Source organism: Aeromonas aquatica, assembly GCF_000764655.1.
Taxonomy (GTDB): domain Bacteria; phylum Pseudomonadota; class Gammaproteobacteria; order Enterobacterales; family Aeromonadaceae; genus Aeromonas; species Aeromonas aquatica.
This window is the reverse complement of sequence record NZ_JRGL01000155.1, coordinates 1-55,658: the sequence shown is the minus strand read 5'-3', so window position 1 is coordinate 55,658 and position 55,658 is coordinate 1. Positions and strand designations below refer to the sequence as shown.

The 55,658-nt window shown below is 61.0% G+C and carries 60 protein-coding genes and 1 other RNA gene (1 of these 61 running past the window's edge); 24 read left to right on the top strand and 37 right to left on the bottom strand.

The window, feature by feature from the left end:
• The 16 genes from ftsZ to rsmI form a co-directional block, all read right to left on the bottom strand.
• On the bottom strand, positions 1-818 hold the 5' portion of the coding sequence (gene ftsZ, locus LG30_RS0119360) for a cell division protein FtsZ (protein ID WP_033132331.1). 334 nt of this gene lie to the left of the window's left edge; 818 of the gene's 1,152 nt are visible here — the first part of the coding sequence; its start codon is at positions 816-818; the stop codon falls past the left edge of the window.
• 40 nt (positions 819-858) lie between these two features.
• Positions 859-2,118, bottom strand: a complete 1,260-nt coding sequence (gene ftsA, locus LG30_RS0119355) for a cell division protein FtsA (protein ID WP_033132330.1) — start codon at positions 2,116-2,118, stop codon at positions 859-861.
• Complete coding sequence (locus LG30_RS0119350) at positions 2,099-2,851, bottom strand: cell division protein FtsQ/DivIB (RefSeq protein WP_033132329.1); 753 nt, start codon at positions 2,849-2,851, stop codon at positions 2,099-2,101. Before LG30_RS0119350 ends, ftsA begins: the two co-directional genes overlap by 20 nt.
• Positions 2,852-2,947: 96 nt before the next feature.
• On the bottom strand, positions 2,948-4,402 hold the full coding sequence (murC, locus tag LG30_RS0119345) for a UDP-N-acetylmuramate--L-alanine ligase (protein ID WP_033132328.1): 1,455 nt from the start codon (positions 4,400-4,402) through the stop codon (positions 2,948-2,950).
• 10 nt (positions 4,403-4,412) lie between these two features.
• Positions 4,413-5,480: an undecaprenyldiphospho-muramoylpentapeptide beta-N-acetylglucosaminyltransferase gene (murG, locus tag LG30_RS0119340; RefSeq protein WP_033132327.1), complete on the bottom strand. Its 1,068-nt coding sequence runs from the start codon at positions 5,478-5,480 to the stop codon at positions 4,413-4,415.
• Positions 5,477-6,661 carry a cell division protein FtsW gene (gene ftsW / locus LG30_RS0119335; protein WP_033132326.1) on the bottom strand — a complete coding sequence of 395 codons (1,185 nt, stop codon included), beginning with the start codon at positions 6,659-6,661 and terminating at the stop codon, positions 5,477-5,479. The genes murG and ftsW overlap by 4 nt, the downstream gene beginning before the upstream one ends.
• A gap of 79 nt (positions 6,662-6,740) precedes the next feature.
• The gene (gene murD / locus LG30_RS0119330) at positions 6,741-8,024 is read right to left on the bottom strand and encodes a UDP-N-acetylmuramoyl-L-alanine--D-glutamate ligase (RefSeq protein ID WP_033132325.1); all 1,284 of its coding nucleotides are present in this window, start codon (positions 8,022-8,024) and stop codon (positions 6,741-6,743) included.
• A gap of 3 nt (positions 8,025-8,027) precedes the next feature.
• Entirely contained in the window at positions 8,028-9,110 is a 1,083-nt protein-coding gene (mraY, locus tag LG30_RS0119325; RefSeq protein ID WP_033132324.1) for a phospho-N-acetylmuramoyl-pentapeptide-transferase, read from the bottom strand.
• The gene (locus LG30_RS0119320; RefSeq protein WP_033132323.1) at positions 9,104-10,459 is read right to left on the bottom strand and encodes a UDP-N-acetylmuramoyl-tripeptide--D-alanyl-D-alanine ligase; all 1,356 of its coding nucleotides are present in this window, start codon (positions 10,457-10,459) and stop codon (positions 9,104-9,106) included. The genes mraY and LG30_RS0119320 overlap by 7 nt, the downstream gene beginning before the upstream one ends.
• Positions 10,456-11,940 (bottom strand): UDP-N-acetylmuramoyl-L-alanyl-D-glutamate--2,6-diaminopimelate ligase, encoded by a 1,485-nt coding sequence (murE, locus tag LG30_RS0119315; protein ID WP_033132322.1) that lies wholly within the window; start codon positions 11,938-11,940, stop codon positions 10,456-10,458. The genes LG30_RS0119320 and murE overlap by 4 nt, the downstream gene beginning before the upstream one ends.
• Positions 11,941-12,029: 89 nt before the next feature.
• Positions 12,030-13,793, bottom strand: coding sequence for a penicillin-binding transpeptidase domain-containing protein (locus LG30_RS0119310; RefSeq protein WP_033132321.1), 1,764 nt, complete (start codon positions 13,791-13,793; stop codon positions 12,030-12,032).
• Positions 13,790-14,104 carry a cell division protein FtsL gene (ftsL, locus tag LG30_RS0119305; protein WP_033132320.1) on the bottom strand — a complete coding sequence of 105 codons (315 nt, stop codon included), beginning with the start codon at positions 14,102-14,104 and terminating at the stop codon, positions 13,790-13,792. The genes LG30_RS0119310 and ftsL overlap by 4 nt, the downstream gene beginning before the upstream one ends.
• A 3-nt stretch (positions 14,105-14,107) precedes the next feature.
• Positions 14,108-15,046, bottom strand: coding sequence for a 16S rRNA (cytosine(1402)-N(4))-methyltransferase RsmH (gene rsmH / locus LG30_RS0119300; RefSeq protein ID WP_033132319.1), 939 nt, complete (start codon positions 15,044-15,046; stop codon positions 14,108-14,110).
• The gene (gene mraZ, locus LG30_RS0119295) at positions 15,047-15,505 is read right to left on the bottom strand and encodes a division/cell wall cluster transcriptional repressor MraZ (protein WP_033132318.1); all 459 of its coding nucleotides are present in this window, start codon (positions 15,503-15,505) and stop codon (positions 15,047-15,049) included.
• Between the two features lie 445 nt (positions 15,506-15,950).
• An RNA gene (rnpB, locus tag LG30_RS21195) (RNase P RNA component class A) lies at positions 15,951-16,336 on the bottom strand.
• Positions 16,337-16,503: 167 nt separating this feature from the next.
• Positions 16,504-17,337 carry a 16S rRNA (cytidine(1402)-2'-O)-methyltransferase gene (gene rsmI / locus LG30_RS0119290; protein ID WP_033132317.1) on the bottom strand — a complete coding sequence of 278 codons (834 nt, stop codon included), beginning with the start codon at positions 17,335-17,337 and terminating at the stop codon, positions 16,504-16,506.
• Between the two features lie 199 nt (positions 17,338-17,536).
• Between rsmI and LG30_RS0119285 the strand changes: the two genes are divergently transcribed.
• Genes LG30_RS0119285 through dolP form a run of 4 tightly spaced genes read left to right on the top strand, consistent with a single transcriptional unit; the run spans position 17,537 to position 20,823 of the window.
• A complete protein-coding gene (locus LG30_RS0119285) occupies positions 17,537-19,327 on the top strand; it encodes a penicillin-binding protein activator (protein ID WP_033132316.1) in 1,791 nt (596 codons plus the stop codon).
• Positions 19,245-19,640 carry a YraN family protein gene (locus LG30_RS0119280; RefSeq protein ID WP_152599381.1) on the top strand — a complete coding sequence of 132 codons (396 nt, stop codon included), beginning with the start codon at positions 19,245-19,247 and terminating at the stop codon, positions 19,638-19,640. Before LG30_RS0119285 ends, LG30_RS0119280 begins: the two co-directional genes overlap by 83 nt.
• A gap of 9 nt (positions 19,641-19,649) precedes the next feature.
• Positions 19,650-20,240, top strand: coding sequence for a D-sedoheptulose-7-phosphate isomerase (locus LG30_RS0119275; RefSeq protein WP_033132315.1), 591 nt, complete (start codon positions 19,650-19,652; stop codon positions 20,238-20,240).
• A 4-nt stretch (positions 20,241-20,244) separates the two neighbouring features.
• Positions 20,245-20,823, top strand: coding sequence for a division/outer membrane stress-associated lipid-binding lipoprotein (gene dolP / locus LG30_RS0119270; RefSeq protein WP_033132314.1), 579 nt, complete (start codon positions 20,245-20,247; stop codon positions 20,821-20,823).
• A 47-nt stretch (positions 20,824-20,870) separates the two neighbouring features.
• Here the strand turns inward: dolP and LG30_RS0119265 are convergent, their stop codons facing one another.
• From LG30_RS0119265 to zapE, 8 genes are all read right to left on the bottom strand, one after another.
• On the bottom strand, positions 20,871-21,296 hold the full coding sequence (locus LG30_RS0119265; RefSeq protein ID WP_033132313.1) for a ClpXP protease specificity-enhancing factor: 426 nt from the start codon (positions 21,294-21,296) through the stop codon (positions 20,871-20,873).
• Entirely contained in the window at positions 21,293-21,922 is a 630-nt protein-coding gene (gene sspA, locus LG30_RS0119260) for a stringent starvation protein SspA (protein WP_033132312.1), read from the bottom strand. Before sspA ends, LG30_RS0119265 begins: the two co-directional genes overlap by 4 nt.
• 87 nt (positions 21,923-22,009) lie before the next feature.
• Complete coding sequence (locus tag LG30_RS0119255; RefSeq protein ID WP_033132311.1) at positions 22,010-22,744, bottom strand: cytochrome c1; 735 nt, start codon at positions 22,742-22,744, stop codon at positions 22,010-22,012.
• The gene (locus LG30_RS0119250) at positions 22,741-23,958 is read right to left on the bottom strand and encodes a cytochrome b (protein ID WP_033132310.1); all 1,218 of its coding nucleotides are present in this window, start codon (positions 23,956-23,958) and stop codon (positions 22,741-22,743) included. The genes LG30_RS0119255 and LG30_RS0119250 overlap by 4 nt, the downstream gene beginning before the upstream one ends.
• A 2-nt stretch (positions 23,959-23,960) precedes the next feature.
• Entirely contained in the window at positions 23,961-24,551 is a 591-nt protein-coding gene (gene petA / locus LG30_RS0119245; protein ID WP_033132309.1) for a ubiquinol-cytochrome c reductase iron-sulfur subunit, read from the bottom strand.
• A gap of 299 nt (positions 24,552-24,850) precedes the next feature.
• Positions 24,851-25,243 carry a 30S ribosomal protein S9 gene (rpsI, locus tag LG30_RS0119240; RefSeq protein ID WP_005891084.1) on the bottom strand — a complete coding sequence of 131 codons (393 nt, stop codon included), beginning with the start codon at positions 25,241-25,243 and terminating at the stop codon, positions 24,851-24,853.
• Positions 25,244-25,257: 14 nt separating this feature from the next.
• Positions 25,258-25,686, bottom strand: a complete 429-nt coding sequence (gene rplM, locus LG30_RS0119235) for a 50S ribosomal protein L13 (RefSeq protein WP_033132308.1) — start codon at positions 25,684-25,686, stop codon at positions 25,258-25,260.
• A gap of 267 nt (positions 25,687-25,953) precedes the next feature.
• Complete coding sequence (gene zapE / locus LG30_RS0119230) at positions 25,954-27,048, bottom strand: cell division protein ZapE (RefSeq protein WP_033132307.1); 1,095 nt, start codon at positions 27,046-27,048, stop codon at positions 25,954-25,956.
• A gap of 140 nt (positions 27,049-27,188) precedes the next feature.
• Here zapE and LG30_RS0119225 point away from each other — a divergent pair, with 140 nt between their 5' ends.
• The 12 genes from LG30_RS0119225 (at position 27,189) to LG30_RS0119170 (ending at position 38,096) form a co-directional block, all read left to right on the top strand.
• Positions 27,189-27,569: a Z-ring associated ZapG family protein gene (locus tag LG30_RS0119225; RefSeq protein WP_033132306.1), complete on the top strand. Its 381-nt coding sequence runs from the start codon at positions 27,189-27,191 to the stop codon at positions 27,567-27,569.
• A gap of 81 nt (positions 27,570-27,650) precedes the next feature.
• Positions 27,651-29,009 (top strand): Do family serine endopeptidase, encoded by a 1,359-nt coding sequence (locus LG30_RS0119220; RefSeq protein WP_033132305.1) that lies wholly within the window; start codon positions 27,651-27,653, stop codon positions 29,007-29,009.
• An 89-nt stretch (positions 29,010-29,098) separates the two neighbouring features.
• Positions 29,099-30,220 (top strand): outer membrane-stress sensor serine endopeptidase DegS, encoded by a 1,122-nt coding sequence (degS, locus tag LG30_RS0119215; protein ID WP_033132304.1) that lies wholly within the window; start codon positions 29,099-29,101, stop codon positions 30,218-30,220.
• Positions 30,221-30,554: 334 nt separating this feature from the next.
• A complete protein-coding gene (locus LG30_RS0119210) occupies positions 30,555-30,932 on the top strand; it encodes a PRD domain-containing protein (RefSeq protein WP_033132303.1) in 378 nt (125 codons plus the stop codon).
• Positions 30,933-31,298: an SFCGS family glycine-rich protein gene (locus tag LG30_RS0119205; protein ID WP_033132302.1), complete on the top strand. Its 366-nt coding sequence runs from the start codon at positions 30,933-30,935 to the stop codon at positions 31,296-31,298.
• Complete coding sequence (locus LG30_RS0119200) at positions 31,298-31,594, top strand: DUF4312 family protein (RefSeq protein WP_033132301.1); 297 nt, start codon at positions 31,298-31,300, stop codon at positions 31,592-31,594. Before LG30_RS0119205 ends, LG30_RS0119200 begins: the two co-directional genes overlap by 1 nt.
• Positions 31,595-31,633: 39 nt before the next feature.
• Complete coding sequence (locus LG30_RS0119195) at positions 31,634-32,410, top strand: DUF4311 domain-containing protein (RefSeq protein ID WP_033132300.1); 777 nt, start codon at positions 31,634-31,636, stop codon at positions 32,408-32,410.
• An 11-nt stretch (positions 32,411-32,421) separates the two neighbouring features.
• Complete coding sequence (locus tag LG30_RS0119190; protein ID WP_033132299.1) at positions 32,422-33,072, top strand: DUF4310 family protein; 651 nt, start codon at positions 32,422-32,424, stop codon at positions 33,070-33,072.
• A gap of 42 nt (positions 33,073-33,114) precedes the next feature.
• Positions 33,115-34,254 carry an amidohydrolase/deacetylase family metallohydrolase gene (locus tag LG30_RS0119185; protein WP_033132298.1) on the top strand — a complete coding sequence of 380 codons (1,140 nt, stop codon included), beginning with the start codon at positions 33,115-33,117 and terminating at the stop codon, positions 34,252-34,254.
• Positions 34,238-35,353: a DgaE family pyridoxal phosphate-dependent ammonia lyase gene (locus LG30_RS0119180; RefSeq protein WP_033132297.1), complete on the top strand. Its 1,116-nt coding sequence runs from the start codon at positions 34,238-34,240 to the stop codon at positions 35,351-35,353. The genes LG30_RS0119185 and LG30_RS0119180 overlap by 17 nt, the downstream gene beginning before the upstream one ends.
• On the top strand, positions 35,353-36,093 hold the full coding sequence (gene dagF, locus LG30_RS0119175) for a 2-dehydro-3-deoxy-phosphogluconate aldolase (RefSeq protein ID WP_033132296.1): 741 nt from the start codon (positions 35,353-35,355) through the stop codon (positions 36,091-36,093). Before LG30_RS0119180 ends, dagF begins: the two co-directional genes overlap by 1 nt.
• Before the next feature lie 98 nt (positions 36,094-36,191).
• Complete coding sequence (locus LG30_RS0119170; RefSeq protein ID WP_033132295.1) at positions 36,192-38,096, top strand: BglG family transcription antiterminator; 1,905 nt, start codon at positions 36,192-36,194, stop codon at positions 38,094-38,096.
• An 18-nt stretch (positions 38,097-38,114) separates the two neighbouring features.
• Here the strand turns inward: LG30_RS0119170 and npr are convergent, their stop codons facing one another.
• The 10 genes from npr to LG30_RS0119120 all read right to left on the bottom strand — a co-directional run bounded on the left by npr (position 38,115) and on the right by LG30_RS0119120 (position 44,924).
• Positions 38,115-38,387 carry a PTS phosphocarrier protein NPr gene (gene npr / locus LG30_RS0119165; RefSeq protein ID WP_033132294.1) on the bottom strand — a complete coding sequence of 91 codons (273 nt, stop codon included), beginning with the start codon at positions 38,385-38,387 and terminating at the stop codon, positions 38,115-38,117.
• A gap of 20 nt (positions 38,388-38,407) precedes the next feature.
• Entirely contained in the window at positions 38,408-39,274 is an 867-nt protein-coding gene (gene rapZ, locus LG30_RS0119160; protein ID WP_033132293.1) for an RNase adapter RapZ, read from the bottom strand.
• A gap of 40 nt (positions 39,275-39,314) precedes the next feature.
• Positions 39,315-39,761: a PTS IIA-like nitrogen regulatory protein PtsN gene (gene ptsN, locus LG30_RS0119155; protein WP_033132292.1), complete on the bottom strand. Its 447-nt coding sequence runs from the start codon at positions 39,759-39,761 to the stop codon at positions 39,315-39,317.
• Between the two features lie 2 nt (positions 39,762-39,763).
• Positions 39,764-40,051, bottom strand: a complete 288-nt coding sequence (gene hpf, locus LG30_RS0119150; protein ID WP_005305957.1) for a ribosome hibernation promoting factor — start codon at positions 40,049-40,051, stop codon at positions 39,764-39,766.
• Positions 40,052-40,071: 20 nt separating this feature from the next.
• Positions 40,072-41,511: an RNA polymerase factor sigma-54 gene (locus LG30_RS0119145; protein ID WP_033132291.1), complete on the bottom strand. Its 1,440-nt coding sequence runs from the start codon at positions 41,509-41,511 to the stop codon at positions 40,072-40,074.
• Between the two features lie 65 nt (positions 41,512-41,576).
• Positions 41,577-42,302, bottom strand: coding sequence for an LPS export ABC transporter ATP-binding protein (gene lptB, locus LG30_RS0119140; protein WP_033132290.1), 726 nt, complete (start codon positions 42,300-42,302; stop codon positions 41,577-41,579).
• A gap of 10 nt (positions 42,303-42,312) precedes the next feature.
• The gene (gene lptA, locus LG30_RS0119135; RefSeq protein ID WP_033132289.1) at positions 42,313-42,831 is read right to left on the bottom strand and encodes a lipopolysaccharide transport periplasmic protein LptA; all 519 of its coding nucleotides are present in this window, start codon (positions 42,829-42,831) and stop codon (positions 42,313-42,315) included.
• On the bottom strand, positions 42,818-43,378 hold the full coding sequence (gene lptC / locus LG30_RS0119130) for an LPS export ABC transporter periplasmic protein LptC (protein ID WP_033132288.1): 561 nt from the start codon (positions 43,376-43,378) through the stop codon (positions 42,818-42,820). Before lptC ends, lptA begins: the two co-directional genes overlap by 14 nt.
• Positions 43,375-43,929, bottom strand: coding sequence for a 3-deoxy-manno-octulosonate-8-phosphatase KdsC (gene kdsC, locus LG30_RS0119125; protein WP_033132287.1), 555 nt, complete (start codon positions 43,927-43,929; stop codon positions 43,375-43,377). Before kdsC ends, lptC begins: the two co-directional genes overlap by 4 nt.
• The gene (locus LG30_RS0119120; protein WP_033132286.1) at positions 43,929-44,924 is read right to left on the bottom strand and encodes a KpsF/GutQ family sugar-phosphate isomerase; all 996 of its coding nucleotides are present in this window, start codon (positions 44,922-44,924) and stop codon (positions 43,929-43,931) included. The genes kdsC and LG30_RS0119120 overlap by 1 nt, the downstream gene beginning before the upstream one ends.
• Before the next feature lie 207 nt (positions 44,925-45,131).
• On the opposite strand from LG30_RS0119120, the gene mlaF reads away from it, so the two are divergent.
• From mlaF to murA, 7 genes are read left to right on the top strand one after another with little or no spacing between them, the layout of a single operon-like run.
• Complete coding sequence (gene mlaF / locus LG30_RS0119115) at positions 45,132-45,932, top strand: phospholipid ABC transporter ATP-binding protein MlaF (RefSeq protein ID WP_033132285.1); 801 nt, start codon at positions 45,132-45,134, stop codon at positions 45,930-45,932.
• On the top strand, positions 45,932-46,711 hold the full coding sequence (mlaE, locus tag LG30_RS0119110; RefSeq protein WP_033132284.1) for a lipid asymmetry maintenance ABC transporter permease subunit MlaE: 780 nt from the start codon (positions 45,932-45,934) through the stop codon (positions 46,709-46,711). The genes mlaF and mlaE overlap by 1 nt, the downstream gene beginning before the upstream one ends.
• A 7-nt stretch (positions 46,712-46,718) precedes the next feature.
• Positions 46,719-47,219 (top strand): outer membrane lipid asymmetry maintenance protein MlaD, encoded by a 501-nt coding sequence (gene mlaD / locus LG30_RS0119105; protein WP_033132283.1) that lies wholly within the window; start codon positions 46,719-46,721, stop codon positions 47,217-47,219.
• Positions 47,220-47,221: 2 nt separating this feature from the next.
• Positions 47,222-47,857 (top strand): phospholipid-binding protein MlaC, encoded by a 636-nt coding sequence (mlaC, locus tag LG30_RS0119100; RefSeq protein WP_033132282.1) that lies wholly within the window; start codon positions 47,222-47,224, stop codon positions 47,855-47,857.
• A complete protein-coding gene (locus tag LG30_RS0119095; protein ID WP_033132281.1) occupies positions 47,854-48,126 on the top strand; it encodes an STAS domain-containing protein in 273 nt (90 codons plus the stop codon). Before mlaC ends, LG30_RS0119095 begins: the two co-directional genes overlap by 4 nt.
• Positions 48,126-48,383: a BolA family iron metabolism protein IbaG gene (ibaG, locus tag LG30_RS0119090; protein ID WP_033132280.1), complete on the top strand. Its 258-nt coding sequence runs from the start codon at positions 48,126-48,128 to the stop codon at positions 48,381-48,383. The genes LG30_RS0119095 and ibaG overlap by 1 nt, the downstream gene beginning before the upstream one ends.
• 16 nt (positions 48,384-48,399) lie before the next feature.
• Complete coding sequence (gene murA / locus LG30_RS0119085) at positions 48,400-49,656, top strand: UDP-N-acetylglucosamine 1-carboxyvinyltransferase (RefSeq protein ID WP_033132279.1); 1,257 nt, start codon at positions 48,400-48,402, stop codon at positions 49,654-49,656.
• Between the two features lie 92 nt (positions 49,657-49,748).
• Here the strand turns inward: murA and pmbA are convergent, their stop codons facing one another.
• A complete protein-coding gene (pmbA, locus tag LG30_RS0119080) occupies positions 49,749-51,092 on the bottom strand; it encodes a metalloprotease PmbA (protein ID WP_033132278.1) in 1,344 nt (447 codons plus the stop codon).
• A 111-nt stretch (positions 51,093-51,203) separates the two neighbouring features.
• Between pmbA and yjgA the strand changes: the two genes are divergently transcribed.
• A complete protein-coding gene (gene yjgA, locus LG30_RS0119075) occupies positions 51,204-51,728 on the top strand; it encodes a ribosome biogenesis factor YjgA (RefSeq protein WP_033132277.1) in 525 nt (174 codons plus the stop codon).
• Between the two features lie 90 nt (positions 51,729-51,818).
• Here yjgA and LG30_RS0119070 read toward each other — a convergent pair whose 3' ends face one another.
• Both LG30_RS0119070 and tmaR read right to left on the bottom strand, forming a co-directional pair.
• The gene (locus LG30_RS0119070; protein ID WP_033132276.1) at positions 51,819-54,902 is read right to left on the bottom strand and encodes a transglycosylase domain-containing protein; all 3,084 of its coding nucleotides are present in this window, start codon (positions 54,900-54,902) and stop codon (positions 51,819-51,821) included.
• Positions 54,903-55,115: 213 nt separating this feature from the next.
• A complete protein-coding gene (tmaR, locus tag LG30_RS0119065) occupies positions 55,116-55,433 on the bottom strand; it encodes a PTS system regulator TmaR (RefSeq protein WP_033132275.1) in 318 nt (105 codons plus the stop codon).
• Between the last annotated feature and the right edge of the window lie 225 nt (positions 55,434-55,658).

Below are 55,658 nucleotides of genomic sequence, written 5' to 3'. Positions count from 1 at the left end.
ATGGTCATGTCCATGCCGGCGGTGATGTTGACCAGGATGCCACGGGCACCGGCCAAGTCCACGTCTTCCAGCAGCGGGCTAGAGATGGCTTTCTCGGCGGCTTCTTCGGCACGGTCATCACCGGAAGCAGAACCTGTCCCCATCATGGCGGTACCCATCTCGCGCATCACGGTACGCACGTCCGCGAAGTCGACGTTGATCAAGCCCGGGCGGGTGATCAGCTCGGCAATGCCCTGTACTGCACCCAGCAGGACGTCGTTGGCCGCCTTGAAGGCGTCCAGCAGGGAGATGCCACGACCCAGCACCTTCAGCAACTTGTCGTTGGGGATGGTGATCAGGGAGTCGACGTTCTTGGACAGCTCTTCGATACCGTGAGCGGCGAAGCCCATCCGCTTCTTCCCTTCGAAGGAGAACGGCTTGGTCACGACGGCAACGGTCAGGATACCCATCTCGCGGGCCACTTCGGCCACGATGGGGGCAGCACCCGTACCTGTACCACCGCCCATGCCGGCGGCGATGAACACCATGTCTGACCCGGTCAGCAGCTCGCGCAGTGCTTCCCTGTCTTCCAGGGCGGCGTCACGACCCACATCCGGGCTGGCTCCGGCACCCAGTCCCTTGGTGATACCACTGCCGATCTGCAGAGTGGTGTTGGCACTGGAGTTGCGCAGCGCCTGGGCGTCGGTGTTGATGGTAATGAACTCAACACCCTCGATGTTTTGACGAACCATGTGCTCGACTGCGTTGCCGCCGCCGCCACCCACACCTATCACCTTGATGACGGCTTCGTCAGTGTGGCTATCCATAAATTCAAACATGTTGTCTCTCCGCTTTATTTGCTGACTGACGCAAAATTTTTTAGAACTCGCCACGCAGCCAGTTGCTGACCCGTTTGACCAGGCCACCCACGCTTGCCTTGGCGGCATATTCCTTGCTACTGCCGGTGGATTGATGGGTACGGCCATATTGCAGCAGCCCGACCGCAGTCGAGTACACCGGCGCCTGCACGTAATCACTCAATCCACGAATATTCATGGGCTCGCCCACCCGGACCTGGCTCTGGAAGATCTGCTCTGCGCACTCCACAATGCCTTCGATCTGGGCCGCGCCACCGGTCAATACCACACCGGCCGCCAGCTGATGCTTGACCCCCTGCGCCTTCAACTCGCTCTGCACCCGCACCAGCTCATCATTCACCATGGAGAGCAACTCGGTGTAACGGGGTTCAATCACTTCAGCCAGTGTCTGCCGCTGCAGGCTGCGCGCCGGACGGCCGCCGACACTGGGGACTTCAATATTGTCTTCCTTGCTGACCAGTCGGCCCAGGGCGCAACCGTAGCGCACCTTGATCGCCTCCGCGTCCAGCGGCGGTGTGCCGAAGGCGTAGGCGATGTCGCTGGTCACTGTGCTGCCGGCATAGGGGATCACCTTGGTATGGCGCAGGGCACCACCGGTAAACAGCGACATGTCCATGGTGCCACCCCCGATGTCCACCACGCAGACACCCAGTTCCTTCTCGTCTTCCGTCAGCACCGCATAGCTGGAGGCCAGCGCCGAGAAGATCAGCTGATCCACCCGCAGACCGACCTTCTCAACGCATTTCTCGATGTTGCGAGCCATGTCGTTGTGGCAGGTGATCAGGTGCACCTTGGCCGCCATCCGCACGCCGGACAGGCCGACCGGATTCTTGATCCCTTCCTGATAGTCGATGGCAAACTCCTGGGGCAGCACGTGTAGCACCCGCAGCTCATCGGACAGTCGCACCGACTTGGCGGTGTGGATGACGTTATCCACGTCCTCCTGGGTCACCTCCTCATCGGAGATGGGCACCATGCCGGTCTCGTTGCGACAATCGATGTGCTTGCCTGACAAGCCCAGATAGACGGAGCTTATCTGGCAGTCGGCCATCATTTCTGCCTCTTCCACCGCGCGGCGCAAGGATTTGACGACGGAATCGAGGTCATTGACCCCCCCCTTCTCCATCCCGCGCGAGGCGTGGCTGCCCATGCCGATGACATTGAGCTCGCCATCCGGCAGCACTTCTCCAACCAGTACCGCCACCTTGGTCGTGCCGATATCCAGTCCGACAATCAAATTTCTATCTGCGGTGTTGGTCATTCACTTTCTCTTCGTTCTTCTTCCAGCCAACTGCCATTCCGGTGTCGTATCGAAGGTCCACGTAAGCAACCCGCTCACGGGGTTCGATGACCGGGAAGGCATCGATAAACCGCTGCAGGCGAAGCGCGATGTCCGAGCGCCCCACAAACAGCTGAATGTTGCCATCCAGGGTCAGTTCCCAGGCATGGCGGGGGGTCAGATTCACCCCCAGCAACTTGTATCCCTTGGCAGCCAGCTGCGCCTCGTATTGATGGCTCGCCTCCAGCACCTTGGCAGCCTGATCATCGGGCCCGGACAACTGCATCAGGGGTGTCTTCACCCTGTCCGGGGCACTGAATACCTCACCCTTGGTGTTGACGAAGCGGTTGCCATTCCAGCGTGCCGCCACCGCCTGTTCGGTGAGGTAGACCTTGATCTTGTTCGGCCACTTCTTGCGGACCGAGACCTGGGCTACCCAGGGCAGGGCGTTCAACCGCCCCTGCAATTCGTTCACATCCAGCTCGAAGAAGTTGCGCAGCTCGGCACCATCCAGCACGGCATCACGCAGCTCATCGGCTTTCAAATATTCGTGTTGCCCCTGCAGCAACAGCTCGCTCATGGGCAACCGACTGGCATCCGTCAGCCAATCTTTAACATCCAGCGCAGTCTGGTAGAGCCCCCACATGACCAGGATGAAAAATCCCACCCCGATGATGAAGCCCCCCTTGGTGCGCCCTTGTGCCCTTGCCTCCACCCGATCTATCCCCGTTTAGCGCGCCATGCCGGCCCTTGCAGACCGGTTCGCCATTATATAGGCCCCGGCTTGGCGGTCAAAACACTCATTGGGCCCTCAGGCGCCGGATTTCATGCTATCTACGCTCAATTTCATCTCACCGAGACGGCGAGCCAGCGCTCCAACGTTCCCGGCCCCCTGGGTCAACACCAGATCCCCTTCACCGATAAGCTCCGCCAGCACCGCAGGCACATCGTCCGGCGTTGCGACAAAGATGGGTTCCAGGCTGCCGCGGGAGCGGATAGAACGGCACAGGGCACGACCATCGGCGCCGGGAATGGGCTCTTCACCGGCGGCATAGACCTCCAGCATCACCAACACATCCACCTTGGAGAGCACGTCGGCAAAGTCTTCGTAAAGATCCCGGGTACGGCTGTAGCGGTGGGGCTGGAACACCATGACCAGTCGCTTCTCCGGCCAACCGGCACGGGCGGCGTTGATGGTGACCTTGACCTCGCTCGGATGATGACCGTAGTCATCCACCAGCATGGCCTTGCCACGGCCGGTCTCGAACTCGCCATATTGCTGGAAACGGCGCCCCACCCCTTCAAATTTGGCGAGCGCCTGGATGATGGCCTCGTCGCCGATGCCGTCTTCGGTCGCCACCGCGATGGCAGCGGCGGCATTGAGTGCGTTATGCACCCCGGGCAGGTTCAGGGTGACCAGCAGCTCACCGGCATCCTTGCGGCGCACCCGGAAACGGCTGCGGTTGCTGGTCTGCACGAAGTCCAGTACCTGCACATCGGCGTCGTCAGACAGGCCGTAGGTCAGAGTCGGGCGAGCGATCTCCGGCAGCAGGCCACGGATCACGGGATCGTCCACACAGACCACCGCCAGCCCGTAGAATGGCAGGTTGTGCAGGAAGTCGATGAAGGTGGCTTTGAGCTTGGAGAAGTCGCCGCCATAGGTGTCCATGTGATCCGCTTCGATGTTGGTCACGATGGATACCATGGGCTGCAGATGCAGGAAGGAGGCATCGCTCTCGTCCGCCTCGGCAATCAGGTAACGGCTGCTACCCAGGCGAGCATTGGTGCCGGCGCTGTTGAGCAGGCCGCCGATGACGAAGGTCGGATCTCTATCGGCCTCGGCATAGATGCTCGCCACCAGACTGGTGGTGGTGGTCTTGCCATGGGTGCCGGCGACGGCGACACCGTGACGGAAGCGCATCAGCTCGGCCAGCATCTCGGCGCGGCGCACCACTGGGATGCGCAGCTCACGGGCGGCCAGCAGCTCGGGGTTGTCCTGCTTGATGGCGGTCGAAACCACCACCACGCTCGCCTCGTTCACGTGCCTGGCACTGTGACCCACGAAGATGTGGGCACCGAGCGAGGCCAGCCGTTCGGTCACCGCATTGCGGGACAGATCGGAGCCGGAGATCTGATACCCCTCGTTGGCAAGCACCTCGGCGATCCCGCCCATACCGGCACCACCGATGCCGATAAAGTGAATGCGGCGCACGCGGCGCATTTCGGGGATCACGGTACGCAGTTTTGCCAGTTCAACCTTGGTCATAGTTCTCTCTTTAGTCTGCCGCAAGCCGTTTGCATTCATCGGCAACCCGCTCGGCGGCATCGGTAATAGCGACGCGACGGGCGGCCTGGGCCATGTTCAATAGGGTTTCCCTGCGCCCGGCGAGCCAAGAGAGGCGCGCGGCCAGGGAGGCCGTGGTCAGCTCGGATTGGGGCAGGAATTCGGCCGCACCGCCGTCGACCAGAGTCAGGGCGTTGCGGGTCTGGTGATCGTCCACCGCATGGGGCAGTGGCACGAAGATGGCGGCGAGCCCGGCGGCGGCGACTTCGGAGACCGTCAGGGCTCCCGCGCGGCACACCACCAGATCGGCCCAGGCATAGGCATCGGCCATGTCCTTGATAAATTCGCTAACCTCGGCATCAACCCCCTGCTGGGTATAGGCCTCCGCCACGGCATCGCTATTGCCCTTGCCGCACTGATGGCGCACCTGGATGGGCACACCGGCGGCGGCGACGGCGGGGGGCACCTGCTCGTTGAGCACCTTGGCGCCCAGGCTGCCGCCGACGATCAGCAGACGCAGCGGCTCGGCACTGCTGCGCAGCTGCGGATCCGGCAGGGCCACCACTTCGGGACGCACTGGATTGCCGACCACGGCGGTGCGATGGCTCGGCGCAAAGGCGCCGGGGAAGGCCATCAGCACCCGCTTGGCGAGGCGCGCCAGCAGCTTGTTGGTCATGCCGGCCGCCGCGTTCTGCTCATGCAGCAGCAGGGGAATGCCGGACAGCCAGGCCGCGACGCCACCGGGGCCGGAGGCGAAGCCCCCCATGCCGAGCACCACGTCCGGGCGAATGGTCTTCAGCACCTTGCGGGCCTGCAGCACGGATTTCACAATGCGGTAGGGAGCCGCCAGCAGTCGCTTGATGCCGTTGCCACGCACCCCCTGGATGTCGATGAAGGAGATGGGGTAACCGTGGGCAGGCACCAGCTCGGCCTCCATCCGGTCGGCGGTGCCGAGCCAGTGAACGGTCCAGCCCTGGGCCTTGAGGCGATCGGCCACGGCCAGTCCGGGGAACACATGGCCCCCGGTACCACCTGCCATCACCAGTAACGTCTTGCTCACGAAACCTCCCGCACGCGCGCCTGGGCACTGGCCTGGCGCAACTCGAAATCGATACGAATCAACATGCTCACCGCCACCATCATGATGATGAGACTGGAACCGCCGTAGCTGACCAGGGGCAGGGTCAGGCCCTTGGTCGGCATCATGCCGCTGGCCGCGCCGACGTTGACGAAGGTCTGGAAGCTGAACCAGATGCCGATGCCGATGGCCAGATAGCCCTCATACAACTTCTCGGCTACCAGCGCCTGATGGCCGAGTCGCAATGCCTTGTACGCCAGTGCGAAGATGAGGAAGAGCGCACCCAGCACGCCCACATACCCCAGCTCTTCACCCAGGATGGCGAACACGAAGTCGGTGTGCGCCTCCGGCAGGTATTCCATCTTCTGGATGGAGTTGCCGAGCCCTTCACCAAACCAGCTGCCACGACCGAATGCCATCAGCGACTGGGTCAGCTGATAACCGCTGCCGAACGGGTCGGCCCAGGGGTCGAGGAAGGACGTCACTCGCCGCATCCGGTACGGCTCGGCGATGATCAGGGTCACCACAGCGCTCACCCCGACCAGAATGAGGCCGATGAACTGCACCAGCCGCGCTCCTGCCAGGAACAACATGCCAAGGGAGGTCACGAACATCACCACCACCGAGCCCAGATCCGGCTGGGCCAGCAGCAAGATGGCCACCACGAACAGCACCGCCATCGGCTTCATGAAGCCGATGAAGCGCTCACGCACCTCGTTCTGGCGACGCACCAGGTAGCCTGCCAGATAGACGAACAGCGCCAGCTTGCCAAATTCCGCAGGCTGCAGGTTAAAGGGGCCGAGCGGCAGCCAGCGGATGGAGCCGTTGACGCTACGACCCACCAGCAGCACCAGCACCAACATCAGAATGGCAAGCAACAACATGGGGCTGTTGTATTGCTGCCAGCGCGCCATGGGCACCTGCAGCACGAACCAGGAGATACCGAGCGCCATCACCAGGAAGAGGCCGTGGCGCTTCACGAACATGAAGGGATCGTTGCCCAGAGCAATGCCTTCGGGAATGGAGGCGGACGCCACTATCACCAGACCCACCGACATCAGCGCCAGCGCCAGCACCACCAGCTGCCGATCGTAGAGACCGGCGGGGCGCGCCGGTAACAACCAGCGTTGCAAGAAGCCTGCGACGACGCGAAGGGCGTTCATAGTTTCTTTACCACTTCGGTGAAGCGATCGCCGCGCGCTTCGAAGGAATTAAACCGATCCAGGCCGGTGCACGGGACGTTCATAGCTTCTTTACCAGTTCGGTGAAGCGATCGCCGCGAGCCTCGAAGGATTTGAACTGATCCAGGCTGGCACAGGCGGGGGCCAGCAGCACCCAGTCGCCAGGACGGGCATCTGCCGCAGCCTTGGCGACGGCGGCGTCAAGATCCGCAACCCGTTCGGTCTGCTCCCCCAGGGCGAGCAGCACGTCCGCATCCTGACCGAAGCAATACATGTGATCGATCTGCGTGCCGAGCAGCGCCTGCACCGGGCCGAAGTCCTGGCCCTTGCCCTGACCGCCAGCCAGCAGCAGCAAGCGGCCCTTGACCGACTCGCGCACCCCGGCCACGGCAGCCAGGGTGGCGCCCACGTTGGTGGCTTTGGAGTCGTTGATCCAGCGCACCCCGTTCACCTCCCGCACGAAGCGGGCACGGTGGGGCAGCCCTTCAAACCGGCGCAGCACCCGCAGCTGTGGCTCACGGGGAATGCCGACCGCATCGCACAGGGCCATGGCGGCCAGGGCATTGGCCTGATTGTGGGCGCCGACGATCTTCATCTCGTCCACCGCCAGCAGCGGCTCGCCGTGCAGGGTCAGCCAGTGGCGGCCGTCCAGCAGGCAGCGGCCGTAGCCGTTGCAATCCAGCCCGAAGCTCTGCCACACCTGGCCCACATCGGGCAGGGTCTGGGCATCGTCACGGTTGATCAGGATGTGCTGGGAGTGCTGATGGATCTCCTGCTTGGCGGCGCGATAGTCGGCCATGCCAGCGTAGCGATCCATGTGATCCTCGGACAGATTCAGTACCACCGAGGCGGCGGCGCGCAGGCTGTGAGTGGTCTCCAGCTGGAAGCTCGAGAGCTCCAGCACGCAGAGCTCCATCGGCTGCTTGAGCAGATCCAGCGCCGGGGTGCCGATGTTGCCACCGACTCCGACCTTGAGACCCGCCTCGGCGATCATCTCGCCCACCAGGGTAGTGACCGTGCTCTTGCCGTTGGAGCCGGTGATGGCGATGACCGGCACCTGGGTCTCGCGCACGAACAGTTCGATGTCGCCGACGATGCGCACCCCGAACTCGGCGGCGGCTTTCAGCTCAGGCGTCGCCAAGGCAATGCCCGGGCTCGCCACTATCATGTGGGCCTGCTTGAGCCGCTCCGCGTCCAGCCCCTGGATGAGCTCCACCTCGGCGGGCAGTTGATCCTTGCCTGGCGGATTGGCTCGCGTATCCATCACCAACGGCGTCACGCCGCGGCCGAGGAAGTAGTCGACGCAGGAGAGTCCGGTTTTACCGAGTCCGATGATGATGACCATGGCTTATCTCACCTTCAGGGTAGCGAGACCGAGCAACACCAGCATCAGGGTGATGATCCAGAAGCGCACTATCACGCGCGGCTCCGGCCAACCCTTCTTCTCATAGTGGTGATGGATCGGGGCCATGCGGAAGATGCGCACACCGCGCAGCTTGTAGGAACCCACCTGCAGGATCACCGAGACGGTCTCCATCACGAAGACGCCGCCCATGATCACCAGCAGGAACTCCTGACGCACCAGCACGGCGATGGTGCCGAGCGCCCCCCCGAGGGCCAGGGAACCGACGTCCCCCATGAAGACCTGGGCAGGATAGGTATTGAACCAGAGGAAGCCAAGACCAGCGCCGACGATGGCGGTACAGACGATCACCAGCTCGGAGGTATAGGGCACATAGGGAATATGCAGATAGTTGGCGAAGTTGACGTTGCCGGTCGCCCAGGCGATGAGCGCGAAGCCCCCCGCCACCATCACGGTCGGCATGATGGCCAGACCATCCAGGCCGTCGGTCAGGTTGACCGCGTTGGAGGTACCGACGATGACGAAATAGGTCAGCACGATGAACATCAGGCCGAGCTGCGGCATCACATCCTTGAGGAAGGGCACCACCAGCTGGGTCTGGCCATCGTGGGTGGCCGTCGCGTAGAGGAAGACGGCCACCGCCAGCGCCACCGCCGACTGCCAGAAATACTTCCAGCGGGCGATCAGGCCGTCGGTATTCTTGCGCACCACCTTGAGGTAGTCGTCAGCAAAACCGATGGCGCCGTAGGCACCCAGCACGAACAGCACCAGCCAGACATAGGGGTTGTCGAGGCGACTCCAGAGCAACACAGAGATGAAGATGGCGGCGATGATCATCAGGCCCCCCATGGTCGGGGTACCCTTCTTGCTCAGGTGGGATTCAGGACCGTCGTTGCGGATCACCTGGCCGAATTTCATGATCTGCAGGCGACGGATGAGGCGTGGCCCCATCCAGAGCGCCACCGTCAGACCGGTGATGATCGACAGGATGGCACGAAACGTCAGGTAGGAGAAGACGTTGAAGAAGGTGAAGTGCGGGGTGAGCAGTTCTGCCAGCCAGACTAGCATGTGGCTGACTCCTGACGGTCCACGACCATCTTGACGATATCTTCCATGCGGGAGCCACGGGCGCCCTTGACCAGTATCGAAATTTCTTGATGTGTATTTATCATTTGCGCAAGCACTTCAAACAACGATGCCTTGTTATCGAAATGTCGGCCAGCCGCGGCATCTGCGGTGTGACGACTCTGTTCCCCTACGGTCAGCACGGCGTCAAGGCCCTGCTCGCTGGCGTGGCGTCCGACCCGGGCGTGTTGCTCGGCGGACTCCTCACCCAACTCCTTCATGTCACCGAACACCAGCACCTTGTAGCCGCCCATGGCGGTCAGGGCGTCGATGCCTGCCAGCACGGATTCCACGCTGGCGTTGTAGGTGTCATCCACCAAGGTGAGACCACCCCAGCGTTGCACGCAGAAGCGGCCCTTGACCGGCGCCATCTGCTCCAGCCCCGCCTTCACCGAGGCGAGTGATGCGCCGAGCGCGAGGCAACCGGCGGTGGCGGCCAGGGCGTTGGCCACGTTGTGACGACCCGGGATCGCCAGGGTCAGGCTCACCTCTCCCTGGGGTGTCACCAGAGTGCCCTGGGCACAACCTTCTGTGTTGAAGCGGATGTCGCGGGCGTGGAACGGCTGACCTTGATCCTCGATGGAGAAGGCGCAATGAATGCCCTTCGCCTGCCACTTGGGCCAGAACTCGTTGTCGGCGTTGACGATGGCCGCGCCTTGTTCACGCAAGCCTTCGAAGATCTCGCTCTTGGCGTGGAAAACTCCTTCCAGGGAGCCGAAGCCCTCCAGATGGGCCGCCGCCACGTTGTTGATAATGGCGGCATCGGGCTGGGCCAGGGAGGTAGTCCAGGCAATCTCGCCGGGGTGGTTCGCCCCCAGCTCCATCACTGCGAACCTGTGTTGCGGCTCGAGGCGCAGCAGGGTGAGCGGCACCCCTACCTCGTTGTTGAAGTTGCCGGCGGTGGCCAGCACCTCCCCTTCGTGGCGCAGGATGGCAGTCGCCATCTCCTTGACCGTGGTCTTGCCACAGCTGCCGGTGATGGCCAGCACTTTCGGGTTGATGCACTCACGCACCAGCTTGCCGAGACGGCCCAGCCCCTTGAGGCTGTCAGTCACGACAAGCTGGGGCACGGCCAGCGGCAGTTCACGTTCCACCAGCAGGGCAGAGGCCCCTGCGGCAACGGCCTGCTCGCAAAAATCGTGGGCGTCGAATCGCTCGCCGCGCAGGGCGACGAACAGCGCGCCGGCACCCAGGGTGCGGGTGTCGGTACTGACCGCCGTGATCTCGGCATCGCCGCCGATCAGACGGGCATCGAGTACCTGCGCCAGGTCGGCAAGCCTGAGGGTCATCATCTGAATGACTCCAATAATGTGTGCAAGGCGGCCGCGACGGTTTCCCGATCGCTGTAGTGCCGCTTGTCGGTTCCAATGATCTGATAATCCTCGTGGCCCTTACCGGCCACCAGGATGATGTCCTGCTTGCTCGCCTGACCGAGCGCCAGTGCGATCGCCCTGGTTCTGTCGTGCTCGATCTGCACGACGGCGGGATCGCGAAGACCCGCCACCATGTCCGCCATGATCTGGGCCGGCTCCTCGGTACGGGGATTGTCGTCGGTCAGGATCACGCGATCCGCATACTGTTCTGCCATGGCAGCCATCATGGGACGCTTGCCGCGATCCCGGTCGCCACCACAGCCCACCAGACACCAGAGTTGACCCTCGCAGTGCACCCGCAGGGCCTGCAGGGCTTTTTCCAGCGCATCCGGGGTATGGGCATAATCGACCACGGCGAGCGGCGCATTGCCGCCCCCGAAGCACTCCATGCGGCCGGTCACCGCTTGCAATCTCGGTGCACTCGCCAGCAGGGCGTCGAACTCATAGCCGAGCACCAGCATGGCGCCCATCGCCGCCAGCACATTGCTGACGTTGAAGCGGCCGAGCAAGGGGGCGGATAATACACCATTCCCCCAGCTGGAGTTAATCCTGGTGTGAAAACCTTGTTGGTGGAAATGGGGATCCTGCGCCGTTAACTGTCGCCCCGGATGGTTTTCAATCGGGCCATTCACCCCGAACGCCACGGCCTCGGGATAACGTGCCAGCCATGCCTGCCCCACCTCGTCGTCGGCATTGATGACCGCATTGGGCTCATCGACCAGCTTCAGCAGCTCTTCCTTGGCGGCGCCATAGGCCTCCATGGTGCCGTGATAATCCAGATGATCCCGGCTCAGGTTGGTGAACACGGTCGCCGCGAACGGCAGGGCTGAGACTCTGTGCTGTACCAGACCGTGGCTGGAGACCTCCATCGCCACCAGATCAGCCCCCTGCTGTTGCAGGGCTGCCAGATTGGCCTGTACCTCCACTGCGCTACCCGTGGTGTTCTGTGCTTCCACCAGCTCACCAAACAGGCCGTTGCCTATGGTGCCCATCACCCCGGCCTTGCCCCCCAGCAGGGTACGCCAGTTGGCCACCAGCAGCGCCGTGGTGCTCTTGCCGTTGGTGCCGGTGATGCCGACCAGTTGCAGCTTGTGCGCGGGCTGATCGTAAAAATAACCGGCCAACTCGGAGAGTCTGGCGGGCAGCGCAGGGATCCCGAAGCAGGGCACGGTCAGCTCGGGCGCGACGAATTCCCCGTCCTCCTCAAACAGCACGGCGGCGGCACCTTGTGCCACCGCCTGTTCGATGAAGCGTCGGCCATCCACCTGATGCCCGCGGACGGCGACGAAGAGGCAACCTGGCCCCGCCCGCCGACTGTCCAGCTGGATATCGGTGAGGGGGAGCGCCGGGGCATGGATGCCTAGGGGGCGCAGCAGTTGATCAAGTACGCGGTGCGACATGGGAAGCCTCCGCATGGGCAGGAATGCAGACGCTCACACCGCAAAACAGCATGGAATACACCCCGGAACCGATGGGATAGAGGGGCAGATCAGGTGCGCGGTGCAAGGGGAGCCTCCGTACGGGCAAGTTTGGCGGGTACCTCTGCGGGCACCGCGTCGGGACGAATGTTGAAGAGTTGCAGCACGCCGCCCATGGCCTCGGCGAACGGCGGTGTCGCGACGGCGCCACCGTAGTAGGCGCTGCCCTTGGGTTCGTTGATCACCACCACCATGACGAAGCGGGGGTTGCTGGCGGGAGCGAAGCCGGCAAACCAGGCCATGTAGTCCTTGCCGTAACCACCGGCGACCGCAACCTTGGCGGTACCACTCTTGCCGCCGACCCGGTAACCCGGGATCTGCGCCTTAGGAATGGCGTTGCTGACCACATACTCCAGCGCCTGCAACATGGCGGTGGCATTGTTGTGATCGATGACCTGCTCACCCTTGGGCGGAGTGGTCACCTTGATGATGGAAAGCGGCACCCGCTTGCCCTTGTTGGCCAGGGTGGCGTAGGCGGAGGCCAGTTGCAGCGGGGTGACCCGCAGACCGTAGCCAAACGACAGAGTCGCCCGCTCGATGTCGGACCAACGGCGACGCTGGGGCAGCATGCCGCTGCTCTCACCCATCAGGCCACTGCCGGTGTCCATGCCAAAGCCGACCATGCTGAGGGTATTGATCATTTCCTGCGCCGGCATCCGCAGCGCGATGCGCGACATGCCGATGTTGGAGGAGTAGCGCAGGATGTCGTACAGGTTGGTCGCCTTGTGAATACTCACATCGCGGATCTGCTTGGCCCCGATAAACAGTGGCCCGCCCTGGATGGTGTCCTTCCAGCTGGTGACACCCGCCTGCAAGGCACTCAACAGGATCAAGGGCTTGACGGTCGAACCCGGCTCGTAGGTATCGGTCACCACCCGGTTACGCACCCGGAAACTCTGGTACTGGCCGCGGTTGTTCGGGTTGTAGGAGGGGGTGTTGACCATGGCGAGCACCTCGCCGGTCTTCACGTCCAGCATCACCATGGAGCCGGAGGTGGCCTTGTTCTCGTCGGTGGCCCGCTTGAGGGCGCGGTAGGCCAGTGCCTGCACCCGCTGATCGATGCTCAGTTGCAGATCGTTGGCGTTCTTGCCCTCTTTGACCAGACCGAGCCGCTCGATGACCCGGCCCTGACGATCCTTGCGGACCCGCATCTCGCCCGGGGTCGCGGTCAACCACTCGTTGTAGCTGCGCTCGATCCCCTCGATGCCGCTGCCGTCGATGTTGGTCACCCCCACCAGGTGGGAGCTGATCTCGCCGGTGGGGTAGAAGCGGCGCGCCTCGGGTCGCAAGTAGATGCCACCGAGCTTGAGACCCTTGATGTATTCCGCCACCGCAGGGGTCACCTGGCGCTGCAGATAGACGAAGCGCTTGCTTGGATTTGAAATGCGGTGCTTGAGGGTGTTGATGTCGAGCTTGAGCACGGCGGAGAGCGCCAGCCAGGCGCGCTCGTTATGGATGGCGCCGGACTCGTGCACCGTCTTGGGGTCGGCCCAGACCGCTTCCACCGGCACCGACACCGCCAGCTGTTCGCCGTTGCGATCGGTGATCATGCCGCGCACGGCCTGGGTGGAGGTGGTGCGCAAGGAACGCATATCCCCTTCCTGACGCAGCCGGTCGGGATCTATCACCTGGATCCAGGCCAGACGTAGGATCAGGCCTGCAAAGGCGATACCGATGAAAAATATCAGCGTGCGAAAGCGCCACGGGTAGAGTGACGGGGCTTTCGCCTTGGCTTTGTCCTTTGCCGGTGCCTTGGTGGTGACCTTGCGTGTCATGGTTGGGTTATTACCTTCTCGGTGGTCACCAGCGGGCGAGCCATCTGCAATTTGTCCATGGCCAGACTCGCTACTCGGGAATGCTCGGCCAGGGTGCCCTGCTCCAGCAGCAGGTGTCGCCACTCGATGTTGAGCCGATCCTCTTCCGCCATCAGGTCATTCTGCTTGGCGGTCAAACCGCGAGTCATGTTGGTCACCAAGATCACCGCAAAGGCGGTAATCAGCACGGCGACGGCCAGCACAATCTGCAGCTTGTGGCGCCAGAGATCCCCGATGATCTCTTTGGACAGATGAACGCGCACCTCGCTCATGGCTCAATCCGCCAGACGCTGGGCGACCCGCAGCACCGAGCTGCGGGATCGACTGTTTTCGGTGACTTCATGCTCGGAAGGCTTGAGGGCCTTGCCGATCGATTTCAATTTGCGCCCGCCGGCCAGCTGCGCCTCGGTCAACGGGATGCCACGCGGCACCTCGGGGCCCTTCTCATGCTTGCGGATAAAGTGTTTGACCAGGCGGTCTTCCAGCGAGTGGAAGCTGATGACGGAAAGCCGTCCTTCGGGGGCCAGCGCCTGCAAGGCACCGTCCAACGCGGTTTCGATCTCGTCCAGCTCGCTGTTGATGTAGATGCGAATGGCCTGGAAGCTGCGGGTCGCGGCGTGCTTGCCCTTCTCCTTGCTCGGATTGACCCGGGCAATCATCTCCGCCAGCTGGCGGGTGCGCACATAGGGTTCGGTGACGCGGTCATGGACGATGGCGCGAGCGATTTTCTTGGCAAAACGCTCCTCGCCGAAGGTCTTCAGCACCCAGGCGATGTCATCCACATCGGCCTTGGCCAGCCACTGGGCGGCGCTCTGGCCGCTGGTCGGATCCATCCGCATGTCGAGGGGACCGTCCTTCATGAAACTAAAACCGCGCTCGGCATCGTCGAGCTGGGGGGAGGAAACCCCCAGATCCAACAGGAAGCCGTCGACTTTGCCGAGCAAGCCGCGCTCGCTCAGATAGGTGGTGATGCCGGAGAAGGGGCCGTGCACGATTTCGAAACGGGGATCCTGGATCTTGCCCGCTTCGGCGATGGCCTGGGGATCCCGATCGATGGCGATCAGCCGACCATGGGGGCCAAGCTGCTGGAGAATGAGACGAGAGTGACCACCCCGGCCAAAGGTACCGTCGACATAGATGCCGTCCGGCTTGATGTCCAGCCCTTCGACGGCTTCGTGCAACAGCACTGTGATGTGTTCAGCGGCTTGGGTCATTTATAGAGAAAAATCCTGTAGTCGTGGTGAGCTTGCCCAATCATCCTCAGGCAACCCCTGAATGTCGTCATTGATCTGTTGTTGCCAGCGGGCTTCATCCCACAGCTCAAACTTGTTGAGCTGGCCCACCAGCATGATTTTCTTGTCCAATCCGGCGTGGCTGCGCAGCGGCTGGCTGAGCAACAGGCGGCCATTGCCGTCCAGTTCACACTCCACGGCATTACCGAGCAACAGGCGCTGCAGGCGGCGCTCCGCCGGTTGGGTGCTGGAAAGCGTCTTGAGCTTGCGCTCTATCTCTTCCCATTCGTTCAGGGGATAAAGCAGCAGACAGGGGTGAGCGATGTCGATGGTGCAGACAAGCTGGCCGTCGCATTCGTCGCGCAGCCAATCTCGATATTTGGTCGGAATCGCCAATCGCCCTTTGCTGTCCAGGCTGATGGCGTGAGCGCCACGCAACAAATTGCAGTCCCCGAAGGTGAATTAAGGAGGGCAGACTGCCCCATAAAACCACTTTGATCCACTTTTCCCCACCTTGAAGTTTAAGGACGAGCTGAGGGCTTTTCAAGCAAGGATCTCGGGCATGGGGAACATATTGACGCAGCGCGGGGAGGCTACCGATTAAATGAGTTGATTTTCCACGAGTTATTTCTGATGACGGCTGTGCGTCTGCTTGAAATCAATTAAAAAATAAACAAGGTGGAAGTATCCTTGAATACTTTCAGACTCGTCAATACGACCGTTTATGGCGCCGAGGCTAGCGCAAACGGGCCCTAATCTCATGATCTTAAAGCAACCTGACTGCATCACAGACCCATTCAATCCAGATACCCCATGCTCACATGCAGCATATTTTCCCGGTAATAAAAAAGAGCCTCGCGATAAATCGCAAGGCTCTTCAGGAATAGGTCGGAGTCGGCCTGTAAGCCGGGTTCTGTTCCGGGTTGCCCCGGTAGCAATCATTCCTCTAGGCCAGCAATCGCTCACTGGCTCAAGCAACCTACCCGCCCCCAACGCGGGCCGCGCCAATAGGGGCCTATTTGGTCTTGCTTCGGGTGGAGTTTACCGTGCCACGAACTGTTGCCAGTCGCGCGGTGCGCTCTTACCGCACCCTTTCACCCTTACCTGATCCCTTGCGGGCCATCGGCGGTTTGCTCTCTGTTGCACTGGTCGTAGGCTCACGCCCCCCAGGCGTTACCTGGCACCCTGCCCTATGAAGCCCGGACTTTCCTCCCCTCCGCCCGTCTGTCCCGAGGGACACAACGACGAAGCAGCGATTGCCCAGCCGACTCCGGGCGCGGATTATAGCCTTGTCCGTCGCCCCGGGTAAACCGACAATTGCCGTTCACCTCCATTCAGGGTGATAACAGCCCCATTTCAACAGAGAGTATCGCTGATTTTTACACTCCAATCAGTGCATTTCACTGCCATCAAGACAATTTTCTGCGCTATTAGATCACTCAATGGTGCTCGAGACCATATTTATAGAGGGCATTCTTCTTCACGCCGTGGATTTCGGCGGTGAGGGCGGCGGCTTTCTTCAGCGGTAATTCGGCCGCCAGCAGCCCCAGGGTGCGGAGCGCCTCGGCAGGCAGCTCTTCATCCAGCTTGCTGGCGCCGGCCACCACCAGCACGATTTCGCCGCGACAGCGGTTATCGTCTTCGCCAAGCCAGGCCAGCATCTCGGAGGCGGGCAGACCGTGGATGGACTCAAAGGTCTTGGTCAGCTCGCGGCACACCACCACCTGACGCTCCCCCAAGATGCGCGCGATCGCCTCCACCGTATCCTGTACCCGGCGGGGAGATTCGTAGAACACCAGGGAACGGGTATCTTCGATGACGGCTTGCAGCCGGTCGTCACGGCCCTTGGCTTTGGCTGGCAAGAATCCCTCGAAGGCGAAGCGGTCGGTGGGCAGGCCAGCGGCAGAGAGCGCTGTGATGGCGGCACAAGGGCCCGGCAGCGGCACCACCTTGACCCCGGCCTCGCGACAGCGGGTGACCAAGTGATAACCGGGGTCGCTGATGAGCGGGGTGCCCGCATCGGACACCAGGGCCACGCTCTTGCCTTCCTTGATCCGGCCGATCAGCACATCGGCCTTCTGCTGCTCGTTATGATCGTGCAGGGCGAAGGTCGGCACCGAGATCTGGTAGTGGCTGAGCAGGATACCGGTATGACGCGTATCCTCGGCAGCCACCAAATCGACGCTGCGTAAAATGTTCAATGCACGCTGGGTGATATCCGCCAAATTACCGATGGGAGTGGGGACTATATACAGGGTTGGGATGTCACTCATGGGATCTCCGAGTGTCCCGACAATTGTGTCGCCATATTGGCCCGTTTACACTATGGGGAACTTCAACACTGGTCGGGGAATGAACTTGAACCGGGTTACAAAGCAGCTAAGTGTATCACGACTCTTCGGCATCCTACTCGCGGCGGTTCTGCTCGTCGCCTGTGCGTCGGAGCCTAATCCATCTTCCGGGCAGCCTGGCATGCCGTCGGCGTTCTCGGATCTGACCAAGAATGCCCAATGGTATCTGGAGCAGGTCGACCCTGCCAAACCGGCCGAGGCCTTCACCTGGCAGGTGATGGCGGCGCGCAGCTACCTGGCGCTCGGTCAGGCCAAACCGGCTGCCGCCCTGTACCAGCAACTGCAGAAGCAGGCCCAGAGCCCGGAGCAGAAGGCGCAGTTGCAACTGTTGCAGGCGCATCTGTTGCTGGCCCAGGGCAATGCCAATCAGGCGCTGATCCTGCTGGAAGGCAAACCCGAGGTGGCCCTCGATGCCGACACCCAGAAGGACTGGTATCGCCAGCGGGTGGTGCTGCAGCTGGACATCAACAACAAGTTTGGTGCAGCCAAGTCGCTGATCTTGCTGGAGCCCTATCTGGCCCAGAATGAGCTGGCGACCAACCACCAGCAGATCTGGTCCCTGCTGAAAAGCATGACCCCCTCCACCCTGCAGGCGCTGGAAGAGGCACCGGCCCCCGACGTGACCACCGGCTGGCTGCGGCTGGCGGCACTGGTGAACGAGTTCGGGGCCCAGCCCAGTCAGCTCGCCCGCCAGCTGGCGGGCTGGAAGCAGGCATTCCCGAACCACCCGGCCCAGACCGACATGCCAGCTGGCCTCGGCGATCTGGCCGCGACGGACGCAGGTGCGCTGCAGCAGATCGCCGTCTTCCTGCCTCTTTCCGGTAATCTGGAGGCCCAGGGGGCGGCCATTCGCAACGGTATGCTGATGTCCTACAAGGAGAATCAGGGCCAATTCACCCTGAACTTCTATGACACTCAGAGCAAGGCGATGGCGGATCTCTACAAGCAGGCGATCCAGGAGGGGGCCAACATGATCATCGGCCCGCTGCTCAAGGACAGGGTCGAGGAGCTGCTCAAGTCCAACCCCGCCGTACCGGTGCTGGCCCTCAACGAGCTGGACAAGCCCATCGTCAACGACAGCACCTACTACTTCTCCCTCTCCGCCGCCGCCGATGCGAGCCAGGCCGCCCAGTACCTCTATGGTCAGGGCTATCGCAAGCCACTGCTGATCGCGGCACAAGGCCGGATTGGTTACAGCAGCATCAAGGCGTTCGAACAGGCCTGGGCCGGCGTCAGCCAGGAGAAACCCGTGGTCGCCACCTTCGGTGCGCGCAACGAGGTGCAAGGCATGGTCAAGAACGCCCTGAGCGGGCGCTCCACCGCCCGGGCCGGGGAGATAGTGCAGCTCTCTGATGCGGCACCGCGCAGCATAGATGCCGTCTATGTGGTAGCCAACAGCCTGGAGACCAGGATGATCAAGCCCTACGTGGACATCTCGGTCAATCCCATGGGCAGCCTGCCCATCTACAGCAGCTCGCGAGGTTATGACAGCGGAGCGACCGAGGCGGCCTCCGAGCTCAACGGCATGCATATCGCCGACATGCCGCTGCTGCTGGGCGGCTACGAGAAAGAGCGGGAGCAGATAGCGCTGCTCTGGCCACAGACCCAGGGTGACCTGCTGCGTCTGTTTGCCCTCGGTTACGATGCGGTCAGCCTGGCCGGCAATCTGCAGCAGATGCGCAAGGTCAACGCCATGCAGCAACCAGGCATGAGCGGCCAGCTGAGCGTAGATCCCAATGGCAACATAGTGCGTGTGCTGGATTGGGCCGTCTATCAGGATGGCAAGCTGGTCAGCGATAGCGCCCTGCCCCAGCCCGAGAACAGCTCCCATGAAGAAGCTACTGACCAGACTGCACCAGCAGTGGTTGAACCTGTTGCCATCGGCAACGGTGAGCAAGGGACAGCGCTTTGAGCAAGTAGCTGAACGCTGGTTGCAGGCCCGGGGCCTGCAGCCCGTGCTTCGCAATTACCGTTGCCGAGGAGGCGAAATCGATCTCGTCATGCGCCAGGGGGATACCCTGGTGTTTGTCGAGGTCAGATATCGTGCTCACACCAGCCATGGTGGGGCCGCCGCCTCGGTCACCCGACGCAAACAGCACAAGATCGTGCTGGCCGCCCGCCACTATTTCAAGCAACATGCCATCAACGAGGCCAGCCAGGCCTGCCGATTCGATGTGATCGCGTTCGAGGGCGACCAGCCAGACTGGATCCAGAACGCTTTTTAAGAGGACCCCATGACTGATCCCATCAAAGAGAATTACACCGAAAGCATCCAGACCAAGATAGCCGCCGCCGAGGCGCTGCCGGAGGCCATCCACACCGCGGCCCAGATGCTGACCATCTGCCTGCTCAATGGCCACAAGGTGATGGCCTGCGGCAATGGCCCTTCCTCGGCACTGGCTCAGCTGTTCATTTCCGAACTGGTGAACTGCTACGAGACGCCACGCCCCTCCCTGCCGGGTCTGGCACTCACCCCCGATATGGCGACCATCAGCGCCATCGCCACCGATCACGGCTTCGAAGAGGTCTATTCCAAACAGATCCGGGCCCTGGGCCAGCCTGGCGACATCCTGGTGGTCATCACCACCACGGGCAACAGCCGCAGCCTGATCAAGGCCGCCGAGGCGGCGCTCTCCCGCGACATGACCATCATCGTGCTCGGCGGTGGCGATGGCGGCGAGATCGCCGGCCTGCTCGGCCCCAATGATGTGGAAGTCAGGGTGCCGTCGGCCCGTCGCCCTCGCATTCTGGAGGTGAACCTGTTGACCCTGCACTGCCTCTGTGATCTCATCGACCAGACACTTTTCCCGCAACAGGAAGATTGAAACCATGAACAAGCATATTCTCGTACTTGGCCTGCTCGCCGGTTCCCTGCTGCTGCAAGGCTGCGCCGCCGTGGTGGTCGGTGGAGCAGCCGGTACCGCCAAGGCGACCGGCGATCGCCGCACCCTGGGCGCCCAATGGGACGATCAGGCCATCGAACTGAAGGCGGCCAATCTGCTGGCAGACAACAAGCAGTTGAATGCGGCCAGCAAGATCAGTGTCTACAGCAACAACGGCCGCGTCTTGTTAGTCGGTCAGACGCCGTCCGACGCTTACAAGCAGGAGGCGGGCAAGATCGTGGGCCGTATCGAAGGGGTGCGTCATGTCTACAATGAGCTGCGTCTGGGCAAGCCAGTGAGCATAGGCGTGCGCAGCAACGACTCCTGGATCACCTCCAAGGTGCGGGCCGACATGCTGGGCACCAAGGATTTTGACAGCACCAAGGTCAAGGTCGTGACCGAGAATGGCGAGGTCTTCCTCATCGGTCTGGTCACTCGCAAGGAAGGGGATCAGGCCGTCGAGATCGCCCGCCACGTCAGCGGTGTGAAGCAGGTGATCAAGGCCTTCGAGTTTGCCCAAAACTAAAGGGGCAAGGGTGAGATGAAAAAACGCAGCCAATTGGCTGCGTTTTTTTATTTGATGACTTTCAGGGTCGGGCGACCGCTCGGACGCGGCGGCTCAGGCTCCGGCTCGGCGGGCGCCTCGGCCTGCTCCAGCCAGAGATCGTAACCCGGCTCGGGCGGGAACAGAGTGCCCACGCCATTCTCCCGGGCATGGATGGCCAGGATGGCCGCCATGGGGATATAGACCTGCTGCGACACACCGCCGAAACGGGCGCTGAAACTGACGGCTTCATTGTCCATGTGGAACTGGCCTACGGCCCGCGGCGCTATGTTCAGGACGATCTGACCATCCTGTACAAACTGCATCGGCACCATCACATGGGGGATATTGGCGTTGACCACCAGATGGGGGGTCAGCTCGTTATCCAGCAGCCAGTCGAAGAACGCCCGCAACAGATACGGGCGACTGGGTGTCATGGTCGGTTCAGTGCTCATACGCTGGCACGGATCTCGCGCTCGGCTTCGGTCAGGGAAGCCTGGAAGGATTCGCGCTCGAACAGACGTACCATGTAGGCCTTCAGCTCCTTGGCACCACGACCGGTGAAGTCGATGCCGAGGCTCGGCAGACGCCACAGCAGCGGAGCCATGTAGCAGTCGACCAGACCGAACTCTTCGCTCATGAAGTAGGGCATTTCGCCGAAGATCGGCGCAATGGCCAGCAGGTTGTCACGCAGCTCGGCACGAGCGGCCTCGACGTCGGTGCCCGCCATGATCTTGTCGGCCAGGGAGTACCAGTCAAGCTCGATGCGGTGCATCATCAGACGGCTGTTGCCGCGCGCCACCGGATAGACCGGCATCAGGGGCGGATGCGGGAAGCGCTCGTCCAGATACTCCATGATGATGCGCGAGGTGTACAACGCCAGCTCACGATCCACCAGGGTCGGCACAGTGTTGTACGGGTTCAGCTCGGCCAGCTCGTCCGGCAGGTTGCTCGGATCAACCTGGCAGATATCTACGCTAACACCCTTCTCCGCCAGGACAATACGCACCTGATGGCTGAACATATCGTTGGCACCGGAAAACAGCGTCATTACCGAACGCTTATTGGCAGCTACAGCCATTGAACCCTCCCGTCATTAAAAAGCAGAAACGGCAATGAAGCATTTCGAACCTCATTGCCGTGCGTCATATTACCCTGATCCGGTCGCTTAGTGAACGTCGCGCCAGAATTCCTTCTTCAACAGCACAGTGAAGATGAAGAAGATAACGATGAATCCGAGTACCCAGAAGCCCATGCGTTCGCGCTCCTGCTGTACCGGCTCAGCTGAGTAGACCAAGAAGTTTACCAGATCCAGTACCGTCTGATCATACTCTTCGTTGTTCATTTCACCGTTGCCGTCAGATTTGATGCCGACGACCTGCTGTACCGACTGCCCATCGACCTCATGAGTCCCGAATTCGGCGCGGGGGGTTCCCTGCAACGGCTCCAGCACGTGAGGCATGCCCACGGACGGGAACACCGCATTGTTCACCCCGAACGGACGGGTCTCATCCACGTAGAAAGAGCGCAGGTAGGTGTAGATCCAGTTCGCGCCACGCACCCGGGCGACCAGGGTCAAGTCCGGCGGCGGTGCACCGAACCAGCGCGCCGCATCTTTTTCCGACATGGCACTCTTCATCAGATCGCCGATCTTGGCGCCGGTGAAGACCAAGTTTTCCCGCATCAGCTCTTCCGGGATGCCGAGATCGGTGGCAACCCGGTTGTAGCGCTGATACTGGGTGGAGTGGCAACCCGCACAGTAGTTCATGAAGGTGGTGGCGCCACGCTGCAAGGAGACCTTGTCGTTCAGATCGTACTCCGCCTTGTCGAGCGGGTAAGCACTGCCGGAGGCGAAGGCCAGACTGGGCAACAGGGCCAGCACTGCAAAAATTATTCTTTTCATTTGAATGTCACCCTCTCCGGCAGCGGCTTGGTGTTTTCATTCTTGCTGTAGAAGAACAACAGGACGAAGAACCCGAAATACCCCAGTGAACAGATCTGTGCGATCAGGGTCAGCGTCGGGGTCGATGGCAACACGCCCAGCACACCCAGGATGACGAAGCAGACCACGAACTGGGCGATGTTCAGCTTGTGCAGGGTGCTGCGGTAGCGCACGGAGCGCACCTTGCAGCGATCCAGCCAGGGCAACAGGAACAGCACTACGATGGAGAGACCCATCATGATGACCCCCAGCAGCTTGTCAGGCACCGCCCGCAAGATGGCGTAGAAGGGGGTGAAGTACCAGACCGGGGCTATGTGCTCCGGGGTCTTCAGACCGTTCGCCACTTCAAAGTTCGGTTTCTCGAGGAAGTAACCCCACATGTCCGGCTTGAAGAAGATGATGGCGCAGAACAGGAACAGGAAGCCCGCCACCCCGATCATGTCCTTGACCGTGAAGTAAGGGTGGAACGCCACCGCATCCAGCGGCCAGCCCTTCTCATCCTTGTGCTTCTTGATATCGATGCCGTCCGGGTTGTTGGAACCCACCTCGTGCAGCGCCAGGATGTGCATGGCCACCAGCATCACCAGCACCAGCGGCAAGGCGATGACATGCAGCGCGAAGAAGCGGTTCAGGGTAGCGCCCGAGATGACGTAGTCCCCCCGGATCCACAGGGTCAGATCGTCACCTATGACCGGGATGGCGCCAAACAGCGAGATGATGACCTGAGCACCCCAGAACGACATCTGTCCCCAGGGCAGCAGGTAGCCCATGAAGGCTTCCGCCATCAGCACCAGGAAGATCAGCATGCCGAAGATCCACAGCAACTCCCGCGGCTTCTGGTAGGAGCCGTAGATCATGCCGCGGAACATGTGCAGATAGACCACGACGAAGAAGGCGGAGGCACCGGTAGAGTGCATGTAGCGCAGCAGCCAGCCGTAATCCACATCCCGCATGATGTATTCCACGGAGGCAAAGGCACCTTCCGCCGACGGGTTGTAGTTCATGGTCAACCAGATGCCGGTGATGATCTGGTTGACCAGCACCAACATGGCAAGGGAGCCGAAAAAGTACCAGAAGTTCAGGTTCTTGGGGGCTGGGTACTTGGCCATGTGGTCGTTATACATGGCAGTGAGCGGGAAACGATCGTCAATCCAGCCCATGAGTTTGACAAACATGGTCAGGCCTCCTTGCCATCGGCACCCACCAGGATGGTGGTGTCGCTAAGAAATTGATATGGCGGAATGACCAGGTTCAGCGGCGCAGGTACGCCCTGGAACACTCGGCCAGCCATGTCGAACTTGGAGCCATGGCACGGGCAGAAGAAGCCGGAGGCCACTCCCTGTACCTGCTCACCGAAGCTGTCCGGCAGATAAGAAGGGGAACACCCCAGATGTGTACAGATACCGACGGCGACGAAGATCTCCGGCTTGATGGATCTGTAACCGTTATGGGCATAATCCGGCTGCTGTGGCTCATCGGAGGCAGGATCGCGCAGCTTGTCATCGTGCGTTGCCAGGGCATCCAGTGTCTGCTTGGTTCGTTTCACCACCCAGACCGGCTTGCCGCGCCACTCGACGCGAATGAGCTGACCCGGCTCCAACTTGCTGATGTCCACTTCGACCGGAGCCCCCGCCGCTTTGGCTTTGGCACTCGGGTTCCATGACTTTATAAACGGCACTGCGGTAAAAGCAGCTCCTACTCCGCCAACGGCAACCGTTGACCAGGTAAGAAATCTGCGGCGACCGGTATCAACTGGCGCATTGCTCATCCAAAAACTCTCCCATGTGGACTCCGCTCATTCTTATAGTGTCCCCGTTTCCTATCTCCTCTCCCCATGACAACTGCAGCGGAAGCGGAGTGGCAATTGACACAGAAAGACCATGGAAATTTTAAAGAAAAGATAACAATTTGACAAGAAAGAGAAGCGAGGGGCAAAAACAATAAATACACAAATTTTTGTCTTTTGTGACGCATGGTTAGCATTGGAGTATGTAATGTTACCAATAAAAAAAGCCTGGCAGTTGCCAGGCTTTTTTGACACTCGTGAGAGTGCGTACCAAAAGCGAATTAACGCTTGGAGTACTGCGGACGCTTACGTGCTTTGTGCAGACCGACTTTCTTACGCTCAACCTTACGGGCATCGCGAGTAACAAAGCCAGCTTTACGCAGCTCGCCACGCAGGGTCTCGTCGTACTGCATCAGAGCACGAGTGATACCGTGACGGATCGCACCAGCTTGACCGGAGATGCCGCCACCGTTAACGGTGATGTACAGATCCAGTTTCTCGGTCATCTCAACCAGTTCCAGCGGCTGACGAACTACCATGCGGGCAGTCGGACGGCCGAAGTATTGCTCCAGGGAGCGCTGGTTGATTACGATTTTACCGCTACCCGCTTTGATAAAGACGCGAGCAGTGGAGCTTTTGCGACGGCCGGTACCGTAGTATTGATTTTCTGCCATGTTGCCAGTTCCCGTTAGATATCCAGTACTTGAGGTTGCTGAGCAGCATGAGCGTGCTCTGCGCCTGCGTAAACTTTCAGCTTACGGAACATGGCACGGCCCAGCGGACCCTTCGGCAGCATGCCCTTGACGGCAGCTTCGATTACCATTTCCGGCTTACGCTGAATCAGCTTGTCAAAGCTGATGGACTTGATACCACCCGGGAAACCGGAGTGAGAATGGTACATTTTGTCGGTAAATTTCTTACCGGTTACGTGTACCTTCTCAGCGTTTACAACGATGATGTAATCACCGGTGTCAACGTGCGGAGTGTATTCAGCTTTGTGCTTACCACGCAGACGAGCAGCGATCTCGGTTGCGATACGACCCAGAGTTTTACCTTCTGCGTCCACAATGTACCAGTCACGTTTTACGGTTTCTGGCTTGGCAACGAAAGTTTTCATTAAGTTAAACCCAATTACCTGTTACAGACCCAATTGCTTATGGGGGCTCTCCCACAAACAACAAACGATGGCCTACCTGTACCCCTTCGAATACAAGTAAAGCTTAAAGTGTTGCTGTCTTATCGACAGCTGTAACGTGGGCCGGGCGATTATAAGTGAAGTTGCCTTAAATATCACCTGCTAATTTCACTGCCATGAAGCTAGCAAATGTCGCCCGGCCCTACCTGCCGCAGATGCCCATCCGACTGGCAGGCTCGGGTATTGTGACTAAGGAAGGTGCACTCTGGCAAGGTATTCGTGCGATTGCATCTCCTGAAGCCGCGAAAGACAGCGCTTGAATTCGAAATTCAGCAGACCCTCCCCATAGAGCTCATTCATGGGCACCGCCGCCGACAGTATGAGTTTGACGTGTCGCTCGTAGAACTCGTCCACCATGGCGATGAAGCGGCGAGCGGCGTCGTCCGTCCCCCTCCCCATCGGCTGCACATTGGCCAGCAGAACGGTGTGAAACTCCCGGGCCAGCTCGATATAGTCGCTTTGCGATCGCGGGGTACAACAGAGTTGCTCGAACTCCATATAAAGCACCCCCTCTCCCATCCCCAGCACACTGAGCTGGCGATGATTGACCTCCAGCATGGCGGCATCGAGCCGCGCCGATCCGCTCAGTTGCCCGAAATAGCGATCGAGATTGCACCTGGCCTGCTCGTCCAGCGGGAAGTGGTAGATCTCCGCCTGCTCCAGGGTGCGCAGCCGGTAGTCAACGCCCCCATCGACATTGAGCACCTCGCAATGACGCTCGATCAATGCGATGGCGGGCAGGAAGCGAGCCCGTTGCAGGCCGTTGCGATAGAGATCCTTGGGCGGAATGTTGGAGGTCGCCACCAGCACCACGCCGTGGCCGAACAGTTCCTGGAACAGGGTGCCCAGCAACATGGCGTCGGTGATATCGGAGACGAAAAATTCGTCGAAACAGATGACATCGGTCTCGCCGGCCAGCTTGCTGGCGATGAGCTTGAGCGGGTCGGCCTGACCGGTCAGCGCCTGAAGCTCTGCGTGGATCCGGTGCATGAAGCGGTGGAAATGAATGCGCAATTTCCGCTCACCCGGCAGACTCTCGAAAAAAGTATCCATCAGCCAGGTCTTGCCTCTGCCCACTCCGCCCCACATATAAAGCCCGAGGACGGGATCGGCAGGCTTGGGCTTTTGCAACCAGCCGAGCAAGCCGCGGGATCTGGTCGGAGTCGGGTTGGCGCACAAATCCTGATAGAGTCTCTCTAGGCGGGCCACTGCCATCGCCTGAGCCGGGTCGGCCAAAAAGCCGGGACGCTGCAAATCCTGCTGATATTTTTGCTGCGGGGTCATCCTGTAAACCGCCTCCAAGTCCCTGAATGAAGGACAAAATAGTATCACGCTCTCGGGGTGCACGGTATAGTGCCCACGAGGCATTGCGGCCAACAGGGCCGTCTCAACACTCATCGAATTAGCTGTAACAAGGAGCATCTATGACTCTGTTAAACGGGATCCTGCTGGCGGTAGCCGCCCTGATCATCGGCGTTCTGGTCGGTCGTTTCACGGTCCGCAGCCGGGATGCCGGGCGCCTGGAACAGGAGCTGAAGAAGGCCCACAAGGAACTGGAAAGCTATCAGGGCCAGATCACCACTCACTTTGCCGACAGCGCCGCCCTGATGGAGCAGCTGGCCGATCAATATCAGACCCTGTATCGCCACATGGCCGAGCAGAGCAAGTTCCTGGCCAAGGTACAGGAGCCGCTGTTCCGCGAACCTCAGCCTGACGAGGTCAATGACGCCTCCGCCAGCGAGGAACCGGGCCTGCCGCCGCGCGACTACGCGGGTGCTTCCGGGCTTCTCAAGCAACCCAGCTAGTCCCTAGTGGAACTAATTACGCCTTATCGTGGTCAGACCTTGACGATTGCAATGCAACTTTTTCTGGGAGCTGTTTCTCATATGCGTAAATCTCTTTCTGTATTCAGTGTCTTAGCCCTCAGTGTCGGTATCGCCCTGTCTGCGGCGCCAGCGCAAGCTGCCCTGCCCCTGCTGGGGAACACCCAGGAGATGCCGAGCCTGGCCCCTGTCCTCGAGCAGGTCACCCCTGCCGTGGTCAACATCTCAGTCTCTGGCAAGAAGATCACTCGCCAGCGTCTGCCGGAACAATTCCGCTTCTTCTTCGGCCCCAACATGCCTGACGAGCAGGTGAGCGAGCAGCCCTTCCAGGCGCTGGGCTCCGGCGTCATCATCGATGCCAAGAAGGGCTATGTGATCACCAACGCCCACGTGGTCCACGAGGCGGACGAGATCAAGGTCAATCTGAAGGACGGTCGTGAATACGCCGCCAAGAAGATCGGCGAAGACAAGCAGTCCGATATCGCCCTGCTGCAGATCAAGGCCGAGGACCTGGTGCAAATCAAGTTCGCCGACTCCGACGATCTGAGAGTCGGTGACTACGCCCTTGCCATCGGCAACCCCTTCGGTCTGGGTCAAACCGTGACCTCGGGTATCGTCAGTGCCCTGGGCCGCAGCGGCCTCAACATCGAGAACCTGGAGAACTTCATCCAGACCGATGCGGCCATCAACTCCGGCAACTCCGGCGGCGCCCTGCTCAACCTGCGCGGCGAGCTGATCGGCATCAACACCGCCATCCTGGGCCCGAACGGTGGCAACATCGGCATCGGCTTCGCCATTCCGTCCAATATGGTGCGGGATCTGTCCGACCAGATCGTCAAGTACGGCGAAGTTCGCCGTGGCCAGTTGGGGATCACCGGTACCGAGCTGACCACCGACATCGCCAAGTCCTTCGGCTACAACAAGAAGGACGGCGCCTTCGTCAACCAGGTCATGCCTGATTCCGCCGCCGACAAGGCCGGCATCAAGGCGGGCGACATCATCATCAGCATCGATGGCAAGCCCATCCGCTCGTTCGGTGAGCTGCGCGCCAAGATTGCGACCATGGGTGCCGACAAGCAAGTTGCGCTCGGCCTGATCCGCGATGGCAAGGAGCAAACCGTCAAGGTCACCCTGAAGAAGGCCGATGACAGCGAGATCCTCGCCAGCGCCCTGCATCCGGCACTGGAAGGGGCCAAGCTCAGCACCACCACAGAGCCGGTGACCGGCGTGGCCGTCTCCGATATCGATCCGCGCTCCCCTGCTGCCGCCTCCGGTCTGCAGAAGGGCGACATCATCATCGGGGTCAACCGCCTGCGCATCAACTCCCTGGGAGAGCTGACCAAGGCATTGAAAGACAAGCCGGAAGTCCTGGCGCTGAACATCCAACGTGGCGACTCCTCGCTCTATTTGGTGATACGTTAAGTCCCTCACACCCGCGGCAACCGCCGCGGGTGATTTTTATCCACCGATAATGTTATTCTCTGCGCGCAGCATGTACGGATGAGAATGACATGAAAATCCCACCTTTGATCAGTTACTTGGGCAAGTCTGTCGGCTTCGGCCTCACCGTCGCCGCGCTCCTGTTGCTGCTGTTCCCCAATTTCAGGGGTGGCGCGCCCCTGCCGGGTCTCATCACCAATGCCCGTGAGCTGAGTTTCTCCTATGCCGCCCATCGCGCCGGCCCGGCCGTCGTCAACATCTACACCCGCAGTTTCGCCGGCAATCGCGGCGAAAAGGCCGAACTCAGGCCGCAAGGGCTGGGCTCAGGTGTCATCATGAACCAACGCGGCCACGTGCTGACCAACTACCACGTCATCGCCGACGCGGACCAGATCATAGTCGCACTGCAAGATGGCCGGGTCTTCAGCGCCGAGCTGGTCGGCACCGACAAGCTGACCGATCTGGCAGTGCTCTACATCGAATCCGATAACCTGCCGGTGATCCCGCAAGATCCTGAGCGGCTGCCGGACGTGGGGGACGTGGTGCTCGCCATCGGCAACCCCTACAACGTCGGCCAGACCATCACCCAGGGCATCATCAGCGCCACCGGTCGCATCGGCCTCTCCAGCATGGGGCCGGACAGCAACGGCCGGCAGGATCTGCTGCAGACCGATGCCGCCATCAACGAGGGCAACTCGGGCGGCGCCCTGGTCAACGGCCGCGGCGATCTGGTGGGCATCAACACCGCCGCCTATCACCTCAACGGCAATCAGGAGAGCTACGGCATCAGCTTCGCCATCCCCTACAAGCTGGCCAAACGCATCATGGACGAGCTGATCGCCAATGGCCGAGTCATTCGCGGCTACCTCGGCATCTCCAGCGTCGAGATCAACCCCATAGTCGCGCGCATGATGAATCTGGGCGATCTGCAGGGCCTGGTAGTGGAGAGCCTGGATCCCGACGGGCCAGCCAGCAAGGCAGGCCTCAAGCGCGGGGATGTGCTGCTCAAGGTCAACGGTGAGGCCATCAGCGGCGTGCGCTCCGTCATGGACAAGATCGTCGAGAGCCGTCCCGGCACCAAGCTGACCATCTCGGTGATCCGCAACGGCAAGCCACTGGAGGTGGAGGTCGTCATCGAGGAAGACGTGCGCTACCAGAACCTGCCGAGCACCAGCGCCGCCTCCGCCAGCTGAGGCTAGGCTAGACTCGACCACCACAAGGGGCGCATTGGCGCCCCTTGTCACTCCTCCCTCCCCGGTTCCCCCCATGAGTTCTCCCGTACTCCGTGAGATGACTCACAGTTTCCACCAACGACCCCACCCAGGTCACCGCCGCGAAAGTGCGGGTCCGATCACATAGAGTCGGCTCCGATAGCCCCCCTTTGCTCCCCTGGCACACAGAAAGGGCCCCTTTCGAGGAGTCCCGACCTGGGATTTCCATTTCGAATCGGAAAAACACTGCCTCCTCTGCGTTTCCCCCCGGGCTTAGGGTAAGGCTATTCCTTCTGCCAGCCTTGGAGAGCAGACATTGACTACCGACACCCATGACACCGCCCTGACCCCGGACAGTCCGCAGTTGCTGCGCAAGACCGAGCTGGTCCTGGCCCGCATCCACAGCCTGCTCGGCGAGCAAGGCATCATCCCCAACGAGGTGCAGAAGCAGATGCTCGCCTCCCACGTCAAAGCCATGGTGTGGCGCTCCCACAGCGGTGAATCCCTGCCGGAGGTCGACCTCAGCCTGTTCGAGGAGATCTCCCCCCTTTCCCTGCGACTGGCCGAACAGGTCGTCGCCTGGCTGGACAGGCTGGCCCATGAAGAGGCGCACCTCTTGTCCGTCCATTTCGAAGTTGCCAAAGAAAATGAACTCAGCTCAGCTGCTCGACCAGTAACCACAGGAGATAACTAAATGTCAGCCATCAAACTCGTGATTGGAGATCGTCTCGGCAAGGGTCAGAAAGTGGGCGCAGGGGCGGAAGCCGCCGGTGCCAGCGTGACCGTCATCCCCGGCATGGCCGCGGACATGAAGCTCGGTGATGTGATGAACAAGGAGCAGGCGGATCTCGGCATCTCCTTCTGCGGCAGCGGCGGCGCCGGCGCCATCACCGCCCAGACCAAGTACGGCTACAAATGCCGCTACGGCATGCGCTCCGTCGAGGAGGGCGTCACCGCCATCAATGACGGCTGCGTGGTGCTCGGCTTCGGCTTCATGGACAAGGAAGAGCTGGGCCAGAAGCTGATCGAAGCCTTCGCCAAGAAACACGGTCGCGCCTGATGAAAGAGGACTTCACCACCCAGGTCATCGTCAACGGCAAGGGGACGACCCGCCAGCAGGCGTTCGCTTCCGCCCTCAGCCAGGTGCAGCACAGCCTGCTCAAGGACAACCCGCGGGTGATGCTGCGGATCGAGCCGGTCGAGGTACGGGTGCTCAAGGCCGAGGAGTCGGTCCGGGTGGAGAAGTTCCTGTTCTTCTTCCTGCCACGCCAGCGCCGCGAGTTCCGCGTCCAGCTGGAGATCACGGTCAAGGTCAGCAGCCTGGACGCCGACAAGGTGACGTTCACCCTGGTGTGATGCCTCGACGGGCACAACCCCACAAAAAGGACATGTTGGATGTTTCTAATCATTCTTTTCAAATCATTGATCATCGGCGGCCTGGTGGGCGTCGGGGTGGGAGCCGGCGCGGCGCGGATGTTCCACGCCCCGACCGTGCAGGGTATGGGCGCTTTCCGAACCCTGGGTGAGCTCAACTCCTGCGAAGGGGATCCCGCCTCCCACTTCTCCTTCGGCCTCGGCTTCTTCTTCAACGCCTGGGCCTCCACAGTGGCGGCCGGTGCCTTCACCCAGGACGTGGATCACCGCATCATCCCGCACTGGGCCACGGCCGCGCTGCTGGTCAAGAACCGGGATCTCGCCACCACCTTGCACGATCCCAAGAAGATGGCCATCGCCGGCGGCATCATTGGTGCCATCGTCGTCGCCTTCCTCAACAGCACCGCCGCCGCTGTTCCCGAGGCCCTGCAGGTCACCGCCGTCAAGGTACTGGTGCCGGCCGCCAACCTGCTGGTCAACACCGTCATGCCGGTGATCTTCTGGCTGGCCGCCATCGAGGCGGGCAAGAAGTCCGGCTTCTGGGCCACCATCTTCGGCGGTCTGGCGCAGCTCATCATGGGCAACGCCGTGCCGGGTCTGGTGCTCGGCATCCTGATCGGCAAAGGGGTGGAAGAGAGCGGCTGGAACCATGTCACTCGCGTGATGATGGGCGCCATCGTGCTGCTGTTCGTGCTGAGCGGATTCTTCCGCGGCTTCGATATGAAACTGATTGAATCCTTCCACATGGGCATCCCCCTGTGGCTGGAGAACGTCCATAACCTGCTTAGCGGCAAATAAGGGGCCACCACATGGATGAGAAACTGAGAAACAACTTCTGGTATGCCGACTGGTCCTTCCCCATCTTCGTCGGCCTGCTCTCGGCCGGCGTCTTCGCCGGGACCCATATGTTCTACCTGTATGGAGTCGGAGCCTTCAACGAGGTGGCCTTCGTCTCCATGCTGAAAGCCGGGATGGACACCGGCGCCTATGGCGCGGTCGCGGCCTTCGGGGCCAGCTTCCTGTTCGCCCGCATCATCGAGGGCTCCCTGGTGGGGATCCTGGATATCGGCGGCGCCATTCAGACCGGGGTCGGACTGGGCGTCCCCGCCCTGTTGCTGGGAGCCGGCATCGTCTACCCGATAGAGAACTTCGGTGCCTCCCTGGTGACCGGCATGGCAATCGGGGTCGCCATCGGCGGCATCATCATCCTGGCGCGCAAGTTCACCATCAACCAGAGCAACTCCACCTACGGGGCGGATGTGATGATGGGCGCGGGCAACAGCTCGGGGCGCTTCCTCGGCCCCCTGATCATCCTCTCCGCCATGGGCGCCTCCATCCCCATCGGGCTGGGCTCTCTGCTGGGTGCGCTGCTGTTCTACGTGTGGGGCAAGCCCATCACCGGCGGCGCCATCCTGGGTGCCATGCTGCTCGGGACCTTCTTCCCGATCGCCCTGGTCTAAGCACAGGCCGCCCTTGGGGGCGGCATTTCAGAGGTCATCAGCATGTATGACATGATCATCAGAGCGGGGCGCCAGGGAAATGGCCAGCTCATCGACATCGCCATCCAGGACGGCAAGATTGCGGCCCTCGGCCAGCTGCCAGCGACGGCCGAGGCGAAGCAAACCCTCACTCTGGCCGGTGCGGTCGGGGTGAGCGCGGGCTGGATCGACGGCCACACCCACTGCTATCCCGCCTCCCCCATCTATCAGGATGAGCCGGACAAGGTCGGCGTAGAGTCCGGCGTCACCACCGTCATCGATGCCGGCAGCACGGGCGCCGATGACGTGGACGCGTTCCAGCGACTGGCGGCCGGTTGCAAGACCCGGGTGCACGCCCTGCTCAACATCTCCCGCATTGGCCTGCTGCGCCAGAACGAGCTGGCCGACAGCCGGGATCTGGATGTCGGGCTGGCGTCTGCCGCCATCGCCCGCCACCCGCGGTTCATCGTCGGCCTCAAGGCCCGTATGAGCGGCAGCGTAGTGGGCGAGAACGGTCTGCAGCCGCTGCGCATGGCCAAGGCGCTGCAACAGGCCCACGGCCAGTTGCCGCTGATGGTACATGTGGGCAACACCCCGCCCGAGCTGGACGAGATCGTCGCCCTGCTCGGCCAGGGGGATCTGCTGACCCACTGCTTCAACGGCAAGCCCAACCGCATCCTGACCCCGGCCGGCGAGCTGCGGGTCGCGGTGCGCGAGGCGCTGCAACGGGGCCTGCGGCTCGACATCGGCCACGGCGGCGCCAGCTTCAGCTTCGAGGTGGCGGAGGCCGCCATCCGTCAGGGGATCCTGCCCCACACCATCAGCTCGGATATCTACTGCAAGAACCGCATCAAGGGGCCCGTGTACAGCCTGGCCCACGTGATGTCCAAGTTTCTCGCCATCGGCATGACGCTGGAGCAGGTGCTCGCCTGCGTCACCAGTCAGGCCGCCGAGGCGCTCCGCCTCCCTGGCAAGGGACGACTCGAGCTGGGAGCCGACGCCGATCTGACCCTGTTCGAACTGGCCAGCGGCCCGGCCCTGTTTATGGATACCGAAACCCAGTCGCGTAGCGGCGATCTGCAACTGCTTCCCCTCGCCGCCCTGGTGGGCGGTGACCTGGTTCTCACTCAATATGGAAAATCCCACCATGCCTTCTGTGTATGAGAAATATCAGCTCAAACCGGTGATCAACGCCTCCGGGCGCATGACCCTCCTCGGCGTCTCCACCCCGGAACAGGAGGTGGTCGACGCGGTCAACTTCGGCCTAGGCCACTACTTCGAGGTGAAGGATCTGGTCAACAAGACCGGCGCCTACCTCGCCGGCCTGCTAGGCGTGGAGGATGCGGTGGTGGTCTCCTGCGCCAGTGCCGGCATCGCCCAGTCGGTGGCCGCCGTCATAGTGCGCGGCGATGCCTACCGGCTGGAGCAGCTGCACGCCCACTCCCACGGGGTGCCGAGCGAGATAGTGCTGCCCAAGGGCCACAACGTGAACTTCGGCGCCCCGGTGGGCACCATGGTCAATCTGGGTGGCGGCAAGGTGGTGGAGGCTGGCTATGCCAACGAATGCTCCCCCGCCCAGCTGGCCGCCGCCATCAACCCCAATACCGCCGCCATCCTCTACATCAAGTCTCACCACTGCGTGCAGAAGAGCATTCTGTCGGTGGCCCAGGCCGCCGAGGTGGCCAGAGCCCACCAGCTGCCGCTCATCGTCGATGCGGCCGCGGAAGAAGACTTGCAGCTCTACTACAGCCAGGGGGCGGATCTGGTCATCTACAGTGGCGCCAAGGCCATCGAGGGACCCACCAGCGGCCTGGTGCTCGGCAAACGCCAGTATGTGGAGTGGGTCAAGCAGCAGACCAACGGCATAGGCCGCGCCATGAAGGTAGGCAAGGAGGGGATCCTCGGCCTGACCCACGCCATCGAGCGCTATCTGGTCAAGGAGAAGGAGAGTGGTGCCGCCATGGTGGCCAAGATGACCCCCTTCATCGAGCGCCTCAACCAGTTGCCCGGCGTCAGGGCCCAGGTGGTGTGGGACAGTGCCGGGCGCGACATCGCCCGCACCGACATCGCCTTCGACCATGCCCGGCTCGGCATCACCACCCTGCAGCTGGTGGATCGCCTGCAACAGGGCAATCCGGCCATCTACTGCCGCGGCTACAAGGCCAACGAGGGCCACATCGAGATCGACGTGCGCAGCGTCAGCCCGGCCCAGCTCGACCAGATCCATGCCGCCATCGCCCAGCTAACCCAGGAGACCCGCTGATGTCCCTTACTCCCAACTACTACCTTGACCGTGTCTGCCTCAACGTGCTGGCCGGCTCCAAGCAAAATGCCGTCGATATCTATGAGGCCGCCGAGGGCCACGTGCTGGTCGGCGTGCTCTCCAAGAACTACCCGGATGTGCCCTCCGCCGTCGCCGACATGGGTGAGTACGCGAAGCTTATCGACAACGCCCTCTCCATCGGCCTGGGCGCAGGCGATCCCCGCCAGTCCGCCATGGTGGCCGAGCTGGCTCGCCAGCTGCAGCCCCAGCACGTCAACCAGGTGTTCACCGGGGTCGGCGCCAGCCGGGCGCTGCTGGGCCAGCCACAGACTCTGGTGAATGGCCTTATCTCCCCCACCGGCACCTCCGGCATGGTGAAGATCTCCACCGGCCCGCTGAGCGCCGGCCAGGCCGATGGCATAGTGCCCATCGACACCGCCATCGCCCTGCTCAAGGACATGGGGGGCAGCTCGGTCAAGTTCTTCCCAATGGGCGGCCTCGCCTGCCGTGACGAGTACCAGGCGGTGGCCGAGGCCTGTGCCCGCCACGGTTTCTGGCTGGAGCCTACCGGCGGCATCGATCTCGACAACTTCGAAGAAATCGTCCGCATCGCGCTGGCGGCCGGGGTCGAGAAGGTGATCCCCCACGTCTACAGTTCCATCATCGACGGCGAGAGCGGCCAGACCCGTCCCGAGGATGTGCGCACCCTGCTCGCCATGGTGAAGCGACTGCTGGCGTGATATGACTGGCACCGGCCCACTTCCGGCCGGTGCCTGGCTTGTGCATGTCCCGCTTGTTAACATCGATCCTCATCCCGCGACAGGAGTCTCGCTTCCCCATGACCAAGCTGCCCCACCCCAGACTCCATCAGCTGCTGACCCTGCTCCACGCCGAACCGCTGCCACAGGAAGAGCTCGCCCGTCGCCTCAATGTCTCCACCCGCACGGTGCGCACCGACGTGGCGACCCTCAACGAGCTGATTGCCACCCACGGTGCCCATCTTATCCACCAGCGCGGCTGCGGCTACCAGCTCAAGATCTACAATCAGGGGCTGTTTGATGAGTTGCTGGCGGCGCAGGAGCAGGAGAGCAGCCTGCCCCGCACCAGCCGTGAGCGGGTGCTGCACCTGCAACTGCTGCTGCTCACCGCCGAGCAGGGGATCAAGCTCGATGAGCTGGCGGATACCTGGTATCTGAGCCGGGCGGCGCTGCAGGGGGACATGGCGGAAGTGCGGGAGCGGCTCGCCCATTTCGGACTCAATATCGACAGCAAGCCACGGCTCGGCATGCGCATCCAGGGGGAGGAGACGGCGATCCGGGCCTGCCTCACCCAACTGCTCTATCGGGAGCAGACTCGCAACCACCCGCTGCAAGGCTTGCTGCCGAACCTCTGCCCCAGCAAGACGCGGGAGGTCATCGGCAATCGCATTCATGCACAGCTCGGCCATCATCAGCTGCGGCTGGCGGACGAGAGCCTGCAACAGCTCACCATCTACTGCGCCGTCGCCCTGCTGCGGCAGGCATCAGGCCATGAGCTGCTGGCATTTTGCAGCGAGGATCTCACCGCGCCCCTGACGGCGGTGGCCCGCGACATCTATGAAGAACTGCCGACCCTGATGCCGCCGGGAGATCCTGAGGTGAGCGCCCTCGCCATCCAGATCCAGGCGCGCCTCATCGCCGATACCCCGCACCTCAGCGCGGCCATGGCCGCCGAGAGCGCCCAGCTGGTCGAGCACCTGCTGGATTACATCCACCAGCACTATCCCTACGATCTGCGCCATGACGGCCAGCTGCGCGCCGATCTGCTGACCCACATCAGCGCCATGCTGCTGCGGATCAAATACCAGGTCGGCAGCCACAATCCGCTGGCGGATCACATCAAGCAGTATTATCCCCTTGCCTACGACATCACCCTGGCCGCCATCTCCCAGTGGATCAGGCAGACCCCCTATCACCTGACCCACCACGAGATCGGTTACCTGGTGATCCACATCGGGGTCGGCCTGGAGCGCCACCACGACATCGGCTACAGCCGTCCACCCCAGGCGCTGCTGCTGTGCGACGCGGGCAATGCCACCTTCCGGGTGCTGGAGGCACGGATCAAGCGTGAATATCCCCAGTTGCAACTGACCAGCCTGGAGTCGGTGCGGGATTACGAGGGATTGGGGCGGATCGAGCAGGACTTCGTCATCAGCACCGTCAAGGTGAGCGAGAAGAACGTCCCCGTAGTGCAGATGGCCCCCTTCCCGACCCAGTACCAGCTGGAGCAGCTCGGCAAGCTGGTGCTGATAGACCGCACCCGCCCCTATCTAGTCGACAAGTACTTCGACGCCGACCACTTCATGGTGGTCAGCGAGCCCCTCAGTCAGGCGCAGCTGTTTGCCCGCATCTGCGATCAGCTGGAAGCCGAAGAGCTGGTGGAGAGCGGATTCAGGAATTCACTGCACGAGCGGGAGCACATCGTCTCCACCATGCTGGGGGACGGCATTGCCCTGCCTCACTCACTCGGCTTGCTGGCGCGCCGCACCCTGGTCTATACGGTGCTGGCGCCACAGGGCATCGACTGGGGCAATGGCGAAACCGCTACCCTTATCTTCGTGCTCGCCATCGCCAAGGCCGACTACGAGGAGGCGATGGGGCTCTACGATCTGTTCCTGGCGCTGATGAACGAAAAAGCCAGCAGAAATCTGCTGGCTTGTCGGGATTTCGCCGGTTTCAAGGCGCTGGCGCGCGCCGGATCATGACGGCAAGGGAGGCGCCGCTCACTCCTCGTTGAAACCCGAGGTGAACAGCGCCACTACGGCGGCCAAGGCCTCTTCTTCTTCCGGCCCCTCCACCTGGACTTCCACTTGCTTGCCCTGGGCGGAGTCGAGCATCAGCAGGCCGATAACGCTGTCCGCATCGGCCTCCACCCCGTCCTCGTTGCGCAGCAGCACATGGGCATCGAAGCCCTGCACCAGCTCGAACAACATCATGGCCGGTCTGGCATGAATACCCAGCTTGTTTTTGACTTCTACCGAGGCGGAAACTGTCATCTGAGCGTCCTGTTGGTCTATCAGACTTGCGGTGAACGCTTGTCCAGCGTGCGGTGGCGGATCTGCACGTTCTTGCCGAGCAGACGGAAGGCGCTGGCCAGCCGCTCGGCAACGAACACCGAGCGGTGCTGGCCACCGGTACAGCCGATGCCGACCGTCACATAGCTGCGATTGTTGCGCTCCAGCTGGGGCAACCAGGTCGCCAGCATGTTCTCTATCTGCTGGATGAACAGCATGACGTCAGGCTGGGCCGAGAGGTAATTGGCGACCGGCTCATCCTGGCCGGTGAAGGGCTTGAGTTCGGGGATCCAGTGCGGGTTGGGCAGGAAACGGGCATCGAACACGAAGTCTGCGTCCTTGGGAATGCCGTACTTGAAGCCGAACGACTCGAACACCAGCACCAGCTCGTTCTCTTTCTTGCCGAGCACCCGGGTCTTGATGAGCTCGCTCAGGTCGTGAATGCTGAGGCTGGTGGTGTCGATGCGCAGATCGGCGGTGGAGGAGAGCGGTGCCAGCAGGTGGGTCTCTTCCCGGATCGCCTCATCCAGTGACAGCTTGTTGCGCGACAAGGGGTGCAGCCGGCGACTCTCGCCATAGCGCTTGAGCAGGGTGGTGTTGTCGGCATCGAAGAAGAAGCTGGAGAACTCCACCCGCCCCTCGTTGCGTACTTGAGCCAGCAGGTTGTCCAGTTTATCAGGCTGGCTGGGCAGGTTGCGCACGTCTATGCTGACCGCCAGCTTGTCATACTGGCTCTCCACCGAGACGATCAGCTGGGGCAGCAGATTGACCGGCAAGTTATCCACGCAGTAGTACCCCAGATCCTCCAGCACCCTCAGGGCTACCGTCTTGCCGGAGCCCGAACGGCCGCTTACCACTATTAATTGCATCTTGTCCCCTCACGCCAACATGGCTGTGTCGTGCCCGGCATCAGGCCGAGGTCATGATCTGATAGAGCTCTTCATCGCTGGTCGCCTGGCGCAACTGACGGCAGACCGCCTTGTCGCCCAGCTTGGATGCCATCAGGGAAAGGGTCTTGAGATGCTGTTTGCACTCGCTTTCCGGCACCAGCAATGCAAACAGCAGGTCAACCGGTTGATTGTCGATGGAATCGAAAGGGATGGATTCGGAGAAGGTCATCAGCACGGCGGTCGGCGCGAAGGCGTCGTCGATCCGACCGTGGGGAATGGCAATACCGGCACCGATCCCGGTACTGCCCATTTTTTCCCGCGCCAGCAGGCTCTCGAACAGTACCTGACGGGAGGTGCCGAGGCGCTCTGCGGCCAACTCACTGATGATCTCGAGGGCGCGTTTCTTGCTGGTACAGGGGACCGCACTCTTGGTGCAGTCCCGACTCAGTATGTGTTCAAGTTGCATAGTTATTTTTGATTTAATTTATCTTTGTGCTTGATGATCTGCCGATCCAGTTTATCCAGCAGGGTATCAATCGCAGCATACATGTCGGCATGCTGCGAATTGGCGAACACCTCCCCCCCGCTGACATGCAGCTTGGCTTCGGCAATCTGGTTCAGTTTTTCGACGCTCAACACCACGTGTACGTTGTTGATATGGTCAAAGTGACGCTCGAGTTTGGCAAATTTGTTGTTCACATAATCACGCAGAGCTTCGGTAATCTCGACATGGTGTCCGGTCAGGTTAATTTGCATAACGTCTTCCTTTTGTTTGCCTAAACCAGGCGTTTGCGCTGATTCGATGGCGGGATCAACAAGGATTCACGGTACTTTGCGATCGTGCGTCTCGCCACCATAATACCCTGTTCGGCCAGCAAATCCGCGATCTTGCTATCACTAAGCGGTTTGGCAGGGTTCTCTGCCGTCACCAACTTTTTGATCAGGGCGCGAATTGCGGTCGATGAGCACTCCCCTCCTCCCTCCGTATTGACATGACTGGAGAAGAAAAACTTCAGTTCAAAAATGCCGCGGTGTGTGTGCATGTACTTCTGGGTCGTCACCCGTGAAATGGTCGACTCATGCATCTCCACCGCCTCGGCGATGTCGTTGAGCACCATGGGTTTCATGGCCTCCTCACCGTATTCGAAGAAGCCCTGCTGCTGCTCGACGATGCAGCTGGCCACCTTGAGCAGGGTGTCGTTGCGACTCTCCAGGCTCTTGATAAACCACTTCGCTTCCTGCAGGTGGGAGCGAATGAACTGGGTATCCGTGCTGCTGCGCGCGTTGCGGGCCATGGCCGCGTAGGCCTCGTTGACGCGAATGCGCGGCGCCGAATCCGGATTGAGCTCCACCACCCACTTGTTGCCCTTCTTGATCACGGACACGTCCGGGAGCACGTATTGAGATTCGCTCTGGATGATGCCGTTGCCGGGCCTTGGTTCCAGTTGCTGGATGAGATCCAGCACCTCCTTGAGGTCGCTCTCCTTGAGCTTGGTCTTGCGGGCCAGGGTGCGATAATCGCGATTGCCGAGCAAGTCCATGTACTCGCTGATCACCTCCCTCGCCTCATTGAGCCAGGGCAGATCGGCCGAATACTGGCCAAGCTGGATCAGCAGACACTCCTGGACCGACCGGGCCGCAATGCCGATCGGATCGAAATGCTGCACCCGCTTGAGCACGGCTTCAACCTCATCCAGTTCGACTTCTACCTCATCGCTGCTGACTGCAGCCTGAATATCCTCGAGGGAGACGGTCAGATAACCGGAGTCGTCGATGGCGTCGATGATGGCGAGGGCGATGGCGGCGTCCAGATCGCTGAACGGCGTCAGCCGCATCTGCCACAGCAGATAGTCCTGCAGGTTTTCGGTGGTTTCCCCCTGATAGACGCTGTCTTCCCCATCGTGGATGGGGCCTGCGCTCTGGGCTGTGCCGGCCGAATAAACATCGTCCCAGGTGGTATCCACCGGCAGCTCGTCCGGCATCTTGTCCTGCGCCATGGCATCGCTGGAGTCGAGTTGACTGGCGTCGGGCACCTCTGTCGGGTTGGTTTCCTGCGCCTCGTTCTCCTCTTGCTCCAGCAAGGGATTACTGTCGAGCGCTTGCTGAATTTCCTGCTGGAGTTCCAGCGTGGAGAGCTGGAGCAGACGAATCGCTTGTTGTAATTGTGGCGTCATGGTCAGTGACTGACCGAGGCGCAACTGTAATGTCGGCTTCATCTACGTCGGGATATCCTTATGTTCAGCGAGGCAGTCACCTAACAAAAATGAGGGATGCCCCCTTACTATAGACTGAATTGATCGCCCAAATAGACGCGCTTGACCTGCTCATCGGCGAGGATATCGACCGGAGCGCCTTCGGCAATCATCTTGCCATGGCTGACGATATAGGCCTTCTCGCACACATCCAGCGTCTCTCTGACGTTGTGGTCGGTGATCAATACACCCAGCCCCCGCTCTTTCAGATGTTGGATGATCTTCTTGATATCTATCACTGAAATAGGATCAACACCTGCGAAAGGCTCATCAAGCAGGATAAATCTCGGTTCTGCCGCCAGGGCGCGCGCGATCTCGACCCGCCGCCGCTCGCCACCGGACAGGCTCTGCCCCAGGCTGTCGCGGATATGAGTGATGTTGAACTCTTCCAGCAGCTGCTCGACCTTGTCTTCCCGCTCTTCGCTGCTCAAGCCCTTGCGAGTCTGCATGACCCCCATCAGGTTATCGAACACCGACAGACGGCGGAAGATCGAGGCCTCCTGCGGCAGATAGCCGATGCCGTTGCGGGCCCGGATGTGCATGGGTTGCAGACTGATGTCCTGATCGTCGATGGTGATGAGGCCGGCATCCCGTTGCACCAGGCCCACGATCATGTAGAAGGAGGTGGTCTTGCCCGCCCCGTTCGGGCCGAGCAGCCCCACGATCTGACCGGTACCCACTTCCAGGCTCACGTCGCTGACGACCATGCGGCGCTTGTAGCTCTTCTGCAGGCCAACTGCTTTTAACACTGCCATGGCTCGTTTCCTACTTCTTCTGATCGGCGGGCTTGTCGAAGTTTTCTATCTGATCCGGCAGGAACACCGTCTTGACGCGCTGGGCCGGGCCCTTGCTCTCGGCAATCATCTTCTGGGTGACGATGTCATAGCGGATCAGATCCCCGTTGACCTGGCTGTCTTCCTGCTTGAGCTGGCCGTTACCGGTGATGGTGACCTGCCGGTTCTTCAGCTCGTAACGGATGCTGTTGCCATGGGCGTTGACCGGCTTGCCGTTGTCCAGCACCTGGAAGAAGGTGGCGGGGTTGCCATAGGCGGTCATCACCTCGGCGCCCTTTTCGCCGGAGCGGATCACCACCACCTTGTCGGCCTTAATCTTGATGGAGCCCTGAGTGATGATCACATCCTCACTGAAGGTGATGCGGTTGTCCTGCATCTCGGCCACTTGCTTGACCGCATCCACGTAGACTTTCTGGGTGAAGTCGGATTCTTTGGCATTCACAACACCGCACAACAGCAGGGCGGCGAGGGCCAGATTAACGTTTTTCATTGAAATAAGTGGCATGGCCTTTATCCAGTAATTCGAAATATTTACGACCAAGGTGGCCCTTGAGGCCAACCCCTTCGGTCTGGAACTCCTGACCGACGATACTGATGTGCTGGTTGCTTCTCACGTCCTGGGTCACCAGATCCATCTCCAGATAAGGAGTATCCAATGTGGAGATGAAGGAGGCAGGCAACAAGCCATCCAGATGCACCTTGTCGCGCAGGATCACGTTATCATCGGTATTGAGCACGCCGGTCTGCGCCGTCACCTTCCATTCGGCTTCCCCCTGCTCATCGAACAGGTAGATCACCGGCTTGTCGAAGGTCGCCTGCTCGAGGATCTGGAAATACTCGGCAAATTCCGACTCCAGCCGCTCGGTCCGCCTGCCTTGCTCGTTGAAGCGGGTGGTGACCAGATTCTTGGCGGTGAAGTCCGGCTGATAGTTCTCGACCTTGGTGGTCGGCTCCGGCGCCAGCTCGATGTCACCGAGCTGCCAGGCCGCCAGCGCCACCAGGAACAGCAGACCGAACAGCAGTGTCTGCTTGTTCATACGGACGCCTCGGGCTGGTAATCGCCAAGCCCCTGCGCCTGCAAGATGAGATCGCACACCTCACGCACCGCACCGACGCCCCCGCCGAGGCGGGTGACCAGATCGGCGCGCGCCAGCACCAGTGGGTGAGCATCCGCCACCGCTATGCCGAGGCCGCAGGCCGCCATCACCGGCAGATCGATGGTGTCATCCCCCATGTAGGCCGCCTGCGATGCCTCCAGACCCAGCCTGGTCAGCAAGGCCTCGAAGTGGGGCAACTTCTGATCCGCCCCCTGCACCAGATGCTGCACCCCCAGGCCCCTCATCCGATCGCTGACGATGCGGGAATTGCGGCCGGTGATGATGGCAAGCTCGATCCCGGCGTTGAGCAGGGCACGCATGCCCGCCCCATCGCGGGTGCAGAAGGTCTTCAACTCTTCACCGTTATTGCCCATATAGATGAAGCCATTGGAGAGCACCCCATCCACATCGCACACCAGCAGACGGATCTGCGCCGCCTTGTCGTACTGGCTGCGCGTCACCGGACCATAGAGGGTCGGTACATCTTGCATCAAATCACCCCGGCTTTGAGCAGGTCGTGCATGTTGAAGGCGCCCAGCGGCCGCCTCGCCTCATCCACCACCAGCAACCCGTTAATCTTTCTGGTTTCCATCAGCTTGACGGCCTCGGCAGCCATCATCTCTGGCCCTACGGTAACACAGTTGGTCGTCATTACCTTGGCGATCGAGGTGTGATGGATATCCACCTGCAGATCCAGGATCCGGCGCAGGTCACCGTCGGTGAACAGACCGGCCAGCAGCCCCTGCTCATCCACCACCGCCGTCATGCCGAGGCCCTTGCGACTCACTTCCAGCAACGCCTGGCTGATGGTGGCATCTATCCCCACACGGGGCAACAGCTCGCCGCTGTGCATCAAGTCCCCGACCCGCAGCAGCAGCCGCTTGCCAAGTGAACCGCCCGGATGGGAGAGCGCGAAGTCGTCGGCGGTGAAGCCACGGGCCTCCAGCAGCGCCACGGCCAGCGCATCCCCCATCACCAGGGTGGCGGTGGTGCTGGAGGTAGGTGCCAGACCGAGCGGGCAGGCCTCCTTCTCGACCTTGATACAGAGGTGGACATTGGCCTCCTTGGCCATGGTCGAGGCCCGGTTGCCGGTCATGCAGATGAGCGGAATGCCGCGGCGCTTGAGCACCGGCAGCAGGGCCAGGATCTCGTCACTCTCGCCTGAGTTGGAGATGGCGATGATGAGATCCCCTGTTGAGATCATTCCCAGATCCCCGTGGCTGGCTTCCCCCGGGTGCAGGAAGAAGGCAGGAGTGCCCGTGCTGGCGAGGGTCGCGGCTATCTTGTTGCCCACATGGCCGGACTTGCCCATGCCGGTGACCACTATCTTGCCGGCGCAGCGCAACACCATCTCGCAGGCCTGGTCGAAGGTCTCGTCGAGGTACTGGTAGAGTCCATCAATCGCTTGCTTTTCAATGTCCAGCACCGCGCGGGCACTGCGACGAAAATCGAACAGTTCAGACACTTTCTCAGGCTTTACAGACATAAATGCACAGCTCCGGGCCGAAATTTGCTGCGGGATTATAAAAAAGTCTGTCGAGATAAGCGAATCGGATGCGGGGCCATCACCCCGTTGATGCAAGTTGTTACATAAAACTGTCGTGTATTTGGGGGGGATAGACGTCCAATAGTTGTTCCTTGCTGTTGCTTAGACCTAGACTAGCCCATAAAATTCGCTCTTCTTTTATACCGGATGGACAATTGTTTGAACGATGACCTGATCACCATCGCCGATCTGAGCTTCAGTCACGGCGATAGGTTGCTGTACGACAGGATCAACCTGACCATTCCCCGTGGCAAGGTCACCGCCGTCATGGGGCCAAGCGGCATCGGCAAGACCACCTTGCTGCGCCTGATCGGTGGCCAGCTGAAACCGGAATCGGGTCATATTCTGTTCGACGGGGAAGACATTCCCAGCCTCTCCCGCAACCGCCTGTACGAGGTGCGCAAGCGGATGAGCATGCTGTTCCAGAGCGGTGCCCTGTTCACCGGCATGACGGTATTCGACAACGTGGCCTTCCCGCTGCGCGAACACTCCGGCCTGCCGGAGGAGCTAATCCACACCATCGTCATGATGAAGTTGCAGGCCGTCGGGCTGCGCGGGGCGGCCAGGCTGATGCCGTCCGAGCTCTCCGGTGGCATGGCACGCCGCGCCGCGCTGGCCAGATCCATCGCGCTGGATCCGGACCTCATCATGTATGACGAACCCTTCGTCGGTCAGGACCCCATCACCATGGCGGTGCTGGTCAAGCTCATCAAGGAACTGAACGATGCCCTCGGCATCACCTCCGTCATCGTCACCCACGATGTGAAAGAGGTGCTGAGTATCGCCGACTACGCCTACATCATCGCCAATCGCAAGGTGGTGGCCCATGGCACCCCGGATCAGCTGCGTGAGGAACACAACCCCGAGGTCGAGCAGTTCCTGAAAGGATTGCCCGACGGTCCTGTTCCGTTTCATTTTCCGGCAGGCGATCTGCTACAGGATCTGTGATGTTGACAAGCCAAGTAAGCAAACTGGGTCGGGTCGGGGTGCGCGTCATCAGTGCCATTGGCCGCGCCACCATCATGCTGTTTCATGCGCTGGCGGGCCGCCCCCAGCCACGCAAGCACTTCCCCCTGCTGATGCAACAGCTCTATGTGGTGGGCGTGCAATCCGTCGCCATCATTCTGGTGTCGGGATTGTTTATCGGCATGGTGCTCTCCTTGCAGGGTTACAACGTATTGAAGGATTTCGGCGCCGAGCAGAGCCTGGGGCCACTGGTCTCGCTTTCCCTGCTGCGGGAGCTCGGTCCCGTGGTCACCGCCCTGCTGTTTGCCGGCCGGGCGGGTTCCGCCCTGACCGCCGAGATCGGCCTGATGAAAGCCACAGAGCAGCTCTCCAGCCTGGAGATGATGGCGGTGGATCCCCTGCGCCGGGTGGTGGCTCCCCGCTTCTGGGCCGGGGTTATCAGCATGCCGCTGCTGGCCTTCATGTTCAGCCTGATCGGCATCTTCGGTGGCAAGCTGGTCGGTGTGGACTGGCTGGGAGTGGACGAGGGCAGCTTCTGGTCCGCCATGCAGGCCGCCGTCGATTGGCAGGATGACATCATGCAAGGAGCCATCAAGAGCGTGATCTTCGCCCTGGTTGTCACCTGGATTGCGCTCTTCAATGGCTATGATGCCAAGCCGACATCGGCCGGGATCAGTCAGGCGACGACCCGCACCGTGGTCCACTCATCCCTGGCCGTGCTCGGTCTGGATTTTATACTCACCGCAGTCATGTTTGGATAAGGTAAAGATGAAGTTCAGCAAAGTAGAATTCCTGGTTGGCGCCTTCATGCTGGCTGGCATCGCGGCCATTCTGGCATTGGCGCTGCAAGTGGCGGGATTGAGTTTCAAACCGGAAGGAGAAACCTATACCCTGCGCGCCCATTTCGATAATATCGGCGGCCTGAAAGTGCGCTCACCGGTCAAGGTGGGTGGCGTGGTGGTCGGCCGGGTCAGTGACATCACCCTGGACGCCAAGAGCCAGGTGCCTGTCGTCTCCCTGCAGATGCAGAAGGCCGCCGGCGAGTTTTCCGAGACCAGCACCCTCTCCATCCTGACCTCGGGCCTGCTCGGCGAGCAATATGTCGGCCTGGCGCCTGGCTTCACCGATGAGGAGATGGGCACCAACATGCTCAAGGATGGTGACATGATCGAAGACACCAAATCAGCCATAGTGCTGGAAGATCTGATCGGCAAATTCCTCTACAGCCAGTCTTCTCCAGCCACCAACCCGCCAGCAACCAAGGAGTAACCATGTTCAAGAAGATCGCCCTGCTGCTGGGCCTGATGACCAGCATGTTGTTTTCCGTGACCGCCCTGGCAGAGGTCAAAGCCTCGGATCCCTATGCCTTGGTGGATCAAGCCGCCCAGCAGACCTTCGCCCGTCTCAAGTCGGATCAGGCCCAGGTCAAGAGCAATCCGGATCACCTGAGGGTCATCATCCGCGAAGAGTTGCTGCCCTACGTGGATAACCGCTTCGCCGCCTACAAGGTGCTCGGCAACCAGATTAAAGAAACCACCCCGGCCCAACGCGACGCCTTCGTCGATGTATTCACCGAGTACATGGTGAGCTCCTACGCCGATGCCCTCGCCCACTTCGACCAGCAGACCGTCAAAGTGCAGCCGGGCAAGACACCGAGCGACAGCAACATCACCGCCGTCAGCGTCAGCGTGAAAGAGACCGGCAAGCCAGACATCTTCCTCGAGTTCAAGCTGCGCAAGAACAACAAGACCGGCGAGTGGAAGGCCTTCGACATGGTCGCCGAAGGCATCAGCCTGCTCTCCGCCAAACAGAGCGAGCTCGGTGGCCTCATCCGCCAGAACGGCATAGATGCGGTGATCGCCCAGTTGCGCGAACACAATGCCAAGCCGCTGGTCATCAAATCATGAAATTAAGCGGTGAGCTGCAGGCGCCACAGGTCGTTGACCTGTGGCAGCGCCGCTCGGAGTGGTGGCAAGACGACGAGCTCGAGCTCGGTGAGGTCACCACCCTGGATTCCGCCGGGCTGGCCCTGTTGGTCAAATGGGCCAAGGCCGCTCTGGCACGGGGAGGCTCGCCACGGTTGGTGGGCGCCTCTCGTGATTTTCATACCTTGGCCAACCTGTACGGGGTGGCCGATTTGTTTCAATCAACCCCGCCCAACACTGAGGACGCATAATGCAAGTCTCTGAAATTGAAGCGATACTCCTTGAGGCCTTGCCATTGTCCGAAGTCCATGTCAAAGGGGACGGTAGTCACTTTCAGGTGATCGCCGTCGGTGACATGTTTGACGGTATGAGCCGGGTCAAGAAACAGCAGGCCATCTATGCCCCGCTGATGGACAAGATCGCCAGCAACGCCATCCACGCACTCTCCATCAAGGCCTTTACCGATGCCGAGTGGAAGCGCGAACGTAAATTCCTATTGCCCTCCTGATTTGGTATCTAAGTAAATGGACAAATTCAAGATCGATGGTCGTTGCACCCTCAACGGCGAAGTGACCATCTCCGGCGCCAAGAACGCCGCCCTGCCAATCCTGTTCGCCACCCTGCTGTGTGATGAAGAGATCCAGCTCTCCAACGTACCGCGACTCAAAGACGTGGGCACCACCCTCAAGCTGCTGGAGATGCTGGGTGCCAGCACCAAGGTCAACGGCAACGTGACGGTGCTGACCGGTGCGGTGAACAACCACGTCGCCCCCTACGAGCTGGTGAAGACCATGCGTGCCTCCATCCTGGCGCTGGGTCCGCTGGCGGCCCGCTTCGGGGCGGCCGACGTCTCCCTGCCCGGCGGCTGTGCCATCGGTGCCCGTCCGGTCAACCTGCACGTCCACGGCCTGGAGCTGATGGGTGCCAAGATTGCCATCGAAGATGGTTACATCAAGGCCCGGGTCGACGGTCGCCTCAAGGGTGCTCACATCCTGATGGACATGATCTCCGTCACTGGTACCGAGAACCTGATGATGGCCGCCACCCTGGCGGACGGTCGCACCGTGATCGAGAATGCCGCCCGTGAGCCGGAAGTGGTGGATCTCGCCAACTTCCTCAACACCCTCGGCGCCGACATCAAAGGCGCGGGCACCGATACCCTGACCATCGACGGTGTCGAGCGTCTGCACGGTGGCAGCTACAGCGTGCAACCTGACCGCATCGAAACCGGTACCTTCCTGGTCGGTGCCGCCGTTACCGGTGGCAAGATCACCTGCCGCAAAACCGATCCCTCCCTGCTGGAAGCCGTGCTGGTCAAGCTGGAAGAAGCCGGTGCCCTGATCGAGAAGGGTGCTGACTGGATCAGCCTGGACATGACAGGTCGTACCCTCAAGCCGGTCACCATCAAGACGGCCCCCTACCCGGCCTTCCCGACCGACATGCAGGCCCAGTTCACCGTACTGAACGCGGTCGCCAAGGGCACCGGCATGGTCACCGAGACCATCTTCGAGAACCGCTTCATGCACGTGCCTGAACTGGTGCGGATGGGCGCGGACATCGAGCTGCAGGGCAACGTCGCCATCTGCCGTGATACCGAGCAACTCAAGGGCGCCCAGGTGATGGCAACCGATCTGCGCGCCTCCGCCAGTCTGGTACTGGCTGGTTTCGTGGCCGAAGGCACCACCATCGTCGAGCGCATCTACCACATCGACCGTGGCTACGAAGACATCGAGCACAAGCTGCAAGGCCTCGGCGGTCGTATCGAGCGCATCAAGGGCTGATCTCGGCACCTGGTGAATGTCTGATAAAAAGGCCCCCTCGCGTTGGCGAGGGGGCCTTTTTCATGGCCGCAATCGGGAATGGAAGAAGAGGATCAGTGCCCCGCCAGCTTCATCCGCTCGACCAGCACCGAGCCGGTCTTGAGGCTGGAGCGCTCGTCTTCATCCGTCCCCACCGCGACCAGGGAGCGGAACATGTCGGCCAGGTTGCCGGCTATGGTGATTTCCTCCACTGGATAGGCAATTTCGCCATTCTCCACCCAGAAACCGGCGGCGCCACGGGAGTAGTCCCCGTTGACGATGTTGACCCCCTGCCCCATCAGCTCGGTCACCAGCAGACCGGTGCCCATCTCCCTGAGCATGCCCTGGAAGTCCTGACCGGTATTCGAAACCTGCCAGTTGTGGATGCCACCGGCGTGACCCGTGGTGGTCAGCCCCAGCTTGCGCGCCGAGTAGGAGGTGAGCAGCCAGCTCATCAGGCGGCCATCGCGGATGATATCCATGTCGCGGGTACGCACCCCTTCGCCATCGAACGGGGTACTCGCCAGCCCACCCAGCAGGTGGGGGAACTCCCGGATGCTGAGCCAGTCGGGCAATATCTGCTCATTCAACTTGTCCAGCAGGAAGCTCGACTTGCGATACAGGCTGCCGCCGCTGATGGCCGTCACCAGATGGCCCCAGAGCCCGGCCGCAGTGTCGGGGTGGAACAACACGGGAGCATGGCGGGTGGAGATCTTGCGGGCGCCGAGCCGGGAAAGGGTGCGTTCCACCGCCTCGTCGGCGATACGCTGTGGGCTCCAGAGCCCAGCCAGATCCCGGCTGGAGGAGTAGCCATAGTCCCGCTGCATGTCGCCATCCTGCTCACCGATCAGCACACAGCTCAGGGAATTGCGCGACGCCGCATAGCCTCTGACGAAACCGTGGCTGTTGCCATACACCTTGACCCCCAGATGGCTGGAGAAGCTGCCACCATCGGAGTGCTTGATGCGGGCATCGCGACCCAGCGCCAGCCGCTCACACTCGATGGCCAGCTCGATCCCCCGTTGGGGATCCAGCAGGGTGGGATGACACAGCTGCAGATCCGGGGCATCCCAGGCCAGCAACTCGGCATCCGCCAGGCCGGCACACACATCGGGCGAGGTGTGGCGGGCTATCTCCATGGCCGCTTCGACGGCGGCACGGATCGCCGATGGGCTCAGGTCGGTGGTCGAGGAAGAGCCCTTGCAACCGTCGCGATAGACGGCGATGCCGAGCGCCCCATCCTTGTTGAATTCGATGCTTTCCAGCTCACAGCCCCGGGTGTTCACCGACAACCCGGTCTGCTTGCTGATGGAGACTTCGGCAAGCCCGGCGCCCAGTCCTTTGGCTATCTCCAGAGCCTCGGCGACGACGGCCTCGAGATGGGCTTGATCCTGGCGGATTTGGTCTTGCTGGTCCATAACTCACATCTGTATGAAGGAAGGAAAGGGGCTAAGCATATCAGACCCCTGCGCCCAGCGGGAGAAGCTGGTAACATATCCCCCAACGTGAATGACAGGAATCAGAGACCGATGAGTCAGTATCAAGACGACAACGAAATGGACGATTGGGGTCCCAGCAAGAGCCAGCTCAAGCGCGACGCCGAAGCACTGCAAAAGCTGGGGGCTGAGATCGTTTCCCTGAGCCATAGCGAGCTGGAAAAAATCCCGTTGGATGAAGAGCTGGCCGAGGCCATCGAGCTGGGCCGCAAGCTCAAGCCCAAGAAGGACGAGTCCTTCCGCCGCCACCTGCAGTTCATCGGTCGCCTGATGCGTAGCCGGGATATTGAGCCGATCGAACAGGCTCTTACCATCTTCAAGAACCGCCACTCCACCGTGAATGCTCGCCTGCATCGGCTGGAGCAGTGGCGTGAGCGCCTGATCACCGAAGGTGACAGCGCCCTCAATGAATTGATGGCCCAGTTCCACGATCTGGATCGCCAGAAGCTCCGCCAGTTGATCCGCAGCGCCAACAAGGAGCGGGAGCTGAACAAGCCGCCGGTGGCCTTCCGCGAGATCTACCAATATCTGCGCGGCGAGATCGAAGATCTGCTGTAACGGGTGACGCTGTCGCCAGTGTGAGCGACACCGAGGACATAATAAAACGGGGCCAATAAGGCCCCGTTTTTCATGGTATCTACCTGGGTATCAACTGCCTGCCATGCACTGGGTATGGGTCCCCGGCTGCAGATAGGGCATCAGCAGCGGCGCCATCCCCTTGAGCACCTGTACCGGCAGCGCCGAGGTGAAGCGGAACTTGTCGGACTGGCTGCCCGGCACATAGGCCGTCAGGGTACCGAAGTGATCGTCCCCGATGTAGAAGACGAAGGTCGCAGTCCGGTTGCGGGCCAGGGAGCTGGTCACATTGCCATAGCGGCCCACCGTCTCGATCCGGTTATCCCCGGTCCCCGTCTTGCCCCCCATTGACAGCACGGTACCATCCGGCAGGGCGAAGGCACCGGCGATACGCCGCGCCGTTCCCCCTTCCACTACCTTCGACAGGGCGTTGCGCAAGGCGTTGGTCACCTCGACGGGCAGCACCCGGACCCCTTTGGTATTGGCCGGCTCGAAGACGGTGGCAAAGGGCGTGTCCTTGGCAAACGACAGGTACTCGATACGTTGGGTCGGCGAGCGCAGGCCGCCGTTCTGGATGATCCCCATCAACTCGGCCAGGGCTGCGGGTCTGTCGCCCGAACTGCCGAGGGCGGTTGCCAGGGACGGTACCAGGTGATCGAACGGATAACCCAGCCGCGCCCAGCGTTGATGGATGTCGAGGAAGGCCTCCACTTCCAGCATGGTACGGATACGGCTATCCCGGGCGCTGCGATGGCGGGTCTTGAACAACCAGCTGTAGACCTCCTGGCGCTCATCCCGGCTGGCTGCGACCGCATCGGTAAAGGTCGCCTTGTCGAACTCCTTGAGGTAGGAGAGCAGCCACAGCTCCAGCGGGTGCACCCGCGCGATATAGCCCTGATCCGGCAGTGAATACTTACCCGGACCATAGCTGGTGTAGAGCTGCTCGATCCGTTTGTCAGTCAGCTTCTCCCGTGGCAACCGCTTGGCCAGGAAGGCCGCAAAGTCAGCCTGCGACGCCTCCGGCATCAGGTAGCGATGTACGGCCGCGAGCCGCACCGCGCTGGGCTTGAGGCCGTCCAGGAAGGTATCGAGCTGCTCATCCGCGGTCTTGCCACGATATTTGCGCCAGAAACGCAACAGGTAGGTCTGGCCCTCCTTGTCGGCGAACTTGGCCAGGTACTCGGTACGACGCGGATCCTTATCATCCTTGAGCAGTTGGGCGCGGTTACCTTCCTTGTAGAGGCTGTAACGCACAATGTCGCGCATCAGCCGCACGAAGGGCAGGTTGATGGATTCGCGCAACGCATCGCGGATCGGTGGGATCCGGCCGTTATCCTCCTTGCGGAAGTTGTTGAAGGTATGCATGCCACCGCCGGTGAAGAAGCCCTCATAGGGACTGGCGGAGTACTTACGATCCAGTGCCGCCTCCAGCATGACCGGCAAGCTCTTGTCCTTGGCGGTCATCAGGTAGGAGATGGCCCAGCGGCTGATGTTGTCCTGGTTGGACACCTCTATCTTGCGCAGGCTGTCGGCTGGCATGCTCCCATAGCTGTCGTGCAGCTCGGTGACGATCTCCAGATAGGTGGTCAGCACCCGCAGCTTGGCCGTGGAGCCCAACTCCAGCTTGCTGCCCTCGTTGATGTCAAATGGCTGATCCGTGTTATCGGTCTGCACCCGTACCTTGACCCCTTCCGGCGTCTTCTCGAACAGGGTGAAGCTGTACTTCACGTCTCCCGTCTTCTCCGGCGAGAGCAGGCGCTCACCAAAGAGGCCGACCTGGGAGGCGAACGTCGGATCTGCCAGTTGCTGCAGATAACGGGAGATATCATTTTGCAGCGGCATGTTGAGGGTGGTATCGGCGGTCAGGTCCATGCGGTCCAGATCATAGAGCTGCACCCCGAGCTGACGACTGAGGCGAGTACGCGCCACCTGCAGTCCCTTGTTGTTATTGACCCGGGTGATCGCCGGCGCCTGCAGGAAGTCGCGGAAACCGAGCTTGGCCTTGAGCGCCGACTCCATCAGTGCCGGGGAGATCATTCCCTCCTGCACGAACAGACGCAGATAACTGTCGGTCAGGGTCGACAACGCGTCCCGCCCCTGGGCCAGATAGTAGGAAGGACGACGGTGAGCAATCATCAGGGAGACGACCTGGCGTAGCGCCAGCCCCTGCTCCGCCAGAGTGGCATCCTGATTGCGGGCAGGATCCAGCAGGCGATTGACCTCATCCACATTGGCCCCGAACCAGACCCAGAGGCCATCACCCAGTCCATGTACCTCCCCATAACCTGGGGCGGCAGAGAGCGGCACCGAGTTGAGGTAGGCCCAGGCAACCAGCTTGCGTGCCGCCAGCGTCTCCGGCCCCAGTCGATAGGCACGGACGCTGGCCGAAACCATCTGGCGGATCTTCTCGGTCGGAGACAGGGTCAGACCATCGGGAGAGTGACGATACTTCTCGACCTGGGTGGCGAGCGTACTGCCGCCGGCAGACTGATCCTGCATGTCCAGCGCCTTGCCCACTTGGGACAATGCCGCCTTGCCAAAGCGAGGCCAGTCCACCGCCGGATTGGCCAATGGCTGCTCATTGCTTAGCAGATCCCGGTTCTCGATGAACAGCAGTGACTGGATAACCAGAGGGGGGATGGAGCTGAAATCCGGATAGTAGTGGGTCGGATACTTGTACTGGTAGAAGGGCTCTGCGCGGCAATCGTGCAGGGTCAGCCCGGCTTGAACCTTCTCGGTATAAGGCACAAAAAAGCCATGGCTGGCGTACTTGTACAGCGCATCGGAGAAATGCACCTGCTCGCTGATCTGATAGCCACGCTGGACGAGCCGCTCCTGGATCATGGGCATCAGCACATAGCCGAGCCGCTTGTCGAAGGGGCCGTCATCCGGGAACGCGATCTGCTTGCTGGGGCCTTTCTCGAGTTGATAAGTCAACTCGGCTGCGTAGTGGGAGATCTCCTGCGACTGCAGTCGGGAAGTCTTCATCTCATAGCCCACCAGAACGATCACGGCGGCCAGACAAAGTAAAAAGATAAAACAGAACAACCAGCGCCACCAGGGACGACGCTTGCGCCTATGCTGCCCGCCCGAGTCCGGTACGGATGAATCCTGAGATGCCACTTTATTCAAATCCGTCTGTTTTGATGCGCCCATATCAGCCCCACCATGGTTACGCAATTTATTGTCTTTCACTCAAGCTTAGTCGTTTCAAGTCAATGGCTTGAAAACTATTGACCGCTTTGATGCGATGTTAACAGGGCAATTATTAAAAAGGGAGTCGATTGTTGCAGTACGGTGAGAGATCCGATCTGATGTGCAGAAATGAAACACCGGCCAAGGCCGGTGTTCAAGCATAGGGAGGCAGCTTTATTTGCTGCTGCTCATGCCTTTCAATTTGGTACTCAGCTCCTTGCGCTCCTTGGAGAGCTCGGCATTCTTGATGATGTGATCGTCAACCCGCTCCTCGTAATCGGCACGCATGTTGGCGATGATAGCCTGCACTTCATCGATGCTCATGCCTGGCTTGATGTAGTCGCTCAGGTTGTCGAGCAGCAGCACCCGCTTCTGGTTGTCACGGATCTTCTTCTCGTTGTCGACGATCTCGCGCTTGAGCTTGTTCTGACGACGGGACATACGCACATATTCCAAGACATCGCTGAAAGTAGACTTGTTTACTTGTTCCATATCGATACCACTGACTGAAGGTTAATGAAAACAGGCCGGGCCATCCCCATACCAGAGAGGAAAAAATGCATGGTACAGGCACACCCTGAATGTGCCTTTACTCTACCGAGTTATGATGCAGATACAACCCCAATCGCAGCTGGCATGAGGTTGGCAGGTGGAAAGAGGCGGGCAAGGTCGTCAGAAATGACAATTCAGTGAACAGGAATTTCAGGCAATAAAAAA

Bases quoted from the DNA above. Each gene is read 5' to 3' on its own strand.
- LG30_RS0119285 (WP_033132316.1), top strand. From the start codon at position 17,537: ATGCCGTCGGCGTTCTCGGATCTGACCAAGAATGCCCAATGGTATCTG.
- LG30_RS0119070 (WP_033132276.1), bottom strand. From the start codon at position 54,902: ATGGGCGCATCAAAACAGACGGATTTGAATAAAGTGGCATCTCAGGAT.
- rsmI (WP_033132317.1), bottom strand. From the start codon at position 17,337: ATGAGTGACATCCCAACCCTGTATATAGTCCCCACTCCCATCGGTAAT.
- rsmH (WP_033132319.1), bottom strand. From the start codon at position 15,046: ATGACCCAAGCCGCTGAACACATCACAGTGCTGTTGCACGAAGCCGTC.
- ftsA (WP_033132330.1), bottom strand. From the start codon at position 2,118: ATGACCAACACCGCAGATAGAAATTTGATTGTCGGACTGGATATCGGC.
- murC (WP_033132328.1), bottom strand. From the start codon at position 4,402: ATGACCAAGGTTGAACTGGCAAAACTGCGTACCGTGATCCCCGAAATG.
- LG30_RS0119255 (WP_033132311.1), bottom strand. From the start codon at position 22,744: ATGAAAAGAATAATTTTTGCAGTGCTGGCCCTGTTGCCCAGTCTGGCC.
- LG30_RS0119275 (WP_033132315.1), top strand. From the start codon at position 19,650: ATGACTGATCCCATCAAAGAGAATTACACCGAAAGCATCCAGACCAAG.
- degS (WP_033132304.1), top strand. From the start codon at position 29,099: ATGAAAATCCCACCTTTGATCAGTTACTTGGGCAAGTCTGTCGGCTTC.
- hpf (WP_005305957.1), bottom strand. From the start codon at position 40,051: ATGCAAATTAACCTGACCGGACACCATGTCGAGATTACCGAAGCTCTG.
- petA (WP_033132309.1), bottom strand. From the start codon at position 24,551: ATGAGCAATGCGCCAGTTGATACCGGTCGCCGCAGATTTCTTACCTGG.
- LG30_RS0119320 (WP_033132323.1), bottom strand. From the start codon at position 10,459: ATGATGACCCTCAGGCTTGCCGACCTGGCGCAGGTACTCGATGCCCGT.
- mlaF (WP_033132285.1), top strand. From the start codon at position 45,132: ATGGACAATTGTTTGAACGATGACCTGATCACCATCGCCGATCTGAGC.
- LG30_RS0119200 (WP_033132301.1), top strand. From the start codon at position 31,298: ATGAAAGAGGACTTCACCACCCAGGTCATCGTCAACGGCAAGGGGACG.
- LG30_RS0119265 (WP_033132313.1), bottom strand. From the start codon at position 21,296: ATGAGCACTGAACCGACCATGACACCCAGTCGCCCGTATCTGTTGCGG.
- ftsL (WP_033132320.1), bottom strand. From the start codon at position 14,104: ATGAGCGAGGTGCGCGTTCATCTGTCCAAAGAGATCATCGGGGATCTC.
- lptA (WP_033132289.1), bottom strand. From the start codon at position 42,831: ATGAAAAACGTTAATCTGGCCCTCGCCGCCCTGCTGTTGTGCGGTGTT.
- LG30_RS0119205 (WP_033132302.1), top strand. From the start codon at position 30,933: ATGTCAGCCATCAAACTCGTGATTGGAGATCGTCTCGGCAAGGGTCAG.
- LG30_RS0119095 (WP_033132281.1), top strand. From the start codon at position 47,854: ATGAAATTAAGCGGTGAGCTGCAGGCGCCACAGGTCGTTGACCTGTGG.
- yjgA (WP_033132277.1), top strand. From the start codon at position 51,204: ATGAGTCAGTATCAAGACGACAACGAAATGGACGATTGGGGTCCCAGC.
- npr (WP_033132294.1), bottom strand. From the start codon at position 38,387: ATGACAGTTTCCGCCTCGGTAGAAGTCAAAAACAAGCTGGGTATTCAT.
- LG30_RS0119280 (WP_152599381.1), top strand. From the start codon at position 19,245: ATGAAGAAGCTACTGACCAGACTGCACCAGCAGTGGTTGAACCTGTTG.
- pmbA (WP_033132278.1), bottom strand. From the start codon at position 51,092: ATGGACCAGCAAGACCAAATCCGCCAGGATCAAGCCCATCTCGAGGCC.
- LG30_RS0119185 (WP_033132298.1), top strand. From the start codon at position 33,115: ATGTATGACATGATCATCAGAGCGGGGCGCCAGGGAAATGGCCAGCTC.
- rapZ (WP_033132293.1), bottom strand. From the start codon at position 39,274: ATGCAATTAATAGTGGTAAGCGGCCGTTCGGGCTCCGGCAAGACGGTA.
- tmaR (WP_033132275.1), bottom strand. From the start codon at position 55,433: ATGGAACAAGTAAACAAGTCTACTTTCAGCGATGTCTTGGAATATGTG.
- LG30_RS0119120 (WP_033132286.1), bottom strand. From the start codon at position 44,924: ATGTCTGTAAAGCCTGAGAAAGTGTCTGAACTGTTCGATTTTCGTCGC.
- LG30_RS0119170 (WP_033132295.1), top strand. From the start codon at position 36,192: ATGACCAAGCTGCCCCACCCCAGACTCCATCAGCTGCTGACCCTGCTC.
- LG30_RS0119220 (WP_033132305.1), top strand. From the start codon at position 27,651: ATGCGTAAATCTCTTTCTGTATTCAGTGTCTTAGCCCTCAGTGTCGGT.
- dolP (WP_033132314.1), top strand. From the start codon at position 20,245: ATGAACAAGCATATTCTCGTACTTGGCCTGCTCGCCGGTTCCCTGCTG.
- LG30_RS0119190 (WP_033132299.1), top strand. From the start codon at position 32,422: ATGGATGAGAAACTGAGAAACAACTTCTGGTATGCCGACTGGTCCTTC.
- ibaG (WP_033132280.1), top strand. From the start codon at position 48,126: ATGCAAGTCTCTGAAATTGAAGCGATACTCCTTGAGGCCTTGCCATTG.
- rplM (WP_033132308.1), bottom strand. From the start codon at position 25,686: ATGAAAACTTTCGTTGCCAAGCCAGAAACCGTAAAACGTGACTGGTAC.
- murD (WP_033132325.1), bottom strand. From the start codon at position 8,024: ATGGTCATCATCATCGGACTCGGTAAAACCGGACTCTCCTGCGTCGAC.
- LG30_RS0119195 (WP_033132300.1), top strand. From the start codon at position 31,634: ATGTTTCTAATCATTCTTTTCAAATCATTGATCATCGGCGGCCTGGTG.
- rpsI (WP_005891084.1), bottom strand. From the start codon at position 25,243: ATGGCAGAAAATCAATACTACGGTACCGGCCGTCGCAAAAGCTCCACT.
- murA (WP_033132279.1), top strand. From the start codon at position 48,400: ATGGACAAATTCAAGATCGATGGTCGTTGCACCCTCAACGGCGAAGTG.
- LG30_RS0119145 (WP_033132291.1), bottom strand. From the start codon at position 41,511: ATGAAGCCGACATTACAGTTGCGCCTCGGTCAGTCACTGACCATGACG.
- dagF (WP_033132296.1), top strand. From the start codon at position 35,353: ATGTCCCTTACTCCCAACTACTACCTTGACCGTGTCTGCCTCAACGTG.
- LG30_RS0119250 (WP_033132310.1), bottom strand. From the start codon at position 23,958: ATGTTTGTCAAACTCATGGGCTGGATTGACGATCGTTTCCCGCTCACT.
- LG30_RS0119225 (WP_033132306.1), top strand. From the start codon at position 27,189: ATGACTCTGTTAAACGGGATCCTGCTGGCGGTAGCCGCCCTGATCATC.
- mraY (WP_033132324.1), bottom strand. From the start codon at position 9,110: ATGCTAGTCTGGCTGGCAGAACTGCTCACCCCGCACTTCACCTTCTTC.
- lptC (WP_033132288.1), bottom strand. From the start codon at position 43,378: ATGAACAAGCAGACACTGCTGTTCGGTCTGCTGTTCCTGGTGGCGCTG.
- lptB (WP_033132290.1), bottom strand. From the start codon at position 42,302: ATGGCAGTGTTAAAAGCAGTTGGCCTGCAGAAGAGCTACAAGCGCCGC.
- kdsC (WP_033132287.1), bottom strand. From the start codon at position 43,929: ATGCAAGATGTACCGACCCTCTATGGTCCGGTGACGCGCAGCCAGTAC.
- LG30_RS0119310 (WP_033132321.1), bottom strand. From the start codon at position 13,793: ATGACACGCAAGGTCACCACCAAGGCACCGGCAAAGGACAAAGCCAAG.
- murE (WP_033132322.1), bottom strand. From the start codon at position 11,940: ATGTCGCACCGCGTACTTGATCAACTGCTGCGCCCCCTAGGCATCCAT.
- LG30_RS0119180 (WP_033132297.1), top strand. From the start codon at position 34,238: ATGCCTTCTGTGTATGAGAAATATCAGCTCAAACCGGTGATCAACGCC.
- mlaC (WP_033132282.1), top strand. From the start codon at position 47,222: ATGTTCAAGAAGATCGCCCTGCTGCTGGGCCTGATGACCAGCATGTTG.
- mlaE (WP_033132284.1), top strand. From the start codon at position 45,932: ATGTTGACAAGCCAAGTAAGCAAACTGGGTCGGGTCGGGGTGCGCGTC.
- sspA (WP_033132312.1), bottom strand. From the start codon at position 21,922: ATGGCTGTAGCTGCCAATAAGCGTTCGGTAATGACGCTGTTTTCCGGT.
- mlaD (WP_033132283.1), top strand. From the start codon at position 46,719: ATGAAGTTCAGCAAAGTAGAATTCCTGGTTGGCGCCTTCATGCTGGCT.
- ftsW (WP_033132326.1), bottom strand. From the start codon at position 6,661: ATGAACGCCCTTCGCGTCGTCGCAGGCTTCTTGCAACGCTGGTTGTTA.
- ptsN (WP_033132292.1), bottom strand. From the start codon at position 39,761: ATGCAACTTGAACACATACTGAGTCGGGACTGCACCAAGAGTGCGGTC.
- zapE (WP_033132307.1), bottom strand. From the start codon at position 27,048: ATGACCCCGCAGCAAAAATATCAGCAGGATTTGCAGCGTCCCGGCTTT.